Annotated in this window: 50 protein-coding genes, 1 pseudogene and 2 riboswitches (1 of these 53 running past the window's edge); of the genes and pseudogenes, 34 read left to right on the plus strand and 17 right to left on the minus strand. The window is 29.0% G+C overall.

Going from position 1 to position 57,671, the window contains the following annotated elements; genetic code table 11:
• The first annotated feature begins 284 nt into the window (after positions 1-284).
• Both BUB83_RS22040 and BUB83_RS22045 read left to right on the plus strand, forming a co-directional pair.
• Complete coding sequence (locus BUB83_RS22040; protein WP_159434108.1) at positions 285-461, plus strand: hypothetical protein; 177 nt, start codon at positions 285-287, stop codon at positions 459-461.
• 675 nt (positions 462-1,136) lie between these two features.
• Positions 1,137-1,280 (plus strand): hypothetical protein, encoded by a 144-nt coding sequence (locus tag BUB83_RS22045; protein WP_159434109.1) that lies wholly within the window; start codon positions 1,137-1,139, stop codon positions 1,278-1,280.
• Between the two features lie 59 nt (positions 1,281-1,339).
• Here BUB83_RS22045 and BUB83_RS15825 read toward each other — a convergent pair.
• From BUB83_RS15825 to BUB83_RS15835, 3 genes and pseudogenes are all read right to left on the minus strand, one after another.
• Positions 1,340-1,939: pseudogene (locus BUB83_RS15825) on the minus strand (ABC transporter ATP-binding protein); the annotation flags it as partial.
• Positions 1,940-2,032: 93 nt separating this feature from the next.
• On the minus strand, positions 2,033-3,046 hold the full coding sequence (locus tag BUB83_RS15830; protein WP_073339571.1) for an ABC transporter substrate-binding protein: 1,014 nt from the start codon (positions 3,044-3,046) through the stop codon (positions 2,033-2,035).
• Positions 3,047-3,192: 146 nt separating this feature from the next.
• Positions 3,193-4,071 (minus strand): PocR ligand-binding domain-containing protein, encoded by an 879-nt coding sequence (locus BUB83_RS15835; RefSeq protein WP_073339572.1) that lies wholly within the window; start codon positions 4,069-4,071, stop codon positions 3,193-3,195.
• Positions 4,072-4,200: 129 nt separating this feature from the next.
• Between BUB83_RS15835 and BUB83_RS15840 the strand changes: the two genes are divergently transcribed.
• Positions 4,201-5,223 carry a uroporphyrinogen decarboxylase family protein gene (locus BUB83_RS15840; protein WP_073339574.1) on the plus strand — a complete coding sequence of 341 codons (1,023 nt, stop codon included), beginning with the start codon at positions 4,201-4,203 and terminating at the stop codon, positions 5,221-5,223.
• 51 nt (positions 5,224-5,274) lie between these two features.
• Here BUB83_RS15840 and BUB83_RS15845 read toward each other — a convergent pair whose 3' ends face one another.
• Both BUB83_RS15845 and BUB83_RS15850 read right to left on the minus strand, forming a co-directional pair.
• Positions 5,275-6,873 carry a response regulator transcription factor gene (locus BUB83_RS15845; protein ID WP_073339575.1) on the minus strand — a complete coding sequence of 533 codons (1,599 nt, stop codon included), beginning with the start codon at positions 6,871-6,873 and terminating at the stop codon, positions 5,275-5,277.
• A 20-nt stretch (positions 6,874-6,893) separates the two neighbouring features.
• Positions 6,894-8,642: a sensor histidine kinase gene (locus BUB83_RS15850; RefSeq protein WP_073339577.1), complete on the minus strand. Its 1,749-nt coding sequence runs from the start codon at positions 8,640-8,642 to the stop codon at positions 6,894-6,896.
• A 232-nt stretch (positions 8,643-8,874) separates the two neighbouring features.
• Here BUB83_RS15850 and BUB83_RS15855 point away from each other — a divergent pair, with 232 nt between their 5' ends.
• The 3 genes from BUB83_RS15855 to BUB83_RS15865 all read left to right on the plus strand — a co-directional run bounded on the left by BUB83_RS15855 (position 8,875) and on the right by BUB83_RS15865 (position 12,586).
• Complete coding sequence (locus BUB83_RS15855) at positions 8,875-10,377, plus strand: sugar ABC transporter ATP-binding protein (RefSeq protein WP_073339578.1); 1,503 nt, start codon at positions 8,875-8,877, stop codon at positions 10,375-10,377.
• Between the two features lie 75 nt (positions 10,378-10,452).
• Positions 10,453-11,454 carry an ABC transporter permease gene (locus BUB83_RS15860; protein WP_084133619.1) on the plus strand — a complete coding sequence of 334 codons (1,002 nt, stop codon included), beginning with the start codon at positions 10,453-10,455 and terminating at the stop codon, positions 11,452-11,454.
• A gap of 64 nt (positions 11,455-11,518) precedes the next feature.
• Positions 11,519-12,586, plus strand: coding sequence for an arabinose ABC transporter substrate-binding protein (locus tag BUB83_RS15865; protein ID WP_073339580.1), 1,068 nt, complete (start codon positions 11,519-11,521; stop codon positions 12,584-12,586).
• Positions 12,587-12,733: 147 nt separating this feature from the next.
• Here the strand turns inward: BUB83_RS15865 and BUB83_RS15870 are convergent, their stop codons facing one another.
• On the minus strand, positions 12,734-13,978 hold the full coding sequence (locus BUB83_RS15870; protein ID WP_073339581.1) for a PucR family transcriptional regulator: 1,245 nt from the start codon (positions 13,976-13,978) through the stop codon (positions 12,734-12,736).
• A 328-nt stretch (positions 13,979-14,306) separates the two neighbouring features.
• Between BUB83_RS15870 and BUB83_RS15875 the strand changes: the two genes are divergently transcribed.
• Both BUB83_RS15875 and BUB83_RS15880 read left to right on the plus strand, forming a co-directional pair.
• Positions 14,307-15,452: an iron-containing alcohol dehydrogenase gene (locus tag BUB83_RS15875; protein ID WP_073339583.1), complete on the plus strand. Its 1,146-nt coding sequence runs from the start codon at positions 14,307-14,309 to the stop codon at positions 15,450-15,452.
• A 167-nt stretch (positions 15,453-15,619) separates the two neighbouring features.
• Positions 15,620-16,948: an aminotransferase class III-fold pyridoxal phosphate-dependent enzyme gene (locus tag BUB83_RS15880; RefSeq protein ID WP_073339584.1), complete on the plus strand. Its 1,329-nt coding sequence runs from the start codon at positions 15,620-15,622 to the stop codon at positions 16,946-16,948.
• Positions 16,949-17,205: 257 nt separating this feature from the next.
• Here the strand turns inward: BUB83_RS15880 and BUB83_RS15885 are convergent, their stop codons facing one another.
• The 4 genes from BUB83_RS15885 to BUB83_RS15900 form a co-directional block, all read right to left on the minus strand.
• Complete coding sequence (locus BUB83_RS15885; RefSeq protein WP_073339586.1) at positions 17,206-18,117, minus strand: transposase; 912 nt, start codon at positions 18,115-18,117, stop codon at positions 17,206-17,208.
• A 439-nt stretch (positions 18,118-18,556) separates the two neighbouring features.
• Complete coding sequence (locus BUB83_RS15890; protein ID WP_073339587.1) at positions 18,557-19,891, minus strand: HAMP domain-containing sensor histidine kinase; 1,335 nt, start codon at positions 19,889-19,891, stop codon at positions 18,557-18,559.
• Between the two features lie 27 nt (positions 19,892-19,918).
• Positions 19,919-20,581 carry a response regulator transcription factor gene (locus tag BUB83_RS15895; protein WP_073339589.1) on the minus strand — a complete coding sequence of 221 codons (663 nt, stop codon included), beginning with the start codon at positions 20,579-20,581 and terminating at the stop codon, positions 19,919-19,921.
• A 17-nt stretch (positions 20,582-20,598) separates the two neighbouring features.
• Complete coding sequence (locus BUB83_RS15900; protein ID WP_073339590.1) at positions 20,599-21,819, minus strand: 4Fe-4S binding protein; 1,221 nt, start codon at positions 21,817-21,819, stop codon at positions 20,599-20,601.
• A gap of 422 nt (positions 21,820-22,241) precedes the next feature.
• On the opposite strand from BUB83_RS15900, the gene BUB83_RS15905 reads away from it, so the two are divergent.
• The 3 genes from BUB83_RS15905 (at position 22,242) to BUB83_RS15915 (ending at position 25,756) form a co-directional block, all read left to right on the plus strand.
• A complete protein-coding gene (locus BUB83_RS15905; protein WP_073339592.1) occupies positions 22,242-23,507 on the plus strand; it encodes an ammonium transporter in 1,266 nt (421 codons plus the stop codon).
• Positions 23,508-23,817: 310 nt separating this feature from the next.
• On the plus strand, positions 23,818-24,825 hold the full coding sequence (locus BUB83_RS15910) for a calcium/sodium antiporter (protein ID WP_073339593.1): 1,008 nt from the start codon (positions 23,818-23,820) through the stop codon (positions 24,823-24,825).
• A 49-nt stretch (positions 24,826-24,874) separates the two neighbouring features.
• Entirely contained in the window at positions 24,875-25,756 is an 882-nt protein-coding gene (locus BUB83_RS15915) for a LysR family transcriptional regulator (protein WP_073339595.1), read from the plus strand.
• A gap of 55 nt (positions 25,757-25,811) precedes the next feature.
• Here the strand turns inward: BUB83_RS15915 and BUB83_RS15920 are convergent, their stop codons facing one another.
• On the minus strand, positions 25,812-26,987 hold the full coding sequence (locus BUB83_RS15920; protein WP_073339597.1) for an NAD(P)-dependent malic enzyme: 1,176 nt from the start codon (positions 26,985-26,987) through the stop codon (positions 25,812-25,814).
• A gap of 369 nt (positions 26,988-27,356) precedes the next feature.
• Between BUB83_RS15920 and BUB83_RS15925 the strand changes: the two genes are divergently transcribed.
• The 10 genes from BUB83_RS15925 to BUB83_RS15970 all read left to right on the plus strand — a co-directional run bounded on the left by BUB83_RS15925 (position 27,357) and on the right by BUB83_RS15970 (position 37,719).
• Entirely contained in the window at positions 27,357-29,132 is a 1,776-nt protein-coding gene (locus BUB83_RS15925; protein WP_143160570.1) for a methyl-accepting chemotaxis protein, read from the plus strand.
• A gap of 18 nt (positions 29,133-29,150) precedes the next feature.
• Positions 29,151-29,381: a hypothetical protein gene (locus BUB83_RS15930; RefSeq protein ID WP_073339598.1), complete on the plus strand. Its 231-nt coding sequence runs from the start codon at positions 29,151-29,153 to the stop codon at positions 29,379-29,381.
• Positions 29,362-29,673: a YbjQ family protein gene (locus BUB83_RS15935; protein WP_073339600.1), complete on the plus strand. Its 312-nt coding sequence runs from the start codon at positions 29,362-29,364 to the stop codon at positions 29,671-29,673. Before BUB83_RS15930 ends, BUB83_RS15935 begins: the two co-directional genes overlap by 20 nt.
• Before the next feature lie 443 nt (positions 29,674-30,116).
• Positions 30,117-30,359, plus strand: a complete 243-nt coding sequence (locus BUB83_RS15940; protein ID WP_073339601.1) for a DUF1292 domain-containing protein — start codon at positions 30,117-30,119, stop codon at positions 30,357-30,359.
• A gap of 174 nt (positions 30,360-30,533) precedes the next feature.
• Positions 30,534-31,865, plus strand: coding sequence for an APC family permease (locus BUB83_RS15945; protein WP_073339603.1), 1,332 nt, complete (start codon positions 30,534-30,536; stop codon positions 31,863-31,865).
• 73 nt (positions 31,866-31,938) lie between these two features.
• Positions 31,939-33,396 (plus strand): sensor domain-containing diguanylate cyclase, encoded by a 1,458-nt coding sequence (locus BUB83_RS15950; RefSeq protein ID WP_073339604.1) that lies wholly within the window; start codon positions 31,939-31,941, stop codon positions 33,394-33,396.
• Between the two features lie 198 nt (positions 33,397-33,594).
• Positions 33,595-33,942, plus strand: coding sequence for an ArsR/SmtB family transcription factor (locus tag BUB83_RS15955; RefSeq protein WP_073339606.1), 348 nt, complete (start codon positions 33,595-33,597; stop codon positions 33,940-33,942).
• Positions 33,943-34,209: 267 nt separating this feature from the next.
• On the plus strand, positions 34,210-35,295 hold the full coding sequence (locus BUB83_RS15960) for a Fe(3+) ABC transporter substrate-binding protein (RefSeq protein WP_073339607.1): 1,086 nt from the start codon (positions 34,210-34,212) through the stop codon (positions 35,293-35,295).
• Entirely contained in the window at positions 35,286-37,049 is a 1,764-nt protein-coding gene (locus tag BUB83_RS15965) for an ABC transporter permease (RefSeq protein WP_341465355.1), read from the plus strand. The genes BUB83_RS15960 and BUB83_RS15965 overlap by 10 nt, the downstream gene beginning before the upstream one ends.
• Complete coding sequence (locus BUB83_RS15970; RefSeq protein ID WP_073339609.1) at positions 37,039-37,719, plus strand: ABC transporter ATP-binding protein; 681 nt, start codon at positions 37,039-37,041, stop codon at positions 37,717-37,719. Before BUB83_RS15965 ends, BUB83_RS15970 begins: the two co-directional genes overlap by 11 nt.
• Before the next feature lie 97 nt (positions 37,720-37,816).
• Here BUB83_RS15970 and BUB83_RS15975 read toward each other — a convergent pair whose 3' ends face one another.
• Complete coding sequence (locus BUB83_RS15975) at positions 37,817-38,317, minus strand: hypothetical protein (protein ID WP_073339610.1); 501 nt, start codon at positions 38,315-38,317, stop codon at positions 37,817-37,819.
• A gap of 48 nt (positions 38,318-38,365) precedes the next feature.
• Entirely contained in the window at positions 38,366-40,171 is a 1,806-nt protein-coding gene (locus BUB83_RS15980) for an urease accessory protein UreH domain-containing protein (RefSeq protein WP_073339612.1), read from the minus strand.
• A gap of 157 nt (positions 40,172-40,328) precedes the next feature.
• Here BUB83_RS15980 and BUB83_RS15985 point away from each other — a divergent pair, with 157 nt between their 5' ends.
• From BUB83_RS15985 to BUB83_RS16010, 6 genes are all read left to right on the plus strand, one after another.
• Positions 40,329-41,033, plus strand: coding sequence for a response regulator transcription factor (locus BUB83_RS15985; protein WP_200801489.1), 705 nt, complete (start codon positions 40,329-40,331; stop codon positions 41,031-41,033).
• Positions 41,014-42,420: a sensor histidine kinase gene (locus tag BUB83_RS15990; protein WP_207649344.1), complete on the plus strand. Its 1,407-nt coding sequence runs from the start codon at positions 41,014-41,016 to the stop codon at positions 42,418-42,420. The genes BUB83_RS15985 and BUB83_RS15990 overlap by 20 nt, the downstream gene beginning before the upstream one ends.
• 72 nt (positions 42,421-42,492) lie before the next feature.
• Positions 42,493-42,984 carry an FMN-binding protein gene (locus BUB83_RS15995; protein WP_073339614.1) on the plus strand — a complete coding sequence of 164 codons (492 nt, stop codon included), beginning with the start codon at positions 42,493-42,495 and terminating at the stop codon, positions 42,982-42,984.
• Positions 42,985-43,104: 120 nt separating this feature from the next.
• Positions 43,105-43,479, plus strand: a complete 375-nt coding sequence (locus tag BUB83_RS16000) for an ArsR/SmtB family transcription factor (RefSeq protein WP_073339615.1) — start codon at positions 43,105-43,107, stop codon at positions 43,477-43,479.
• A 14-nt stretch (positions 43,480-43,493) separates the two neighbouring features.
• The gene (gene arsB / locus BUB83_RS16005; RefSeq protein ID WP_073339617.1) at positions 43,494-44,543 is read left to right on the plus strand and encodes an ACR3 family arsenite efflux transporter; all 1,050 of its coding nucleotides are present in this window, start codon (positions 43,494-43,496) and stop codon (positions 44,541-44,543) included.
• Positions 44,544-44,566: 23 nt separating this feature from the next.
• Entirely contained in the window at positions 44,567-44,974 is a 408-nt protein-coding gene (locus BUB83_RS16010) for an arsenate reductase ArsC (RefSeq protein ID WP_073339618.1), read from the plus strand.
• Positions 44,975-45,005: 31 nt separating this feature from the next.
• Here BUB83_RS16010 and BUB83_RS16015 read toward each other — a convergent pair whose 3' ends face one another.
• Together BUB83_RS16015 and BUB83_RS16020 are read right to left on the minus strand one after the other, a co-directional pair.
• Positions 45,006-45,824, minus strand: coding sequence for a LysM peptidoglycan-binding domain-containing protein (locus BUB83_RS16015; RefSeq protein WP_073339620.1), 819 nt, complete (start codon positions 45,822-45,824; stop codon positions 45,006-45,008).
• Positions 45,825-45,951: riboswitch (cyclic di-AMP (ydaO/yuaA leader) on the minus strand. It abuts the gene before it with no gap.
• 126 nt (positions 45,952-46,077) lie between these two features.
• A complete protein-coding gene (locus tag BUB83_RS16020) occupies positions 46,078-46,827 on the minus strand; it encodes an alpha/beta hydrolase (protein ID WP_073339621.1) in 750 nt (249 codons plus the stop codon).
• Between the two features lie 472 nt (positions 46,828-47,299).
• Between BUB83_RS16020 and BUB83_RS16025 the strand changes: the two genes are divergently transcribed.
• The 6 genes from BUB83_RS16025 to glgB all read left to right on the plus strand — a co-directional run bounded on the left by BUB83_RS16025 (position 47,300) and on the right by glgB (position 55,875).
• The gene (locus BUB83_RS16025) at positions 47,300-49,906 is read left to right on the plus strand and encodes a cation-translocating P-type ATPase (protein ID WP_073339623.1); all 2,607 of its coding nucleotides are present in this window, start codon (positions 47,300-47,302) and stop codon (positions 49,904-49,906) included.
• 168 nt (positions 49,907-50,074) lie between these two features.
• Positions 50,075-50,434, plus strand: coding sequence for a carboxymuconolactone decarboxylase family protein (locus BUB83_RS16030; RefSeq protein WP_073339625.1), 360 nt, complete (start codon positions 50,075-50,077; stop codon positions 50,432-50,434).
• A 190-nt stretch (positions 50,435-50,624) separates the two neighbouring features.
• Entirely contained in the window at positions 50,625-51,278 is a 654-nt protein-coding gene (locus BUB83_RS16035; RefSeq protein ID WP_073339626.1) for a nitrite/sulfite reductase domain-containing protein, read from the plus strand.
• A gap of 154 nt (positions 51,279-51,432) precedes the next feature.
• Positions 51,433-51,828, plus strand: coding sequence for a DUF1292 domain-containing protein (locus BUB83_RS21360; RefSeq protein WP_084133625.1), 396 nt, complete (start codon positions 51,433-51,435; stop codon positions 51,826-51,828).
• Between the two features lie 166 nt (positions 51,829-51,994).
• Positions 51,995-52,098: riboswitch (purine riboswitch) on the plus strand.
• 141 nt (positions 52,099-52,239) lie between these two features.
• A complete protein-coding gene (locus tag BUB83_RS16045) occupies positions 52,240-53,643 on the plus strand; it encodes an NAD(P)/FAD-dependent oxidoreductase (protein WP_073339628.1) in 1,404 nt (467 codons plus the stop codon).
• 189 nt (positions 53,644-53,832) lie between these two features.
• Positions 53,833-55,875: a 1,4-alpha-glucan branching protein GlgB gene (gene glgB / locus BUB83_RS16050; RefSeq protein ID WP_073339629.1), complete on the plus strand. Its 2,043-nt coding sequence runs from the start codon at positions 53,833-53,835 to the stop codon at positions 55,873-55,875.
• A gap of 41 nt (positions 55,876-55,916) precedes the next feature.
• On the opposite strand, the gene BUB83_RS16055 is transcribed toward glgB, so the two are convergent.
• Together BUB83_RS16055 and BUB83_RS16060 are read right to left on the minus strand one after the other, a co-directional pair.
• Complete coding sequence (locus BUB83_RS16055; RefSeq protein WP_073339631.1) at positions 55,917-56,111, minus strand: DUF4250 domain-containing protein; 195 nt, start codon at positions 56,109-56,111, stop codon at positions 55,917-55,919.
• Positions 56,112-56,191: 80 nt separating this feature from the next.
• Positions 56,192-57,184, minus strand: coding sequence for an aromatic acid exporter family protein (locus BUB83_RS16060; protein ID WP_084133626.1), 993 nt, complete (start codon positions 57,182-57,184; stop codon positions 56,192-56,194).
• Between the two features lie 217 nt (positions 57,185-57,401).
• Here BUB83_RS16060 and BUB83_RS16065 point away from each other — a divergent pair, with 217 nt between their 5' ends.
• Positions 57,402-57,671, plus strand: the start of a protein-coding gene (locus BUB83_RS16065) for a DUF5667 domain-containing protein (protein ID WP_073339632.1). It continues 738 nt past the right edge of the window; 270 of the gene's 1,008 nt are visible here — the first part of the coding sequence; its start codon is at positions 57,402-57,404; the stop codon falls past the right edge of the window.

The raw sequence follows: 57,671 nt of genomic DNA on the forward strand, positions 1-57,671 counted from the left end.
ACTAGCAGAAAAATATAAACATCACAATATATTTGACTAGATACTTCCACTGAAAATACTCAAGTTAGGTTGATGAAAAACTACAAAACGCAATCACGAAATCAACTACAGTGACCCTAGGTTTTTCAGCATCTTGTATAAGAAATATAATAGAAAGTAATTATAAGTTCACTTCCTATTACATATAATTGGAAAAGCCATAAATGACTAGAATAGGAATTAAACAAAATAATGTTTGTTTCATTTACGAAAACAATTAATAGTAGAATAGGAGGTATTAAATAATGAAAAAAATAGCATCAGTATCATCTTTGGTATTGCTTGTTGGAATATTGGGGTATTATTCTCTAAGGCGAACCCCATATGATTTTATATTTATTATAATTATAGTTATTGGATTAGTTTTATCTTATTTAAATAACAAGAAAAATAGATACATGGATAAAAATAACAGCAAATAAATAAAGAATATATCATGTAGATAAACAACCCAATAGATGAATGTTTTTGGGTAAATACACAAAAGATAAAATGTGATATTAGTATTTTAAAAAATTAAAGATAATATATAACTTCTAATTATACATAAACTATATCAATTTTAAACTGTATAAATATACTGTGATTTGTGCATAATTAAAAATCTAAAATAGTCATTAATAATGGGTGGGAAAAGTAATTTTTCCACCCATTTGCCACCCATAAGAGAAATTTAGTTTGATATAGTAAAGTATAAAAAAATATGTTTTGATATTTTGTATCCAATAACTCCTTGATATTAAAAGGATTGTAGAATATGCTAGGATAAACCTAGATACAATAAAATTTTTGGTTAAAACAATGATTGCAAAGTGAACATTTAATGATACAACCAAAGAATATAGGTAAGCGATGGAACAAACACCGTCATGCAAGATAAACTCCCTTTTGATATACTTTAATAAAGTAATCGATGGGGAGGGTTTATTTCTGACTCTTGGGTAAATATACCAGTAAAATAGAAGGTACATCATTATTGTCTATTATAAAATTTAATATATAACTTCTAGTTAAACATATACCTATTAGGCTAATTATATTAATCAGCTCAATTCTGACACAATTATGTCAGCAACATATATTGTGGAGAATAATAAATGAAGAGTATTTTTAGCAATAATTTCAATGATTATATTGTTTTATTATTTAAACTGGCTACCATAAGGGGAGCATATCATCTTATTAAGTATGAAAAAGGATATGCTAAGTTTGTAACTCAATTACCTAAACAAATAAAATAAGGAGCTACTAGAGCTCCTTTGAGAACTTACCAATATATACTAATTAGTAACCGTATATTTGAAATAGCTTCAGAAATATCATGGGTTACCATTAATGCAGTTTTATTTTCCCTTTTAATTATTTTATATATTTCATCGCTAGCCTTTAATCTACTTTGATAATCTAAAGCGGAAAAAGGTTCATCTAATATTAAAACTTGTGGATTAAGAGCTAGAGTTCTAATTAATGCTACCCTTTGTCTCATACCACCTGACAACTGAGAAGGGACATGATTTCTAAACTCCCAAAGATTATAATTTTTTAATAGTTTCTCAACATTATTTTTATTTATATCAGTAATTTTATTTTTAATTTTAAGTCCTAGAAGTACATTGTTCCAAACACTTAACCATTCAAAAAGATGATCCTTTTGAAACATATACCCCATTGCTACAGATGTTTCTTTATCATTATTATAATTTATAGAGACATTTCCACTAGAAGGTGAAATCAAACCTGCAATTATATTCAATAAAGTAGATTTACCACATCCTGAAGGACCTACAATACTTATAAAATCTCCTTTATTCACAGAAAATGTAATATCTTTTAAAGCCTCTGTTTCATCTGTTATTGTATGATAATTCATATATATATGAGAAATTTCAAGTTCTCTCAAATTAATTCCCCCTTCTCAAAAATAAAACACTTATTCCTTAAATAACATAATATGTAAATAGTGTAGGGGCAGCATGGAAACCACCCCCAATCATTATTTCTTAATTGCTTTTTCAGCAAAACTTGTATTAACAATATCTTTATAAGCAGGTCTAGTTGGGATAAGAGTTTTATCGTAGCTTTGAATTATATCCATTAATTTTGTTAAATCACTTTCACTTAAAGTTGGATCAACAGAAAAAGCACCTATTGCTCTATAATTTTCAACAACTTTTGTAAGAACGGCTAAATCACTTCCAGGGAAGAAGGATTGAATTGATTTTGCCACTTCTTCATCACTATGAGTATCTGCCCAAACTTGACCAGTATAAATTGCATTAGTAAATTTTTGCACTGTTTCAGGATTTTCATCCATATAAGATTTAGTTGTAAAATAACAAGTATAAGCTATTCCACCAGCTTGTTTTCCTACTGAATCTACAACATAACCAGTTTTTTGAGATTCTAACATGCTTGCAGTTGGTTCAAATAAAGCGACATAATCACCAGTTCCAGCAGTAAAAGCCCCGGCAGTAGCGGTAAAAGCTAAATTAGTAATTAAATCAACATCAGTTTTAGGGTCTAATCCATGATTTTTAAGAACGTATTCTAAAGTCATTTCAGGAACACCACCAGGTCTTCCTCCAATTATAGTTTTACCTTTTAAGCTCTCCCATTTGAAATTCTCTTCATTACTTCTTCCCACTAAGAAAGAACCATCAGTTTTTGTAAGTTGAGCAAATAGAACAGGATAGTCTTCTCTTCCTTGATTATAGATGTAAATAACCTGTTCAGGACCACAGAACCCAATATCAGAAGTACCACTTAAAACTTCTTGCATGGTTTTATCTGCACCTTGGCCAGTAGCTAAATCAATAGATAACCCTTCATCTTCAAAAAAACCTTGATTAATAGCAGCGTACATAGGAGCATAGAAAACAGAACGAACAACCTCGTTAAGTTTTATAGTCTGTAAGTTAGATGTGGATTTTGTACCACAAGAATTAAGTAAAAATAGTGAGAATAAAATGCTAATACATAAAGATAGAAATTTGATTTTTTTCCTCATTAAGTAAACCTCCGTAGATTATCTTACAATACAATATATGTTTTGTATGTGGTTTTGTTAATAGGATTATCTGTATTTCTTTTCTTTAGATTATTTGTTGAATAAGTGAGTTGAGGATAATTTTATGAACTAACTGGAAATTATCCTTAAGAATCAAAATTGTTAAGCGACATATTAAATGTTTTTCGATACTTACTAGGTGTAATCTTATATTTAGTTTTAAAAATTCTGGAAAAATAATTGTAATCATCAAAGCCTACACTGCAGGAAATGTCTGCAATAGAGATAGAACTTTCTTTAAGAAGTTCTTTTGCTTTTTCCAGTCTTATATTATTTATATATTGGCTAAGTGATAGGTTATAATCTGTTTTTAAATAATTATAGATAGTTGTTTTACTTATTTTTAAATCATGGCATATTTTTTCTGTGGTTATAGTTTCTTTGTAGTTGTTAAGAACATAATTGTTGATTCGCTGAATAATAGGGGAACGTTCAATATCAATAATGTGCTGTAGCCATATAGAACTAGCGCAGGCTTTCATTATTCTGCTAACAGATTCTATTTGGTCTATGGACATTTGTTTTAGATTATTGTATAAAGGTTTTAAATCCTCAAAGTGATTTGATTCTTCAGAGTATTCTGTTAATGAGGATAGTTTTCTACATAGTTGTTGCCATTGATCCTTTTTGGGGTTTTCATCAAGAACTTGTCCAATCATGATATAACCAAGAATTTCTTCATTATCATGTATTGGAGTTACGGCTTCGTATAAGCCTAGATGGCATTTATAGATATAGATATCTTTATTAGCTTTGGATTGTCTAAAGGCTTTATGGTCACAATATTTGCAAGCATCAGCAACCTTAGGATAGCAGCGTATTTTACTACAAAAATCACTGATAGTTTTAGGGCTAGAAAACAGCTCGTTAAAATGGGTGTCAAATACAGCTATACGAACATTTATAAGACTTTGGTAGTCATTTAATAATTTCTGAACCTCTTCGTCTTTAAATAATACTTTCAATTTATCACCTTCAAATAAAGAATAAATTATACAATATGAACATAAATGCTAATGTTAATTATAGTTACTATATCACAAAACAACATTTTGGTATAGTATATTTAAAATTAAGTTATTTAGGAGGATATGATGACAAGAAGAGAGAGAGTTATAAAAGCACTTAATCATGAGCAAACGGACATTATACCATTTAATGCAGACTTTACTATGCAATCTGATGATATTATGGTGAAATTCACTAATGACATTAAATTCAAAGACAAACTAGATTTACATCTTAATTATGTACAGTATTGGGGATGGCCTACAGAGTTAGAAGACAAACCTGAAAACTTTAAAGATACTTTTGGTGTTGTATGGGATAGATCTGGTGCAGATAAAGATATAGGTATGCCACTTGAAAAGATTATTGATGATTTTGAAAATATTGAATATGTTTTTCCGGAAATTGATGAAGTTAGGTTAAGAGCAGAGTATGAAGAATTACTGAAAAATCGTGAAGATAAATTTACCTTTGCTGGTATAGGATTTTCTATGTTTGAGCGTGCATGGAGTTTAGCAGGTATGCCGGAAGTATTGATGGCTATGGTTTTATATCCAGAAGGTTTGCATAAATTGTTAGATATGATTTGTGATTATAACTTAAAGGTTATGGATATTGCTCTTGAGTATGATATAGATGGTTTTTATTTTGGGGATGATTGGGGTCAACAAAAAGGATTGATTATGGGACCAGATTTTTGGCGTGAATTTATTAAACCAAGAATGAAAAGAATGTATGCTAAAGCTAAAGAAAAAGGATTATATGTACTTCAACACTCTTGTGGTGATGTTGAGTCTATTTTTGAAGACTTAATTGAAATTGGTCTTGATTGTTATCAAACATTCCAACCAGAAATTTATGATATAGAAAAAGTAAAAGAAAAATTTGGAGATAGATTAGCTTTCTGGGGAGGTATATCTACTCAACAATTATTACCTAAAGCAAGCCCAGAAGAGATTAAGAAAGAAACTATTCGTATTATGAAGATAATGGGTAAAAATGGTGGTTATATAGCTGCACCAACTCATGCGCTTGAGTTTGATGTTCCACCAGAGAATATCCAAGCTATGTTTGAGGTATTTATGAACCAAGAGAAATATTTGAAATAATCAGAAGAATATATTTAAAAGAAGCTATCTCAACATTTGAGATAGCTTCTTTTAATTTTTTCTAAAATCACCAGGGGAAGAACCCACTACTTTCTTAAATATCAAAAAGAATCGTTGAGTGCTGCTAAAACCAGTAAGTTCCGCTATTTCATACATTTTCTTATTGGAATTTTGTATCAGTGATTTTGCTTCTTCCGTTCTAACTTTATTTATATAATCGGTAATACTAGTTCCAGTCTCTTTTTTAAAAATCCTTGAAAGATAAGAACTATTAAGATTATCCATTTCTGATAAATCATTTAAGCTTATATTTTGGCTATAATGTTTATGGATATAATTAATAGATTTTTGAACATGATAGGAGTAGTTATTATCCACTTTTGAGCATAACAAATCACTTATTATTTCAATATTTCTATTAAACCAGGTACACATGCCATCTACGGTTTTCATGTCCATGATGGTTTCCCATGGGGAATGGCTACCTGAAAGTTCTATAAAAGATAAATTGTTTTTAGAACAAAATTCAATTAGCATACTAAGTAGTGTCCAGTTTGTATGCTTTAGATAATTGTATTGCATGAAACCTTTTAGATTTTGAAGAAAAATGTCATCTATTTCTTTGAAGATAGGTTTGAAATTATAATTATTTAAATAGTCATTAATACGATTTAATTTTACATTTAGTATTTTTATATATTGATCCTTATCAATGCTTGAAACATTACTAAATAAGTAAGTTTTATCATAGCCGCTAATAATTTTACGATTAACACATTGCTTACTTTCATTATAAGCAGTATTAAGATTGATAAGTTTAGAAAAGGGGCTGCTAACGCCTATGGTGGTTTGCGTATTAAATTTGCTGTTTATATTGTTACGAATAGAAGCACATATTTCTAAGGCTTCTCCTTGAGAATCCATTTGGCTATGACTTTTAGTAACGCCATACACAACTATAAAACAATTACCTTCGTCGTGGCATATTTCGCCTAGTGCATAATCATTTAAAGATAAGCGGATTAAGTACTGTAAAGATTCAATGGCATCATTATTAAAAAATTGGCTTTGAGGTTTTGATAAATCTTGATCTAAAATTTCAATATCTATAAATAGTAATTTAAATTGATTTCCATAAAGGTGTAATTCATACTGGCTAATATATTCCTGTTGTTTAGAATCATTCATTACATACTTTATAAGGTGTCTTGTAACCACTGATTTTTTCTTTTGAGAAATTGTTTCGGATTGTGAAGATAATTTTTTTTTATTAGTTTCTTGTTTTTTAAACATGTGAGTTATTATTGTGCGGAGTTCCTCTGTTTCAATTGAGTCTTTTATTAAATAATCATTTACACCTAGTTTGATTGCTTTTCTAGCATAAGAAAAACTTTCATGACAACTTAGAATAATAATAGGTTGGCTTTCATTTATTTCTTTTATTGATTGAATTAAAGAAAGTCCATCCATAACAGGCATTTCTATATCTGTAATAACTAAATCAGGTTTATAAGAATTATAAAATTCAAGAGCTTCTTTACCGTTTTTAGCCATACCTGTAATTTGAAAACCTATAGATTTCCAGTCTATTTTCATTTTTAATAATTCTCTTGCAGGTAATTCATCGTCCACAATTAAAACTTTATACATAAAATGGCCACCTCTTTCGTTTAGTCTTCATAAGGAATTTTTAGTGTTATGGTTGTACCTTTATCTATGGTTGATTTAATGCTAAAACCTATTTCTTCCCCATAATAAAGTTTTAGCCTATCATAAACATTTTGAACTCCAATATGTTTGGTCACAGGACCTTTTTTATTGATTTTGATAATGGTATCTAATATATCTTTTTCTATACCAATACCATCATCACTTATAATAATGATTAAATCGCTATTTATTTTATTAACGGTTATGATAATATTACCAATAGTATCTTTAGGTAATATTCCATGTATAATAGAATTTTCAACCAAGGGTTGGATAATAAGTTTTGGCATTTTACCAATTGAAGCATTTGGGTCAACGAAATATTCTATATTAAAGGCATTCTCAAATCTTACTTTTTGAATTCGAGAATAATCTTTTATGTTATCTATTTCTTGCATAACAGTTACGAAACTAACATTAATAGCCATACTCATTCTCAATAACTTATTGAAAGATTCAATAATAGAGGAAAGCTCCTGGTTGTTACTTCTTAATGCTAGATAATTCATGGAATTAAGTGTGTTATGAATAAAATGTGGATTGATTTGTGCTTCAAGAAGTCCAATTTGAGTTTTGATTAAATCGATTTCAATCATTTTACTTTCTTCGTGATTAATAATCATATCGTTAGTAAGTTTTATGAAACTTGTTAACATAGAATTATAACCTAGAATTAAGTGTTTAATCTCATCTTCATTTTTAGTTTCCAGTGGCATAGGCCAGTGGCCTTTTTCAAATTCTCCCATTGAGCGAATCATATCACGAATAGGATTTGTAATATTTTGAGATATAAACCAGCTAATAAACATCATTATGATAAGTGCAATAAACAAAGTTAGGTAAATATATTGATTTAATTTACTTGTTTTAATGGTAATAAGGCTACGATCAAACAAAGAGATTATATGCCACCGATTGTAGCCAGTCAAGCATTCATCTAAGACAGAGTATTTTTTGTCATGAACTTTAATAATTTTATTTTTACTAGTATTTGATGGTAAATCTTCAAAGGGGATTTCTCCAATTTGAAATACAAGTTCATTATTTTCATCAACAATGTATGTAGTCGCAAAAGTTTCTGTGGCAAGGGGAGTAATATTATCAAAAAGAATATTTTTCTTAAAATTAATAGCCAAGTATCCAATTTGTTTTAAGGATTTGTAATTATAGTATTGAGCATATAATGTTATATTTGCTTTCTGATAGGGTTCAGGGTTGCTAATTTCTAAAGGAAATGTATTTGGTTTAGTTAATCTGAAGTACTGTTTTGAATTCATCATTATTTGAAAGTCATTATTATTTTCTGTTAGGTTTTTGAAAGCAGGGAAGGATCTTATGGGATTATATATTTCTCCATTTAATCCTAGTGCGATAATAGATTTTCTATCAGAACTTGTACTAGGGTGAGTGTCAATTAAAGTTGAGAGTTCCAAAATATTAGCGTCATTAGTTTCTTCCAAAACTTTTTGAAAAGCAGCATTTATACTTTTATCATTAAGCATTGAACTATGAATTATTTTGATATCGTTAATGTTTTCATTTAGTTTTCCGGTAATAAGGTTTAGTTTTTGAATAACAACATTATCTATTTCATCAGATAGTTCGTCAGAATAAAGTCTAATATTAAGTATTGAAATTACAAGTGCAAGCATAATTAGTAGTGCAGTAAAATATAGTGTAATTCTTAAACTAATTTTTTTTATTTTCAAAGAAAATCCTCCTTAATATTAGAGTTTATATTGGTTAGTTTTAATTATTTGTTGAGAAGTGTGTAGTTATGTTTATATTATAACAAAAGCATATTAAAATCTGTATACAATTAGAGTGGTTTTATAAATTACGGTAAATATTGATGATTAAAAGTCAAAATGGATGATTTTATTAAATAAAGACACATGTGATAATGAATATAACGTAATAGATATGGAAAGAGGGGGCAAAATGACTAGTAAGCTTCAGTTTAAAGAAATAACAAAAGTATTTCCTGGTGTTAAGGCACTTGACAAAGTTAGTTTTGAAGCCTATGGCGGTAAAGTAACTGCATTAGTTGGTGAAAATGGGGCAGGAAAATCAACATTACTTAAAGTTCTAAATGGTGATTATTTACCAGATGGTGGTGATTATATTGTTGATGGCGAGTCAAAACATTTTAAGTCACCAAAAGAAGCTATTGAATTTGGAATCGGTATTATATATCAAGAAAGACAAGTTGTTCCTTATTTAACCGTTGCAGAAAACATTTACATGGACGAGATACCAATTAATAAATTTGGTTTTATTGATTACAGTAAATTAAATTCTATGACAGATGATATTATCGCTGAATTTAATTTGCCAATAAAGTCTTCAGATAAAATTAAAGATTTATCAGTGGCTTACCAACAAATGGTTGAAATTATGAAGGTTTATAGAAGAAATCCTAAAATTATAGCCTTTGATGAACCTACTGCCAGTTTGTCAGAATGTGAAATAGTATCCTTATTTAATATTATTGAAAAACTTAAGGAAAAAGGCAGTATAGTGCTTTATGTATCTCATCGTATGAAAGAAATATTCCAAATAACTGATCAAGTTATTATTTTAAAAGATGGTTGTTATGTAGATACAGTTAATACAAAAGACATAACTGAAAAAGAAATAGTAGCTAAGATGGTAGGTAGATCCCTAGGAGATGTTTTTGGACATCTTGATAGAAATGAAGATACAGGAGATGTAATTCTAGAAGCAAAAAATATTACTAATCAATATATAAAGGATATATCTTTTAAACTAAGAGCAGGTGAGGTTTTAGGATTTGCAGGACTTGTAGGGGCTGGTCGAACCGAAACCATGAGAGCAATATATGGGGCCGATAAAATTGAAAAGGGTGAATTAATATTGCATGGCAAGACTGTGACTATTAAGAATCCGGAGCAAGCTATAAGCAATGGTATTGCATTATGTCCTGAAGATAGAAAAGATGAGGGCATTATTGGAGAAAGATCAATAAAAGAGAATATAAGTATTTCTATATTAAAAAGATTACAGAAAATGTTTTTTATTGATAATAAAGCAGATGTTGAATTGGCAGAAGATAGTGTAGTTAAATTAAATGTTAGAACACCAAATATTTATAAAAAGATTCTTGAATTATCAGGAGGTAATCAACAAAAGGTATTGTTAGCAAGAGCTTTAGCTACCAATCCAAAAGTTCTAATATTAGATGAACCTACAAAAGGAATTGATGTAGGAGCGAAAGCAGAAATATATAAGATAATATTAGATCTTGCTAAAAAGGGTATTGGTGTAATCGTTATTTCATCAGAATTGCCAGAAGTAATGGGTATATCAGATCGAATTATAGTAATGTGTGAGGGTAAAATTACTGGAGAAGTAACTAGAAATAAAGCTACAGAAGAAGGCATATTGACATTAGCTATGACTGGTATGAGTTGCGAAGCTTAGAATTTTGATATTGCTAGATAATTTTATATTAATATTAGCTACGGGTGTTATGAGCTAGAAAGGTGGAGGAAAGATATGGAGGCAAAAAGTAAAGGTTTAAAAAATAATGAAATGCTAAAAAGTATTTTAAAATCAGATAAATTAGGTCTTATGATTGCATTGATTATTATCGTGTGTGTATTTAATTTTTTAACTGGAGGAAAGTTTTTTACAGGAAGTAATATAATAAATGTTTTAATTGCATCAGCTATTGTGGGGTTAGTAACCATAGGTGAAAGTTTCTTACTGATTTCTGGACAAGTAGATTTATCACCTGGTTCAGTAGCAGCATTTTCAGGAGTGCTAGTTGCTTTATTCTTATCTATAGGTATGAATGTTTGGATTGCAATTATTTTGGTTATAATATGCGGAATGTTAGTAGGGGTATTTAATTCAATGCTTGTTACCAAGTTTAAATTTGAACCTTTTATTGGAACATTGGCAACTATGTCTATATTTAGAGGTTTTGCATTCATCTTATGTGGAGGAAAAGCTATATTTATCACAAATCCAACCCTTTTAAAAATTGGAGTTGGTAGGATTCTTGGAATTCCTATTCCAGTAGTTATTTTCTTCATTTTGTTTATAGTATTTGCTCTTGTAAGTAGCAAAACAAGATTTGGACGTTCTGTTTATATGATTGGTGGTAACGCTAATGCTGCAAGACTAGCAGGAATAAATGCTTTTAATGTTAGGACAAAGTTATATATGTTGACTTCAGCATTTGCAGCTATTGGAGGTATTATACTTGCAGCTAGAATGAGTACAGGTCAACCAAGTGCTAGTGTTGGTCTTGAGTTTGATGCAGTAACAGCTGCAGTACTTGGTGGTATTGCCATGGGTGGTGGTATAGGTAGTCTTAGTGGGGCACTTATTGGACTTTTTATTATGCAAGGTTTTAATAATGGACTAATGATGTTAAATGTTCAATCTTTCTGGCAAACAGTGGCTAAAGGTATTTTATTGATTGCTGCATTATCTTTTGATTACTATAGAAATCGGCAAAGAGAGCAAGCAGAAAAACAGTCAATAGCATAAATAATTCAATTGTTAATTGATCTCACTATGAGGTACAATAATAAAATCAAGGGGGAATTTTAAAATGAAAAAAATCATGTCATTATTACTTGCTACAGCATTGGTATCATCATTATTTGTAGGTTGTTCAAAAGAATCGGAGACTACTAACGTAGCTGCAAATTCATCAACTAAAGAAATTACAGCAGAAACAACAGATGCACCAGTAATTGCTTATATTTGTAAGGATTTATCCCAAGAATGGTTTGTTGGAACATCTACTGCAATGCAACAAACTGGAAAAAGCTTAGGAGCCAAAGATGTAATTCTTTTTGATACTGCTATGTCGCCTGACAAGTATATGACAGCTCTTGACTCAGCTATTTCTCAAGGTGTTGACGTATTAATTGTTTGCCCACCAGACCAACAATTAAGTGATATAACAGTTCAAAGATGTAAAGAAGCTGGTATCAAAGTTATGGCAGATGATGATGGTCTTATTGATAAAGATGGAAAACATATCGCACCAGCGCTTGAACTTGATGCTTATGTAGTTGGAGCAAGTCAAGGAGAATGGTTAGCAAAATATTATGCAGATAATAAACTTGCAGAGCAATCTGATACAACAGCTTATATGGTTATGACAATGAATGAAGTATCCTCTTGTGTACCAAGAAGTGAAGGAGCTAAGGATACATTTTTGAAAAATGTTAGTACTTTCCCTGAAGACAAAGTAATCGAAGCTAACTATGATGGTACATCAGATAAAGGATTTAACGTTGTAGCTGCAACAATTACAGCTAATCCTGGTATTAAAAACTGGATTATTACAGCTCCAAATGATGAGGGTGCACAAGGTGCAACAAGAGCACTTGAACAAGCTGGTATTGATAAAGATGCTTGTGTTGTAGGACTTGGTGGATACCTTGCTATTGATGAATTTGCTAAAGATTATTCAGCATTTAAAGCAGCAGCTTACATTGACCCTTTAATGGATGGTAAAATAGCAGCAACTGCAGCAATGAAATGGGCAACAGATGATGTAGTTCCTTATGATGAATACAAAAAAGATGGTGAAGAGTTTGGAATATATCCATTTGGTGCAGTAATGGCAGATAAATCAAACTATAAAACTGTAATGCCAGCTAAATAGGATAAAAGCTAATATACGAATAAATAAATAAATAAATAAATAAATAAATAAATAAATAAATCTAGTTTTATTAAAAAGGAATTTACTTTAAAGTAAGTTCCTTTTTAATTTAATGGTAAAACCATATAGAAATAACATTGTAAGTATTTAAACTTGTAGATTAATAAATCTTTTTATTTTAATACATAATAATATATTAAAGCATGTATTAGCATCTTTTAAATCAATATCTAAAATTTCTTCGATTTTTGTGATTCGATATTTTAAAGTATTTCTATGAATGAAAAGAATGTCCGCAGTTTTACTAACGTTTTGATTTTCTAATAATAGAATTTCTAAGGTTTTAACAAGTTCAGAAGAATTATTTGCATCATAGTTTACTAATGGTGCTAGGTATTCTTCATATAAAGAGGTCAATTCCTTTTTATTTTCAACTTGGAAAAATAAACGATATATCCCTAGGCTTTTATATGTTTTAATTGAATCTCTTCTATTGCACATATTTAAAATCTTTAAGGCTTTGTCAGCTTGTTCCACACTTTCTTTAAGTTTTTTTAGTTCATTGCATACCCCGCCTATACCTATACTCACAGTCATACCAGGTAAAGAGTTACTTATTTTATCTTTTATTTCTTCTAAAATAAAAGTTACTTCTCTTTCTTTGTCGTTTTTAGCTTTTGTATCAATAATTAGATCTTTATGATCAAGTGGAATTATGCAGGTAAAGGAGTCACTTTGATTCATGGTAAGAGCTGATTTTTTATGCATGTCCATTGTATTTGATATGATTTGTTTAAGGATTCGCTTGCATTCTAAAATTTCTGATTCGTTAGTAAGTTTATTTCTCTTTATATATTTTGAAAAATCATCAATATCAATGATTGCGGTTATATATGCTTTTTTAGTATTATATCCATGAAAAATAGCTCTATTTAACATTTCTTCATTATATTCTTCATATATAATATCTTTCATAAGACTATTGAGAGATTCATTTTGCATTTGCTTAGTGAATATGGCTTTAGAAATAATTTGAGTTAAATTTATTAGCTTAACTTCGAAAGGAATCTCAAAAATGGGGAATTTCAATTCATTGGCTAAATCAATTAATTCATTGGGAATACTTTTTATATAGGGTCCAATATTAATAACTAATCCAGAAAGATTTTTATTATTTATTTCTACTAATAAATCTACAAGTTGTTTATTACCATTTTTTAAACCAACTCCGGTTATAAATATTAATTCCCCACCATTAACCCACTCGCTAACTTCAGGTACATCTACAATATGCACCCATCTAACACTTCTATCTAAACCATTTTCTCCCGCTACTAATTTTAAATTTTCCATACCGGGCAGCTTTGAAATATCTCTACAATTAATATACATTAGGGCACCACCTTTCTTAAATATTAACAATATAATATATATATAGGTAATATATTATCATATTTTAAATAAACTTCATAATTGTTTTTCGGATTGTCAAGCAATATAAAAATAAAATATCAAAAAATTGAACAAAAATTGGAAGTGAATTTTGTACTGTATAGACAATAGTCAATATGATAAGAAAATGATAAATTAAATATAGAAGGATTAATAAAAGTAATAGGCGTCATAGATACATAAAATTTTTTACTTATGCTACATTAAACAAAATTATAAGAGGTTTAAATTCTAAAAATATAAATTTATAAATATAGGAGGTGAGTATATGAACTTATTTGTAAGTCCTTCAAAAATATTATATGGAGAAGGTAGCTTAAATAAAGCTGGAGAAGAAGCGGCTTTATTCGGTGAAAAAGTAATGATTGTTACAGGTAAAAGTTCTTGTAAGAAATTCGGTATATTAGATAAGCTTATAAAAATTCTAGAAGATGCTCAATTAAAAGTGGTGATATTTGATAAAGTTGAATCAGACCCAAGTGTATTTACAGTAGAAGAAGGGTTAGCAATTGCTAAAGAATCAAAGTGTGATTCAATAATTGCTATTGGGGGAGGAAGTCCTATAGATGCGGCAAAAGCCATTGCAATAATGCTTACTAATGAAGGTGATTTAGCGAGTTTTCAAAAACAAAAACCTAGTGTGAAATGTAAACCACTAATAGCTATTCCTACTACCGCTGGCACAGGAAGTGAAGTTTCAAAATATCTTGTTATCACTGATACTGTTAATAAAATCAAAATGCTTATAGGTGGAGAAAATTGTGTTCCGGAGGTAGCAATTTTAGACCCTATAGTTACATTAACCATGCCAGCAAATGTGACAGGAACTACTGGGATGGATGCTTTAACTCATGCAATAGAAGCTTTTATTTCCCAAAAAGCACAACCTTTAACAAATATGTATGCTTTAAAAGCTATAACTTTATTATCTCAAAATTTAGTTAAAGCTATGAAAAATGGCGATAATTTAGAAACACGAAGTAATATGTTATTAGGTCAAATGTATGCAGGATTAGCTTTCAGCAATGCATCCGTTGCTTTGGTACATTCTATGTCTAGACCACTAGGAGCGTATTTTGGAATCCCACATGGTATGGCCAATGCAATCCTTTTACCAAAAGTTATGGAATTCAATAGAGCGGCTTGCCCAGAAAAATTTGCTGAAGTAGCGAAAGCTATGGGAGAAAATATTGATAATTTAACAATAAGAGAATCTAGCATGAAAGCAATACAAGCCATCATTAATTTATATGACGATACTTTTTTACCTAAAAAATTAAGTGCTATAGGGGTTACTAAAGATAAAATACCAACAATGGCAAAAGACGCATTTAACAGTGTAAGCACGAGCTTTAATCCATGCAAACCAAAGCTAGAAGATGTTATTTCTTTGTATGAAAGTATTTACGATTAGGGACTTTACGTTACGATTAGGGACGGTTCTTACGATTAGGGACGGTTCATGATAATTAATCATTTGGAAATGGGGGACGGTTCATTAAAATTTGGAAAATTGGTAAATTAAAAGTAAAAAAATTAAGAGTGGTTGTTAATAGATATAATATAATTGGGGGCTATAAAATGAGTGATAAAATAAAAGAAAATAGCAAGAAGTATAATTTGCATTCATGGAGTGCACAAGGAAAATTGAATCCTACTGTAGTTACAGATGCAAAAGGAATTTACTTTTGGGATGATAAAGGAAATAAATACTTTGATATGTCTTCCCAATTAGTAAATATGAATATTGGGCACGGTAATAAAAAAGTCATAGAAGCTATTAAATTTCAAGCAGATAAATTGACATATATAGCACCTGGATATGCTATTGATGTAAAATCTGAATTAGCAGAAAAAATTATTGAAATTGCACCAGATAACATGGGAAAAGTGTTTTTTACGTTAGGTGGAACAGATGCAAATGAAAATGCTATTAAAATTGCTAAAATGTATACTGGTAGAAATAAAGTATTCTCACGATATAGATCCTACCATGGTTCAACTTATGGATCAGCAAATTTAACGGGTGAACCAAGAAGATACGTAAGTGAACCTGGAATACCGGGTTTTATAAAATTCTTTGATCCATATATTTATAGAGAATCTATTGCCTTCAATAGTGAGGAAGAGGCAACAGTATTTTATCTGGCTAAATTGAGAGAACAAATAGTTTATGAAAATTCTACCACTGTTGCTGCAATTTTTTTAGAAACAGTAACAGGAAGTAATGGGGTAATAATACCACCAAAAGGTTATCTCAAAGGGATTAGAGATATATGCGATGAGTTTGGCATAATGATGGTATGCGATGAAGTAATGTGTGGATACGGTAGAACAGGGACATGGTTTGCTTGCGATAATTGGGATGTAAAACCAGACATGATAACTTTTGCAAAAGGTATAACATGTGGATATGTACCATTAGGCGGAGTTTTAGTAAGTAAGGACATAGCCGGATTCTTTAACGACAATCCATTAATGTGCGGATTAACTTACAGTGGTCATCCAATAGGATGTGCAGCAGGTTTGGCTACATTAGAAGTATATAAAGAAGAAAAACTAATAGAAAATTCAAAGTCAATGGGAAAAGTTCTAGGAGAAGAATTAGAAATATTAAAAACAAAACATAAGTCAGTAGGTGACGTAAGATATATTGGTTTATTCTCTTCTATAGAATTAATAAAAAATACTGTAACACGTGAAGCTCTAGTACCATACGGAAAAGACCCAGAAGGGATTATGGGTAAAATCTTAGGTATGTTAAAAGAAAAAGGATTTTCAACATATACTCATGAAAATATAATAATAGTAGCACCACCATTAATTATAAAAGAAGAAGAAATCAAAGAAGCAATGGCAATCATGGATGAAGTATTGGATTATGTTGATAGTTTGGTAGTAGAAGATTGAGGGACGGTTCAGAATAATAGCAAAATTACGAATTAGTAAAAAATCAGTTTGATTAAGACTGATTTTTTGCTTTTTTAAAGAAAAAAAGTAAGTACTGTTTTTGGTGTAAATAGTATAGTTAATTAATGGAAATGTGAAATAATATTTTATAAGCTTGTCCTAATAGGGAACAGATTAAGATAGTTAGCAAATTAGCTTTTTTAAAATTAGAATTATAATATAAAGTCAAAAAATAAAATTTAAAGTTTTATTTAAAATTATGAATAAAAGGTAATAAAATCATGAAAAATATTAGTATATTTAGTTTTTGTATCTATTAAATAAAATCCCTTCTTACATAATCTTGAAATATTTGATGAGGTAGTATTTCCTATAAGCTCTCCAATATTCTTATAAGTATAATTACAGAAATACCTGGTTAACATCACAAAAAGAGCAGTATATTCCCTATTTTTTCTATCATATTTCAGATGAATGTTAAAAGTTTTTTTGTAATAACTTGTTATGAATTTTATTATATCAGCAGGTGTGAAACTTGCATTTATCAATGTTGTACCACTTCTATAGTGACTTTTTTTATGATCTAGTTCTTTTATCATTTCAATATCAGTAAACTTGTCGTCTTGGTTCATCATTTTTAGATATAGTTTCCTAGCCTCAATAATATTAGTGTCAAAAAGTTCAAGAACGTATAAAGGGTTAACTAAATTATTGATATCATTTGTTAAGCCTAAATAAAGTGGTAAACTAGAGTATTTATACTTTTCGGTTTTATGGGTATATTTTTTTATATCCTTAGGATTTCGGTGAATATATAGTGAAAGATTCTTCATGTATTTATCAGTCAAAATAGGCTTATTCTTAAATCTATCATGAAACACATGACCAATTCTTTTATATTTTTTATTATAATAAATAGCATAGGATAGATTAACCGATTTCATAAATAAGCTTAAATTAGAATTGTTAGAATCAGTTATCAAATGAGCATGAGTTGACATAATACAATAAGCGTATATTATAATAGGATGAATTTTTTTATATTTTGCAAGTAGTTCTAAGTATTTTTCTTTATCCATGTTATCTTTAAAAAGTGGACATTCTTTTATACCCTTTACAATAACATGATCTTTACCTGTTGGACTTATTTTTCTTTCTGTTCGTGACATATAAAACATCCTTTCAACAATAATTTTTAATATCTGCTTTTAAATAATTACCATAAAAGTGAAAAATATTCAATACAGAACTAAAAAAGGTTGAAAATATATAATATTTTATAAAAAAGACATAAAAAAATACGTACAAAAATACGGAACCGTCCCCATATTTCCCTGCTAAGATAGGATATACTGATATGGATGCACTTCAGCAAACAGCAGATCTTGCTTATAAGTATGGATTATTATCTGAAGCTTATGTGATTTCAGAAGATAATGTAACTTCAAAGTATTGGGAAGAAGCAACTAAATAATAAATAAAATAAGAATTAGCATAGAGTATTATTCTGTGCTAATTCTTATTGATGTATAAATTCTATATTTTAGTAAAGGGAAAAAGCATATATCCCTTTGTTATTCTAGAGCAATTAATTATATAATTAATTGCTTACAAGTAAAAGTTGATTTTAAATTCAACACCATTTTCTACATTATAAGCTACTATAGATCCTTTATGAGATTCTATAACTTGTTTTACTATAGCGAGGCCAAGTCCAAATTTACCAGACCTGTCTTTTTTGTATGGTTGAAAAATAAACATAGGATCTTCTAATTCAAAGAATGAACCATCATTTGAAATGATTATTTCTGATTTATCAGTAACATTCATTTTAATAGAAATAGAATTCTTAGCATATCTTAATTGATTTTCAAGGATATTTTCAAAAGCAATAAGAAGAGCTTCTGGGTCACCTTTGATTTCTAGTTCTTTTAACGTTAGGTTCCAATTCAATTCTGGTCTAACCACCATAAATTTTGATATAAGACTTTTCAATAATCTATCTAATCTAATAAATTCGCGGTTTTCGCTATACTCAAGAGAATGGCTAAGAGTATTCAATTTTAAAAGTTGAGTGATTCGTCTTTCTAAACGTTCAGCTTCATTTTTTATTACTTCAGCAGCTGATATTTCTGAATCAACGCCTACACCATCTAACAAGGATTGAGCATAACCTTTAATTATCATAACAGGGGTTTTTAAATCATGGGAGGTAGATTGCAAAAACTGCCGATCTCTTTCTTCTGAAATTTTCAATGAATCTCTCATTTTTTCTAGTGCGTTTGCTAAAAGTCCAATTTCATCAGGATCAGTTTTAGGCACTTGTGCATTCCAATTACGTTTAGCTATTTCTTCGGCAAAGAGTTCTAGTTTTTCAATAGGTTCTGCAATTTTCTTTGCAGTAATTCTAGAAGTGAAGAAACTGATGATGAGAAAAAATAGTATAATTATAAATATTTCAATTTGGAATTTGGTTTCTCTTTGACTTGAGGTTAAAAATACTAGAGCACTGCTAGTATCTGCACTCCAATCTATATAGTAATAATAGGATAGACTATTTTCTTTAACTATACCCTTATTTGAAAGAATTCCATTCTTTATTATTTGAGAAACGATTTTATCAATGAGTTCATTATCACAATTTTTGTTCATAAATAAGGATTTGGAGAATTTATTTAAGATAATAGAATAATCTCCACCGTTTTTTTCCATTCTAAAAATAGCAGCATTAAGAGTATCATTCATTTCATCTTTTTTTAATGAATTACTATCTAAATTAATTATAACTTCAGCGGAATCTTCTAATTGACTTAATATAAAATTGTCCTTAATATTTTTTATTATTGTTATATTAGCAAGAAGAACCATAATAAATAATATCATTATGGTTCTGGTCATTGTACTCCATATTTTCCAACTTATAGATTTGAATTCTTTTTTCACAATATCACTCCATATAGTAAGCTATTATCACTTTATTTTCAGGATATATCCATATCCATAAACAGCCTCTAAAGGCAATTCAGGAACTTTTTTTCTTAGGCGCCTAAGGGTATCATCTACAACACGCTCAGATCCGAAGTAATCAGTTCCCCAAACTGTATCGATAATTTCAGTTCTACCAACAGCTTTGCCTTTATTAGATATTAAAAATTCTAATATATCATATTCTTTTACTGTTAGGACCGTTTCTTCATCGTTGCTAAGGATAATCCTTTTTTGTCGATTAAAAATACAAGAGCCTAGTAGGATTTTATTTTCACTTAAGGAGGTCTTGTTTTTTTTCAAAAGACGATTAACTCTTAAAACTAATTCACGTGGAAGAAAAGGTTTAGGTAAATAATCATCACTACCCATTTCTAGGCCAAGTACCCTATCTAATTCTGCACTTCGAGCAGACATGAATATAACTGGACATTCTGGGTTATTACTTTTGATTTCTTTAATTAAAGCATAGCCATCTATACCAGGAAGCATAATATCAAGAACCCATAGATCGGGTTCTTCTATAATAGCTTTTTTCGCAAGTAATCCGTCATAGAAAGGAGTAACATCATATTCGGCATTTACAAGGTAAGATACTAATAAATTACTAAGAGATTTTTCATCTTCTACTAAAAATATTTTTTTCATACAAAACACCACTTTTTCTATTTTGCTTTTTCTAATGCATCAATTACAGCATCTCTAATTCCTATAGAAGAATAAGTTGCACCACTAACTAAATCAACATCGGTACTTTGTGATTCAATAATGCTATCAGGTATGGTATTGTTAGCTCTATTAAACCATTTTGCATCATCCACATGATCTATTACTTCTATAGATATAATTTGTTGATTCTTAATAATTACTTCTACAGTCATATTACCTCTAAACCCTTTACCAGTACCTGTGTAAGTACCATCATCTATTCCTTCTGCATCCCCTAATTCATCTAAAGTCTCAGCAATTTCACTTTCTATTACTGGTGCTTCTTCTGAGGCAGAAGAATTATTATCATTTGAGGTAGAGTCAGAATTAGAGCTATCCGTTGTTTCAGAAGTTACACTATCTGTAATTTCAATAGAACTATTAGAGTCTATATCAGAATTAGTTTTTTCTAATATACTAGTTCCATTAAAAATATTATACATTAAGACAACTATAATTAAAACCAAAGCTGCTATAAGTATTGAAAAATATTTTTTTGATTCATTTTTTGTTAGCTTCATTTTCCCAAAAGTAAGAGTGTTTTCAACAGGACAAGCAGTAATACATTGAAAACAATTAATACATTGAGCAGATCTTAAGTTATTGCATTTAGAAACTTCAATATTCATTGGACAAGCTTTATCACATTTTTTACAGCTTATACATTTAGATTGGTTTCGCTTGATAGTAATAGGTCTAAGAAGACTCATTAAACCATATTTAGCACCCTCAGTACATAAATAATTACAAAAAGGTCTCTCAAAGAATAATGATATTAATGCAAAGAAAAAGATAACAACAATTGAACTAAGAATAACCATATTTCCTAATAATAGATTTTGAAAATTTGCTCTAGGATCAAATGACATTATAGTAAAAATCAAGTCTGTTCCAATAAGCGTAATAAGTATAAACATTATATATCTAGTGAATTTTAAAAATTTTTGAATGGATTTTGGCATTTTTCTTTTTTTGATTCCTAAAAGCAAGCCGGTTTTACTGAATATATCCTGAATAAATCCAAAAGGACAAATCCATCCACAGTAGAATACCCCAGATAAAAAAGTTAATCCTAAAACAACTAAAAGTGTTACTCTAAAGTTAATAAAAAATGAGATTGATGTTAAAATTAAACATAAGGATTGTACTATAAAACGATATTTTTGTATTTTTTTCATGAAATCATTCCTTTCAAATGCAAAATATAATAGAATTATGAGTTTATATCAAAATTCTTATAAGAAACTATTTATTGATACTATTATAAGTTTATAGTTGAAATCAATCTACCATAAAGTCATGGGAAATTTGTGGGATAGTTGTGTGAAAAATATAAGTTAGAATTAATAAATTATATGGACACAAGTAAACAATAATAATAGTCAAATACCACATTATCAAAAAATAAATGTATATTTTATTAAATTAATAATTGACAAAGACATAAAAACACAATATAATAGAAAACAAGAAAAGGAATTATTAAATTATTAATAAAAACCGAATTAAATTATTGAATTGATATCAATGTGAAGATAAAACAAATAAACAGATAAGTTTTATCCATTATCAATTTAAAAATCAAAAGGGGGACGTACAAATGGAATTAACAAATTTAAGTATGGCAATTGATAACATGTGGGTGTTAGTGGCAACAGCGTTGGTATTCTTCATGCAAGCAGGTTTTGCAATGGTAGAGACAGGATTTACAAGAGCAAAAAATGCTTCAAATATTATTATGAAGAATTTAATGGATTTTGCAGTTGGGTCTTTAATTTATTGGATAATAGGTTTCGTAATTATGTTTGGGGTTGATAAAGCAGGAATAATAGGAACAGGAAGTTTATTTTCAACAGGAAGTTTTGAACACTTAGGATTAGGAATTCCAGTTTCAACTTTTTTAATATTCCAAACTGTATTCTGTGCTACGGCTGCTACCATAGTTTCAGGTGCAATGGCTGAGAGAACTAAATTTAAGTCATATTTAATATACAGTTTCTTCATTAGTGCAATTATATATCCTGTAGTTGGCCATTGGATTTGGGGTGGCGGTTGGTTAGCATCAATGGGATTTCATGACTTTGCCGGGTCTACAGTTGTTCACTCAGTTGGAGGTTGGGCAGCAGTAGTTGGAGCTAGCATTATTGGACCAAGAGTAGGTAAGTACGGAAAAAATGGAGAAGTTAATACAATTTCTGCACATAATATTACATTAGGAGCTTTAGGAGTATTTATACTTTGGTTTGGATGGTTTGGATTTAACCCTGGTTCCACTTTATCAGGAATGGCTTTTGAATCAACAGGTCATATATTTATAACAACAAACTTAGCTGCTTCAATGGGTGCTGTTGTTGCAATGGCAATCACTTGGATAAAAAATGGAAAACCAGATGTAGGATTTACATTAAATGGGGCTTTGGCGGGCTTAGTAGGAATAACAGCAGGTTGTGATATAGTAAGTCCTGCAGGAGCTGTTGCTATAGGTTTAATTGCTGGATTTGTAGTAGTATTTGGGGCAGAATTCATTGAGAGAAAATTAAAAATTGATGATCCAGTTGGGGCTGTAGCGGTTCACGGTTTATGTGGTGCTGTAGGAACATTAATGGTAGGTGTATTTGCTACTGAAGGTGGATTACTTTATGGTGGTGGAGCTGGATTATTAGGGGTACAAGCAACAGGCGTTTTGGCAGTAGCAGCTTGGACTATTGGAACAGCTTTCGTATTATTTAAAGTTATAGATTTAACAGTAGGTTTGAGAGTATCTGAAAGAGAAGAAGTAGTGGGACTTGATATAGAAGAACATGGAACATCAGCTTATCCTTGTTTTTATACAAAAGCAAAAGGAAATACTTCACCGCAAGAATAATGAAATAATTAACAGCAGACTTTAAAGTTTGCTGTTTTTTTTTATTTTTCAATGTATTGTTGGAGTGCATAATATAGGAATCCTACTGTGAAACTTAATTTATATTTATACAAAATCTTCATCTTTTAAGGAGGGTTGGACACCTATAAATTAATAGTTGAAGTGGTATGTGTATATATTAAAAATTATTAAACTTAATAATAGATTTATTTATCTAAATAGGATACAATAATTAGTAAATGCTTATTAATTAATATAAAAATATATTTATATTAATTAAAAATATATAAATTAGGGAAGAAGGAATAACATGGACAAAATTTTATATTCTACTTTAAATGAACTATCTTTATTACCTATAATGCTTATATTTGTTATAAGCTTAGTTACTCTTAGCAAAGGTGCAGATATTCTAGTTGATGAAGCTGTAAGTCTTTCACTTCAATGGGGTATACCAAAAATGATTATTGGAGCGACAATTGTTAGTTTGGGGACGACCTTGCCAGAAGCAACTGTTTCAGTATTCGCAGCTTTAAATGGCAATCCAGACTTAGCATTAGGAAATGCAATTGGCTCAATTATTACAGATACAGGATTGATATTAGGAGTAGCAGCATTAATAGGGACTTTGCCTATTGATAGAAAAACTATTAATCACCAAGGAAGATTACAACTAGGTTCAGTTATTTTATTAGCTTTTTTAAGTTTACCTTTTTTATCAAAAGGATCTGATGGGGTAATTACTCAATGGATGGGTATTCTATTTATTGCTTTATTAATAACTTATATTTTTACTACAATAAAATGGGCAAAAGAAGCAAATGATGGAATAGCAATGGAATTAGAAGTGGGTAATAGTTCTGTCTTCTTTCAAATAATTAAATTAGTATTAGGGATTATTTTAGTTATTCTTTCTTCAAAAGTCTTAATTCCTAGTGTTGAAATAGCAGCAATACGTGTGGGTATACCACAAAGTATTATTGCAGCCACTTTAGTCGCTTTTGGAACAAGCCTACCTGAACTGGTAACGGCTATAGCATCTGTTAGAAAAGGACATGGAGAATTAGCTATTGGAAATATTATTGGTGCAGATATTTTAAACGTTTTGTTTGTTGTGGGCAGTGCAGCAGCAGTTACTAAAAAAGGGCTTCTTGTACCAATTCATTTTTATCAATTGCAAATACCTACAATGTTAATTGTAGTAATAGCTTTTCGTATTTTTGCTAAGAATAAAAACAAATCTATAACAAAAATAGAAGGATTATTTCTTTTAGGAATTTATTGTACATATCTAGTTCTTAATTATGTTTTAATATAATTATTGTTGAAAGCATAATTAAGAAAATTATAGAAAGGGATGAGTTACTATGGAGTTAAGACAATTAGAATATTTTCAGATGGTTTGTAAATTAAAAAATATTACACGAGCAGCTGAAAAGTTACATGTTTCTCAACCTTCTATAACTAACTCAATAAAAAATTTGGAAAATGAGTTAGGTGTTAATCTTCTTGATAGAAGTAATAAACAAATATGTATTACCAATGAGGGTGAAATTTTTCTAAAGAGAATAGAAGATATTTTAAGACTAGTAGATAACACTACTTCAGAAATGAAGGATTATGGAAAGAAAAAAAAGGGCTTGTTAAGAATCGGGGTTCCACCTATGATTGGGACTTTTTTATTTCCTAGAATTTTTTTTGAATTTAGAGATATATATTCAGAAATACAACTCCAAATTATCGAAAAAGGTTCAATTGAAACGAGAAATATGATTGAAAATAATGAACTTGATTTAGCAATTATTATAATTCCTGAAAAATATGAAGATTTGGATGTATTACCAATACTAAAAAGTGAAATTTTAATTTGCTTTAGTAATGATCATTTTTTAAATAGGAAAACTGAACTTAATATTGAAGATATAAAAAATGAACCTATAATAATGCTAAAAGAGGGTTTTTATCATAGACAAAAAATCTTAGATTATTTTCACCAATATAAAATTGAACCAAATATAATTTTATCTTCAAATCAATTAGAAACCATTAAAAGTATAGTTTCTAATGGTTCTGGAATTTCTTTTTTAATGAAAGAAATAATTGAAAATGACGAAAGGATAGCCAGTAGGGAATTAAATAAAGTTTTGAATATCAATATAGGACTTGTATGGAAAAAAGATAGATATATGTCTAATGCATCTAAAACCTTTATAGAGTTTATTTTAAAATCTTATAACGATAATATATAGAAATCTGTTACTTATATAGAAACAAAGGAATCCTAACTCATAGGATTCCCTTTGTTTAAATTCTAGATATTTTTGTTTTTATGGCTATCTGAGCTACTTCTTTTGCTACAGCTGGAGATACTCTTTTATCAAAAGCACCTGGAATAATGTAATCTTCATTTAATTCTTCATCTGATATTATTTCTGAAATAGCTTTTGCAGCAGCTAGTTTCATTTCTTCAGTGATATCAGTTGCTTTTGAATCTAAAGCACCCCTAAAAATACCAGGGAATACTAATACATTATTAATTTGGTTTGCAAAATCAGAACGACCTGTAGCTATTACTCTTGCACCGCCTTTTTTTGCTTCTTCAGGCATTATTTCAGGAGTTGGATTTGCCATGGCAAATATTATTGAATCCTTATTCATAGTTGAAACCATTTCAGAATTTAAAACATTTGGGCCAGAAACACCTATAAAAATATCTTTTCCTTTAATAATATGATTCAATAAACCTGATTCCATAAGTTTGTTGGTTTTTGTAGCTATTTCAGCTTGAACAGGATTCATCCATTCTGCTCCTTCAACTAATGATCCTTGCTTATCACAAAGGACAATGTTTTTTGCACCATACAAAAGTAATAATTTACAAATTGATATTCCAGCTGAACCAGCACCATTAATAACTATTTTTACATCTTCAATATTTTTTTTAACTAATTTTACTGAATTTATAATTCCAGCTAAAACTACAATGGCCGTACCATGCTGGTCATCATGAAATACAGGAATATTCAGTTCCTCTTTTAGGCGTCTTTCTATTTCAAAACATCTAGGAGCGGATATATCTTCTAAATTTATTCCACCAAAAGTTGGGGCTAAGTATTTTACTGTTTTTACTATTTCATCTACATCTTTTGTATCAAGACATATTGGAAATGCATCCACATCTGCAAATTCTTTGAATAAAATAGCTTTTCCTTCCATAACCGGCATAGCTGCTTCAGGACCGATATCACCAAGACCAAGTACGGCAGTTCCATCAGATACAACTGCAACTAAATTTCCTTTTGATGTATATTTATATACATTTTCTTTGTTTTCATGAATTTTTCTGCAGGGCTCAGCAACACCAGGCGTATAGGCGGTACTTAAGTCATCTTTATTTTGTATTTTTAATTTAGAAACTACAGATATTTTTCCTTTTTTTTCTTCATGCATTTGTAATGCCAAGGCATTGTAATCTAGCATAATAATTCCTCCTTAAATTCATTTTTAAGATTATATATTATATAGTAGCAGATTAAATTTTATTTTAATAATATAATTTGCTTATGATTCAATAGTTTTAAACTATTCAAGAATAATTAAAGCTAAGAAATGCTGCAATAGCATATGTGAAGTATGTAGTCAATGTGGTATAAAAATTTATTAGTATAAACAGGTGATTATTGACATATAAGCCAGGTTGATATAATATATAGATATATGTATAATAAGCTAATTTAATGTAAAATTAAAAAGAATTCAAAAGACCATTATAATTAATTGAAAAGTACATTCTTTTGCGTATTAAAAATGGGCTTAAATAAATAAAATCAAATTAGGAGTGAATACGAAATGAAAATGTTTACTTATTTTAAAGGGAAATTTAAAAAGAAAGAACGCAAATCTAGTAATACTTTTAAAAAAGTTAAATTAAGAAGTAAATTCAAGTTTCTAAAAAAATTGAACTTATTAGCGGCTTTTAAGAATATTAAATTAGCAAAACAATTAATAAGTGCTTTTGTATTAATAGGATTGGTAAGTTCATTTGTAGGTTTAGTTGCTTTGAAAAATATGAATAGCACTAATAAAAATTCATTAGAAATATATGAAAAAAGACTTTTACCAATTACATATGTATCAGAAGTTCAAAAGAATATATTACTTATAAGAGCTAAGCATTTATATATGTTGTCTGAAAAAGATACAACTAAAATAGAACAAACAATGGATGAAATAGAAGAATTAACGTTGGGATACCAGGAAATGATTAAAAAATATAAAGAAAGAGATTTAACAAAAGATGAGAATGTTGAGTTAATAAAACTGGATTCGAGTTTAACTAATTATAATCGTTTTGCTATGATTTATGAAATTACTTTAAAGAAAGGTGATTATGAGGGTGCTTTAGTTTTTGTAAGTGATTTTAATAGTGCATGGGACGTGGTTAGTGAAAATATAGATAATTTAATAGAATTAAATAAACAACAAGCTGTGGTTTTGTTAGAAGATAGTCAAACTAATTTTAGTGATTCATATGTCAGCATGATAGTTATTATTTTTATGGCTTTAATAGTAGCAATTGTTTTTGGTATGGTTATTTCAAGGTCAATTAGTAAACCAATAAATAAGTTGTTACATGCATCAGAGCGGATTGCAGAAGGAAATTTGGATATAGAAATTGATATTGAAAATAAAAATGAAATTGGTATTTTAGGAGAAGCTTTTAATACCATGACTAATAATATAAATGAAGCTTTATTTAATATTAATGAAGCAGCAGAACAAGTAGCAAGTGGTTCGAATCAGGTTGCAAATTCTAGTATGTCATTATCACAGGGTGCAACAGAGCAAGCAAGTTCTGTAGAACAATTATCAGCAACTATAGAAGAAATTTCAAAGCAAACAAAGCAAAATGCAAAAAATGCTAATTTAGCAAAAGATATTACGGAGAAAGCTAGAAATAATGCTCAAGATGGCAAAAATCAAATGGAGGATATGTTAAAAGCTATGGCTGAGATTAACGAATCTTCTATGAATATTTCAAAAATAATTAAAGTTATAGAAGAAATTGCTTTCCAAACAAATATACTAGCTCTTAATGCAGCTATTGAAGCTGCCAGAGCAGGACAATATGGCAGGGGTTTTGCAGTAGTAGCAGAAGAAGTTAGAAATCTTGCACTTCGTTCATCAAATGCTGCAAAAGAAACAACGGAAATGATAGAAGGCTCTGTTAAAAAAGTTGAAGGAGGTACAAAAATTGCAAACAGAACTTCAGACGCTCTTAATAAAATAGTTGAAGATGTTTCTCAAGCTGCTAGTTTAGTAGGTAATATCGCTTTGGCTTCAGTTGAACAAGCAATAGGAGCTGAGCAAGTAAACAGAGGAATTACTCAAATAGCCAATGTAGTTCAAACTACTTCAGCTACATCAGAAGAAACAGCTTCAGCTAGTGAAGAACTTTCCGGACAGGCGTCTATGCTTAAAGAACAAGTAGGAAAATTCAAATTAAAGAATAATGGACAGGCACTTCTGCTGAATTATGTTGAAAGTGAAGAACAAGAAATAGATGAATACAGTGAAGAAATTAAAAAGATCAGAAAAGTTGAAAGAATAGAATTAGAAAATTAGTTTTAAAGGAGCGATTTTATGAAAAAAGGAATGGGTACTGCTATAATAATTACTATTTTTATGGGAATTATTATATTTGGATATGGATATGCATTAGTTTTTGGATTATTATCATCGGAAACTCCTTTGATTTTTATTATCATTGCTATTTTGATTTTTGTTACAATAATGTGGGCATTAATTATTAATTTAATAGAAAGAATAAAAGAAATAAGGGAGGAAGATAAGGATGATCTTAGTAAATACTGATTATGTAAGCGGAAAAGAAGTGGAAACATTATCAATAGTTAAAGGTTCAACAGTACACTCTAAAAATGTAGGTAAAGACCTTTTAAGTGGATTAAAAACTTTAGTAGGTGGCGAAATTGTGGCTTATTCAGAAATGATGAATGAAGCAAGAGCTATAGCTACTAAAAGAATGGTAAAAGAAGCAGAACAATTGGGTGCAGAGGCTGTTATAAATATTAGATATGCTACAAGTGCTATAATGCAAGGCTCTGCTGAAGTGATAGTGTATGGAACTGCGGTTAAATTTAAGTAATAAAATATTTTTAAAATAAAAATATAAAGATTGTTTAAAGTCAAGTAGTGAATAATAAAAAGTAAAGTGAGAATTTCTCGACTTTACTTTTTATTATTATATTTTTAATTATTTGTTTGATGTTTTTGATTAGTTTATTTTGAATCAAACTTTTTTTATTCCTTTTTTAGATATAAAATAATATTTTTAACCTATTTTTCTTTTTTAGGTTCATTTAAATTATTATTGTTACCTTTATCTTTTTGTTTTTTTCCAAAAGCAGATTTTTGTTTGTTAGATAACTTTTCTTTGAAACCCAATTAGCTCACCCCTTTCTATTTTCTATTCTAGATATATTATTCCAGATTAATTTACATTTATTCATTTAATTTTAGAGGAAAAGATAAATAAATATGAGATTTTTTGTGCATAATAAAGACATTATATTATAAAGGAGAATGGTTATGGAACAAGCAAATACTATGTCGGTAGTTAATGATCAAGGTCAATCTATAAATATTGAAATAATTGATGCAATAAAGATAGGAAAATCTAAGTATGTTATAGTATCCGGTGAAAATTCTGATGAAGCTCATGCTTATAAAGAAGTAACAACTCATGGTAAAACCGAATATGAATCAATTGGAAGTGGAACAGAATTCAAAAAAGTTTTGGAAGCATATAATTCTAAGCATACTGATATATAAAAAACTTGCGACGTATTGTCGCAGGTTTTTTGTATTATAGAGAATAAAACTTAATTTAAAAAAATATTGTGTATCAGTAGATATTTCTATGATATAATAAAAGCTAAATATTATAAAAAATCAATTATTCTGAACTTGTTTTATAATTAAATATAATTAAAAAGGGGAGTAGAAATGAAAACACTTGAAAAAAAATATGGTCTATGGACGGCAATTGCGATGGTAGTAGGAGTTGTAATTGGATCAGGGGTATTTTTTAAAGCAGACGACGTTTTAGCTTTAACGAAAGGAAATTTAATTCTTGCACTTTTAGCATGGATAATTGGTGCTATTTCAATGATATTTGGTTCTTTGGTATTTGCAGAATTTGCACAAAGAATTGAAAAGGCAAATGGAATTGTTGATTATTCTGAAGAAGCTTATGGTGAAAAATTTGGATATATGGTTGGATGGTTTAAAGGGATAGTTTACTATACACCACTTTCAGCAATAGTTGCATGGGTTGCAGCTTTGTACACATTAGTGCTATTTGGAAGTCAAAACCCAGATAACTCTCCTATGACTTGGATACTTGCAATAATTTATTTGGTAGCAGGATATGCACTAAATTATTATTCACCAATTTTATCTGGCAAATTTCAGGTTACAACTACTGTGGTTAAACTTATACCATTAGCATTAGTTGCAATTGTAGGTAGTATATCAGGATTATCAAATGGAATTATGGTAGAAAATTTTTCTAATGCTGCAAAATCTATAGGTAGCGGAACTGGAACATTAGCTTCGGCAGTTGTTGCCACTGCTTTTGCTTATGAAGGATGGATTGCTGCAACAACAATTAATAATGAAATAAAGGATGCTAAGAAAAACTTACCTAAGGCTTTAGTAATAGGAGCAATTGTAGTATTTACTGTATATATTACTTATTTCTTGGGCATTTCAGGAAGCTTAGCTACTGGTACTATAGTTGCAGAAGGAAACAATGCAATAAGCATGGCAGCAAATAGTTTGTTTGGAAGTACCGCGGGAGTAATATTAACAGCTTTTGTTGTAGTTTCTTGTTTAGGAACATTAAATGGACTAGTTATATCAAGTATTCGTACTTTGTTTTCACTAGCTATTAGAAATCATGGTCCAGCTCCTAAGCTTTTAGGAAAAGTTAATACAAAATCAGATATGCCACCTTATACAACAATATATGCATTTTTAGTAACAATTGTATATGGAGTCATTTGGTATGGAAGTTTGAATAATTGGTTCGGACAATATATTGGCTTAGATGAAATTCCAATAGTTTTAATATATGGTTTGTACATTTTTCTTTATGTATGGTATATGAAAAAATTCACAGATTTAAATAAATGGAGAAGATTTGGTATACCAAGTTTTGCTATTATTGGTTCATTGATAATAGTTTATGGTGGTGTAAGTAATCCAAGCATAGGAATTTATCTTATAATTTCAATTGCGCTTATCTTGCTTGGTTTGGTTTTCTACAGAAAATAATTTAGATATACAAAAATAAGCTCAGTTAATCTGAGCTTATTTTATAATTGCATTTGTTTTTTGAGGTGATAATATGAAAATTAGATCTAAGTTTAATATAATAACATTAGTTTTTAGCGTGTTAGTGATTATAACTAGTTCAATAGTTATAAAACAAATTAACATGAATGGGTACATGGAAGCAGAAATGAATGTATTTAATTACAAACTAGATAGAGTTAAGCAAAATTTAATAAATATAGAGGAAGAACTGGAATATATAAACAATGATTGGGCAAAATGGAATGATACATATAATTTTATATTGGGACAGTATCCAGAATATATTGATTCAAATATAACTATCCAAACTTTTTATGATTTAGAATTAAATTATTTGCTCATTGAAAATGATAAAGGTGAAATTTTATATGGAGCTGAACATTCTAAAGAAGATGATGAAATTTCATTAATTCCAGATAAAATAGTAGAAGAATTCAATAAATATAAAGATACTTATGGTATTATGCTTTTTGAAGATAAGTATATTGTGTATTCCTCAAAGTCAATCACAGATAATAAAGGATTAGCCAAACCTATTGGACAAATTGTAATGGCTTTTGAGATAGACCAAGATTTAATAGAAGATTTATCTGAAAAATCTTCGTTGGATTTTACCTTTGAAACAATAGAAGAACCACAATATCAAGAAATTATAAAAAAGATAGACAAAAATATAAGCCAAGGAATAGTATATATACCTTTTGTTAATAGCGAGAGTTATATAAAAATAACAGTGGAACTTTTTAATGATATAAGTAATCTTGGTACAAAAAACTCTAACTTTACAATAATTGTCATTACGCTTGTTCTTTTCTTTTTTGGAATTATGATTTATATTTCACTAAATAAAGTAATAATTTCAAAGTTAGATAGATTGACTAAACAAGTTAGAAAAATTACTAATAATGAAAATATAAATAATAGAATTAATATAAATGGAAATGATGAATTCACAGAATTATCAACGGATATAAACCTTATGCTTGATGAAATTAAAATAGTAAATAGTAAATTAAATCAACAAGCTCAATTTGATGAGATGACAGGAGTGTTAAATAGAAGAGCAGGCTTAGATAGGCTTACAAAAGCAATAGATAAAAAGCATACTCTAGGAGTGAATTTAATTATTTGTTTTATTGATATCGATGGACTAAAAAAAGTCAATGACAATTTTGGACACGCTTATGGAGATATGCTAATTAAATTTGTAGTGGAAGCTATTAACAAAATAAGAATATCTTCAGAAAATATTGTTAGATTAGGTGGAGATGAATTTTTAATTATTTTTCAAGATAGTACTATTGAAAAATCTAAAATACAACTTGCTCAAATTATTAATGAGGTTGACAATATTAATAATACCATGGAAATGCCTTTTAAAATTTCTTTTAGTTATGGGATTGAAGAGTATAAAAGCATTTGGAAAATAGATGAGTTTGTAGAATCAGCTGATAAGAAGATGTACGAAGATAAAAGGAATAAAAAATAATTGATAGTCATATGTAAATATATAAACAATAAAAGTTCTATAGGTATCCCATTGTGAAACTTAATAGTTGAACTGGGATACCTATATCTATCATTGGATAAAAGTATTGACTTATAAAAATTTGAAGGTTAACATATACTCATATGAGTATATTAATTTATACATACTTAAGATAATAGAGTAAGGAGAAATTGTAAAATGGATAATTTAACAAATTTATTTAAAGTTTTATCAGATGAAACTAGACTTAGAATATTGGTACTCTTGTATAATAGAGAATTATGTGTGTGCCAAATACAAGGCATATTAGAGGAGTCACAACCAAAAATTTCTAAACATTTGGGAAAACTTAGGGATTTAGGTTTTGTTAAGGATGAGAGAAAAGAACAATTTATTTATTATTCTTTAATAGAAAATAAAATGTTATATGAAATACTTAAAAGTATTATTGAGAATTATCATGAGAATATTTTAATTAAGGATATTGAAAGACTAGGTAAAGCAGATGAAATTAAAGAAATTAAAATTAACGGAATTAAAAAATAGATAGAAGTTTAATATCAGCAAATGATGTAAAAGTAGAATAAATTAAGAAATTTTTATAGTAAAAAAGGGATAACTTTATAATAGTAAAACACCTAGTTACATGGCCAGGTGTTTTTTTTGTGTTAATAAATTATAAAAAATATTGTTGATAGAAAAAAAATAAATTAAAAAACTATTGACATGATAATGATTTTCAATTACAATAAGCGAGTAGATTGAGAATGGTTATCAATTAAAAAATACATAAATGTTCAGGAGGAACAAAGGATGAAAAAAATTATTAAAAAAGTTATAGCAAGTGCATTAGTAGGTTCATCAATTTTAGTTTTGGCAGCGTGTGGTAGTAATGCAGTAAATAATGGTGCAGAAGTACAACAAACAGAAGCAGTTAAAACTGAAGAACAAGTTGTAAATTTATATACAGACAGACATTATGATACGGATCAAGAATTATTTGATCAGTTTGAAACAGAAACAGGAATTAAGGTTAATGTAGTAACAGGTAAATCAGATGAGTTGATTGAAAGACTTACAAGAGAAGGTGAGGATACAGAAGCTGATTTGTTAATCACAGCAGATGTTGGGAGATTATATAACGCTAAAGAGACAGGTTTATTGCAATCAGCTACAAGTGAAACATTAGAAGCAAATGTACCAGAAAATTTTAGAGATGCAGATAATCAATGGTATGGATTAACAGTTAGAGGTAGAGTTATAGTTTATTCTAAAGATAGAGTAGATCCCTCTGAATTATCTACTTATGATGATTTAACAACTGAAAAATGGAATGGCAAAGTATTAGTAAGATCTTCAGAAAATATATATAATTTATCTTTACTAGCTTCATTTATTGCTATAAATGGAGAAGAAGCAGCTAAAGAATGGGCAGCAGGAATTGTGAACAATATGGCTAGAGAACCAGAAGGAAATGATAGAGACCAAGCTACAGCAGTAGTTGCTGGAGAAGGGGATGTAGCTATCATGAACACATATTATTTAGGAAAAATGCTTACATCTACTGAGCCAGAAGAAGTAAAAGTAGCTGAAAATGTTGGAGTATTCTTCCCAGACCAAGAGGATGCAGGAACTCATATAAATATCAGTGGAGTAGGAGTTACTAAATACTCTAAAAATAAGCAAAATGCTATTAAATTAATGGAATTCTTATCAGGAAAAGAAGCACAAAAAGTTTTTGCAGAAGGAAACTTTGAATATCCAGTAAACCCAGAAGTAGAACCATCAGAGTTATTAAAATCATGGGGAGATTTTAAAGCACAAGACATAGACTTATCTTTATTAGGTGAATATAATGCAACAGCTGCAAAAATATTTAATGAAGTGGGTTGGAAATAAGAAATGATAATACAAATGGCAGCCGTAATGGTTGCTATTTGTTTAATGATACATATTCAGGATTATTTTATAAGGTATTAAAAAAAGAAGGATGTGAAACAATGGGAAAAATTAGAGGGTTAAAAAAACCTATAAATATATGGGGAATCTTAAGTTTTATATTTATATTGTTAATTGTAATTCCTAATGTAAATATTTTTATAAAGCTTTTTCAAGCTCCCAATGAAAACTGGACTCATATAAAGGAATATCTTTTAAAAGATTTTGTGATAAATTCTACTGTATTAATTTTTTTTACAGGGCTGTTCACAATAATTTTAGGTACAAGTTTAGCTTGGATGATTTCTGTTTATCAATTTCCTTTTAGGAATTTTTTGAAATGGGCATTGGTATTACCATTGGCTATACCAGCTTATATTGGGGCTTATACTTATCATGGTATTTTAAAATATACAGGAGTTTTTCAAAGTTTTCTAAGAAATAGTTTTAATATAAGTGTTAATCAAAAATATTTTAATATTATGTCCATGGAAGGAGCAATATTTGTATTTACAATATTCTTGTTTCCTTATGTTTATTTGATTACAAAATCCTTTTTAGAAAAACAATCCTCAGCATTAATTGAAAATGCAATAGTTTTAGGAAGAAGTTATACAGAAATATTTTTTATGATAGTTCTTCCAATTTCAAGAGTTTCTATTGTAGGCGGGGTTAGTTTAGTTATATTAGAAGTATTAAATGATTATGGTGTGGTTAAGTATTTTGGAGTACAAACATTTAGTACGGCTATTTTTAAAACTTGGTTTAGTATGGGGGATTTGGAATCTTCAATTAGATTATCAGCTATATTAATGATGATGGTGGTGAGTATTCTTGTTTTCGAACATTTCTTAAGAGGAAGAAGAAAATACAGCTTTACCACTACAAAAATTCGACCATTAAAATTGATAGAGCTAAAAGGAATTAAGAAAGTATTGGCTTCTATCTATGGAGTTACTATTTTTTCTTTTGGTTTTCTTATACCTTTAATACAATTGTTATACTGGGCTTCAATAACGTATAAAACTATATTGAGTTATAAATTTATTATTCTTTTGGGAAACTCTTTGTTAGTTGCAGCATACTCCTCAGTTATTATAATTATAGTTGCTTTGATAATTTCAAATTATTGTAGAATAAATAATAGTTTTATATCTAAAATTTATTCTAGGATTACGATGATTGGGTATTCAATCCCTGGAGCTGTTATATCAATAGGAGTAATAGTATTTTTTGTTAGTTTAGATAATAAATTATTTTGGTTATACAAGATTATAAATCCTAATACGGGGAAACTAGTTTTGAGTACAAGTATAATAATGCTTATTTTTGCTTATATAGTGAGGTTTTTAGCAATAGGATACAATCCTATTGAAGCAGGGTATGAAAAAGTGGGGTTAAAGTTTTTTGAAGCTTCTAGAATGTTAGGAATGGGAATAACTGAAACTTTTTTAAAAGTTGATTTTAAAATGATAAAATCAGCTGTTATAAGTGCATTTTTACTTGTTTTTGTAGATGTATTAAAGGAATTGCCGTTGACTCTTATACTTAGACCTTTTAATTTTAATACATTGGCAACAAAATCCTTTGAATATGCCAATGATGAAATGGTACAAGAAGCAGCTATTTCATCTTTGATTATTATTATAATTAGTACTATATTAATATACTTCTTTTATAAATTAGGAGATAGGGAGGAAAAAAATGTCGGTTAAGATTAATAATCTAAAATTTAGATATAAAAGCTCAAAAGAAGACACCATTAACAATTTTAATATTGAAATAAATTCAGGTGAAATAGTTTCAATTTTGGGGCAAAGTGGAAGCGGTAAAAGCACTGTGTTAAGATTGATTTCAGGTTTAGAAGAACCAAGTCAGGGTGAGATTGTTATAGATAGTAAAGTTATGGTTAGTGATAAAGAATTTGTTTTTCCAGAAAAAAGAGGGGTTGGTATGGTTTTTCAAGATTATGCTTTATTTCCTCATATGACTATAGCACAGAATGTGAAGTTTGGACTTAAAAAGTTAAATAAAATGGAAAAAAACAAGAGGATGGAAGAGGTTTTAGAACTAGTTAATTTATCTGAGTATAAAGAAAGATATTCTTATGAATTAAGTGGAGGGCAACAACAAAGAGTGGCACTGGCAAGAGCTTTAGCACCAAAACCTTCTTTACTTTTGTTGGATGAACCTTTTAGTAATTTAGATGCAGACCTTCAAAGTAAAATAAGAAATGAGTTAAAGCATATTTTAAAGAAAGCAAATACAACTTCTATATTTGTTACTCATGATAAAGAAGATTCCATAGCTATAGCAGATAAAGTAATTATTCTTGAAAAGGGTAAAGTGATATCTGTTGGGACTCCTTATGAAGTTCTTAGATAATAAGGTTGAAAAATAGGACTAAAGAGCAATAGGGATCCCTATAAAATGCTACTTTAGTCCTATTCTTTATTTGAACTTCTTTTTTTTCAATGTAATATTAGTGCATTGAATCCATTGAATTAAAGATATCGCCACCTTGTCCAGTTATGGAAGAACCCATAATACCAAGTATTAAGTGTAATACAATTGCTATCATAAATACTCCAACTATTAAAACTATTTTTTCTTTTTTTAGTAATTTATAATTATTTTTATAGGTGTAGCTTAATAAAGATAATACAATTCCTAAAGGAATTAAATATGATGCGTAAACAGGACTTTCTTTAAAATGAGAAATTCCTCCACTTATCATTCCGATTCCTATAGCCAGGGTTAGGGATAATAGTAATAAAGAGAAAATTTCTTTGGAAGATAATTTATGTTTATTTATCACAACTTCGTTAAAGAATGAACCTGCAATAAATAAAGTCAATCCAAGAGTAAGTATAATAGAATATCTAATGTGATTAAAGGGCATTAAAACTATACCGCTAGATACAAGTCCTATGCCAAGAAAGTAAATTACGTAAACCATATAATTGAATATTAATTTTTTCATGTTTAATTTCTCCTTAAGTGAATAAATTATATATTTTTATTTTTTTAACTAGGGTAAATAAATATTTCTTATAGCTTCTAAATCTGAAGTTTCTAACGAATCTACTACTTCAATAATTGAAATTAAGCTATCATCAATTAGAATACCATATCCCTTAGATTCATTAAAAGTCATATCTATGGATATTAAAGAATCTGTTATGTCAGAAGTGTAAAGTCGGGTTTGAGTTTCTAAATCATAAATAGAAATGTTATCTGCAAATGCAATAAATTTTTGTAAATCAATTGTGAGGAATAAATTTAAATCCTTTTGAACAACAGTTATTAAAGGGTAAAATTCATATTGAATTCCTTGTATTATAGCTGTTTGTTTGTCATCAGTTATTTCTGTTTTTTTAATCAATTTTTCCGTTGAAACTGAATTTAAATCAGAACCGTATATGCTTTCGGTGGAAGAAGCATTAGATGTAGTTTCTTCTCCACAACACCCTTCGGTGAAGGGAACAGTTGTATCTACATTATTTTGGTCTATGGAATTCAAATCATCTGTGACTTTTATAATTCCATTAAGCATACCCATCCAACAACTAAAAGAAATATCTTTACCGTCAGGAGTAAATTCAAAAATAGTTTCTCCAGAGATTAATTTCTTTTGTAGGTTATAAGTGGGAATTACAACTTCATTATTACAAGAAGTAAGTTCATCACCTAGTATAGTTAATTTCACAGGAATATTTTTTTCAACATAAACTACATTTGGAAAATAACCACTAGCAAGGGCGGTAATAGTAACTTCTTGATAGCCATTTTTTAGTTCAGCTTTAACAAAATTAGCATCCTTGTTTTCATTTAAAACCACAGTTGAATTGGTATTAAGCATAAAGGAACTTAAATTTACTCCATTTAAAGAAAGTCCTCTATTAGTCATAATTAATCCCAAAATTAGTACCAATACACCACTAAGTTTAAGAATTTTCTTTGTGTAATTTTTACTTAAAAATCCAGTTAAAGCCCCAAAGAATAGCATTAATGGTAGTGTTCCTAAAGAGAAAAAGAACATTGAAGTAGCTCCGCCAAGAAAACTTCCTGTACCTAAAGCGTATAATTGCATAGTTTGTAGTGGACCGCAAGGCATAAAGCCATTCAGTATTCCTACTATAAAAGGTGAACTGGATTTCAATTTATTTTTACAAGAGATAAATTGAAACTTTAAACTTAATTTCTTGAACAAATAAAACCCAGCCATATTGAAGCCCATAATTATCATGAATACTCCAGCAAATATGGTAATAAAAGCTTTAGTGTAAATAGAGAGGGAAAAAAGAGAACCTAAAGCCCCTATAATTCCACCTAAAAATGTGTAAGATATTACTCTTCCTAAGTTATAAAAAATAGCAGGTTTGAAATTTGTGGATTTGGGACTATCTTTTATGGTCACAGTTTGAGAAAGCATGATACCACCACACATGCCTAAGCAGTGAAGAGAAGTGAATAAACCCACAGTAAATAAAATCAAATAACCAACTTTTCCATTTAACATTGAATCCATATTAAAATATCCAGAGTATTTACCCAGAAAAATAATAATTAAACCAGCACTTAAAATTCCTAGAAGATTTTTAATCTCAATAGAAGAATTTTTATTTTTTATAGAATATCCAGCTGAAATAATGGAATCTTCAATTTGTACCATGGTTAAAACATTCTTATCATATTCAACAAAAACCAATTCTTCTTCATAGCTAGCTACTACATTTATAATTCCTGGTAGTTTTCTTAAAACTTTTTCGATAATTTTTTCGCAAGATTTACAATACATATCTTTAATTAATATTTTTTCTTTTTTAATATCCATATGATCTTCCCTTCGTAAAGTTTATAAAAATACTTTAGCATAAAGATGTAGAGATTTTATGGAGATTATTTATAAATTGTAATTCTCCATATAAAATACATGTTTTAATAGTATAATAATATTTATAATCAGGAGAAGTATAAAAGTAGGAGGAAAAATTTTGGACAATAAGTATATTTTAATCGTAGAAGATGAAATAAATATAGTAGAAATAATCAAAGTATATCTAGAGAAAGAAGGATACTCTATTTATCATATACCAGATGGAAGGGAAATTTTAAATAAAGTAGAACAGTTAAAACCTAATTTGATTTTGCTTGACTTAATGCTCCCCCAAATAAGTGGAGAAGAGATATGCAAAACTATAAGAAGTAAATATAATACTCCAATTATAATGATTACAGCTAAAACAGAGGAAGAAAGCATAATTAATGGACTTAATATTGGCGCTGATGATTATATAATAAAACCTTTTAGTCCTAGACAATTGGTGGCAAGGGTAAATGCTATTTTTAGAAGAGTGGGGGAAGACAAAGAAAATAAATCAAATGTATTAAGTTTTAATAATGGGGAATTAGAAATTGATACTTTAAGATACGAAGTGAAGAAAAATAAGGAAGTCATTAATTTGACATCAACAGAATACAAAATCTTTACTCTTTTAGCTACAAATCCGAATAAAGCTTTTACAAGAGAGGAAATTGTTTGTTTAAGTTTTAATGAATGTTATGAAGGTTTTGATAGATCCATTGATTCCCATATAAAAAACATAAGAAAAAAAATTGAAAATGATCAAAAGAATCCTTGCTACATAAAGACTGTACATGGAATTGGATATAAATTTGGAGGGGAGAAAAATTAAATTAAATCTAAAGAAAGAGCTTATTATATCATATTTAATAGTTGTTTTAATTTGTATAAGTATTACGGGGATTTTGCTTGATAGATTTATAAAATCAGAATTTGAAAAATATATTATAACTGTTCAAAAAAAAGCAAGCGAAGAAATAGTAAATAGAATAAAGAATCAGCTTAATGAAGAAAATCAATGGAACTATACTGAATTACAAAATATAGGGATAGAGGCTTTAGAAAATGGATTTATAGTTAGTCTTAAAGATGATAAACAAAACACACTTTGGGATGCAAATGTTCATAATAGTATTGAATGCCAGCATATGATAAGCACTATTTCAGAAAATATGGAGGATTTCTGTAGTAGCTCTGAGGCAGGATATGTTGAGGATGAATATATTATAAAAAATCAAGGTAACTCAATAGGAAAAATCATTATTGGATATTATGGGCCTTTTTATTATAATGATAATGATATTATGTTTTTAAATACATTAAATAAAGTATTATTTATGGTAGGAATTATTTCAGCTTTACTGGCGTCGATTGTAGGAATATTTATGGCAATAAAATTAAGTAGACCTATAGCTAAGGTGATAGAAAGCACAAAAGATATTGCTAAAGGAAAATATTCTACAAGAATTCACCATAAAACATCTACAAAAGAAGTGAACAATTTAATTGATTCTGTAAATAATATGGCTAATTCACTAGAAGAAAATCAGTATTTACAAAAAAGATTGACAGAGGATATTTCTCATGAACTTAGAACTCCTTTAACTACATTACAGGGTAATTTAGAAGCAATGATAGATGGTCTTCTGCAACCAACTAATGAAAGATTAGAAATTTGTTATGAAGAAATACTAAGACTTACTAGAATGACTAAAGATCTAGAAAAATTATCTTATTATGAGAAAGAAAATTTGGTTTTAAATAAAAGTAAATTTGATCTTTATGATGATTTAAAATCTTTGGTGAAAAATTTTGAAAATCAGTTCACTACTAAAAAAATAATTGTTGAATTATTGGGAGAATCATTAGAAATTTATGCCGATAAGGATAAATTACTTCAAGCTATAATAAATATAATAGCTAATTCTATCAAATATACAAAGGATAATGGTAAAATCATCATATACTTATCACAGTATAAAGAAAAAGTTGTTATTTCAGTAAAAGACACAGGTATAGGAATTAAAAAGCAGCATATAGATAAAATTTTTAATAGATTATACAGAGTAGATGAATCAAGAAACAAAGAAACAGGAGGGCGTGGGCTAGGATTAACAATTACAAAGGCTATAGTAGAAGCACATAATGGGAAAATCATAATTGAAAGCGAAGAGAATAAAGGTACAGAAATAAGTATAGAAATCCCACAAAATATATAAATATTTAAAGTGCAAGGAATAAATCTAAAAAAATTAATTTTGAAAATGAAATTATACAAAGGAGAAGATAAAGTGAGTAAAATTGATAAAATAGTGGTAATTAAGGTGTTGATGCTAATAATGTTGTTAGTGAGTGCTGGTATAACATTAAAAAATATAACAACAAAAGGAAAAATTGAAGATAGCAGTATTAAAGAGAAAAACAATGTAGAGGAAATAGTTAATGTAAATATAAGTATTCAAGAAACAGAACAAGAAGTAAAAGAAGAAGAGCAAATAATTATAATTGAAAAAAAAATATATAATGATGGCGTATATTCTGGAGAATATAAGGCAATAGCAGTAAATTGTATAGTTGAAAACGGGGAAATAGCCAGTATTGAAATAACAAAAAACAAACAAACCCCAGGTTACTACGAAGAGGTTATAAGAAAAATACCAAAAGAAATAATCGAAAAACAGTCAATAGAGGTTGATGGGGTAACAGGTTGTACTTCTTCAAGTAATAATTTAAAAGAAGCTATTAATAAAGCTCTAGAAAAAGCAAAAATAGCTAACAAATAAAAGTTACTGTCATAGTGCAATTTTTTTTATTTGCTAGAAAGGTTTAGTATTGTAAAAATGAATTTGATATGATACTATATGAGTATATTCGAATTCAATCATATGCATAGGCGGTGTAAAATGATAGAGATATTTAAAGTTTTAGGAGATGAAAATAGATTAAGAATACTTAATGTGTTATCAAATGCAGAGTTGTGTGTTTGCGAGTTGGAAGTTTTATTAGAATTATCTCAATCAAATGTATCTAGACATTTAAGTAAATTAAAGAGTGTTAATTTAATTAGCTCCTCCAAAGATGCTCAATGGATACATTATAAATTGAACGAAGGTTTATCAGAAGAATATGGTTTATTGATACAATTTATAAAAGAAGGTTTTCACCGTGAAGAAATATTCAAAAAGGATTTGTGTAGAGTTAAAAAATACTTTGATTACAATCTAAATTGTCAGATAATAGCTGATGATAAAGAATTTGTTTTAAATAAAATCAAGTAAGAGGTGATAAAAAAATGGAAGAAAATATTAATGTGAAAGAAGAAATGGGCATTTTTGGGAGATATCTAACTCTTTGGGTGGCTTTGTGTATTGTAGCTGGTGTTATGATAGGAACGTTGATACCAGCTATACCAGAAACATTAAGTAGATTTGAATATGCAAAAGTATCAATACCTGTTGCTATATTGATTTGGTTAATGATATACCCAATGATGTTAAAAATTGATTTCACAAGTATTGTAGAAGCAACAAAAAAACCTAAAGGATTAACAATAACTTGTGTTGTAAATTGGTTGATTAAACCATTTACTATGTATTTAATAGCAGCATTTTTTTTCAAAGTAGTATTTAAATCTTGGATTGGAACAGATTTGGCTACAGAATATTTATCAGGTGCAGTTTTATTAGGAGCAGCTCCATGTACAGCCATGGTTTTTGTTTGGAGTCATTTGACAAAAGGAGATCCAGCTTATACTTTAGTGCAAGTGGCTGTTAATGATTTAATTTTATTGTTAGCATTTACTCCAATAGTAGCATTTTTACTAGGCGTTAGTGATGTGGTTGTGCCTTATGATACATTAATATTATCAGTGGTATTATTTGTTGTTATACCATTAGGGGCAGGGTATTTATCTAGAGGATATATTATTAAGAAAAAAGGGCTTGATTATTTTGAAAATGTATTTTTAAAGAAATTTGATAATATCACTATAATTGGGTTATTATTAACTTTAGTTATTATATTCTCCTTCCAAGGACAAACAATTATAAATAATCCAGTGCATATAGTGTTGATAGCAATTCCTTTAATAATACAAACTTTTTTGATTTTCTTCATAGCATATTTTTGGTCAAAAACTTGGAAATTAAAACATAACATAGCAGCACCAGCAGCTATGATTGGAGCGAGTAATTTCTTTGAGCTTGCTGTAGCTGTGGCAATCTCATTATTTGGACTTCAATCAGGAGCAGCACTTGCAACCGTTGTGGGAGTTTTAGTGGAAGTTCCTGTTATGCTTGCTTTGGTTAAGATAGCGAATAATACTAGAAAATGGTTTAACTAAAATAAAAAAAGGTGGTTTTTATTATGAAATATAAAGTAGCTTTTGTATGTGTCCATAATTCTTGTAGAAGTCAAATGGCAGAAGGTTGGGCAAAAAAATTAGGTAGTGAAATATTTGAAGTTTATTCAGCGGGTACAGAAAATTATCCACAGGTTAAACCTTTAGCGGTGGAAGTAATGGAGGAAGCAGGGGTAGACATGAGTGAACATAAACCTAAGTTGCTTTCAGATATCCCACCAAAATTAGATTTATTAATAACTATGGGGTGTAATGTGGTATGTCCATTCGTACCTACTAAACACATGGAAGACTGGGGACTTGAAGATCCATCAGGTGGACCAATAGAAGGATTCAGAGTAACTAGGGATTTAATAAAAACAAAAGTAGAAGAATTGATAAAAAGAGTTGAAAATAAAGAAATAGAGTTATAAAAATAACCACACTTTTGTGTGGTTATTTTTATTAATAAGCAAAGGTCAAGTTAGCAATAGTAGTGGCTACTGGTTTTGATAATAGCCATTGATTAGTTACTGTATAGTCATAGAAAAATAAAGCTCCATTAGTTGGGTCTGTACCATTTAATACTTCATAAGCAGCTTTTACTGAGTCTGCTGTAGCAGGTTTGTTGATATAACCATTGAGCACAGGTGTAAATTGATAATAACCATTAACTGTTTGATAAATGACTGAACTTATTGAATTAGGAAATAAGTTACTTTTAACTCTATTTAGTACTACAGCACCAACAGCTAATTTACCGTTATAGGGTTCACCCTCAGCTTCAGCAGTTATCAACCTAGCAAGTAAATCTACATCACTTTGTGTATAGTTAATTGAACTAGAATAGGAGTTAGATGAAGTAGTAGTAGCAGTTGTTGTTGTTGTTGTTGTTGTTGTTGTTGTTGTTGTTGTTGTTCCAGGAATATTTAAAACTTGTCCAGGATAAATACTATTTGTCCACAGATTATTACATTTTCTTAAATTATCTAGTGTAACACCATATTTTTTTGAAATAAGATATAGTGAGTCTCCATTTCCAACGGTGTAAGTTTTGCTAGAAACATACAAGGTTTGTCCAGGGTATATTGTGCTATTATTAAGTTTGTTGTCATTCAAAATATTACTAGTAGAAGTACCAAATAATTTACTTATTTTATAAAGAGAATCTCCAGCTTGAACGGTATAAGTAGCTGCGAAAGCTTCTGTTATAGGAAAAAGTAAAGTTCCAGTAGTTAATACTCCAGCTAATATAAGTGTTTTTAAATGATTAAATTTTTTCATTTGTATCCTCCTTATGTCTTCCGGGTTAGTTGACGGGTTAGAGTAGAGGACCCCTGCTTAATAAAAGCTTCACCCCAAAATATAACCCCCGGTACCCCCTTTGAGGAGGATTCGACTTCATGGATATTGTAATATAAAAAATATGATTAATCAATGGAAGTTGTATGTAACAAATGAAAATTAGGTACACAACGGAATTTTATAGGTGAAAAAATTTAAAAATTCTAAAATATATGAACAAGATACAAAGACATTAGTTTGAGTGACTTGCATTGCTTAATAAATTAACTGTAGCATTGGGATATATGTATAGCCTATCTAACATATCTTGATAACCTACAGATGTATCTTGATAACCTAAAAATATTAGGGACTTATGTTGATGAATAGATTTATTGGACTCAATATAAGTACTAGAGTATTGTTTTTCAGCAAGTTCTTTTAAAAATTCCTTATCTGCCAAAGCAATGGCACGAGAAAAATCAGCTTCACTTCGGTGGTAAGTTCGTTCATTAATAACAACCATTTTCGTCAATAGCTTTTTTTGTGTTTTCTCATCAAGAGAATTGAAAAAATTTTCATCAATATCTTGGTGAGTTACTGATGTTTTAATTCTTTTTTCAGGTTGAGATATAATTACAGGACAAATTAAAACTTCTCCAATAATTTGATGCAAAAAGCGTTTTGCAATACCCTGAGCTATATAACCACCATAAGAATATCCTATTACAATAAAAGGGTGATCATTAATGAGTACGGTAATTAATTCACATAATAAATCTAGCATAGTATCGGAATTGTTTTCAAGTTCATGTCTTGGTGATTGCCCCATGCCTGGCATATCAATATAAATTCTTTTAAAACCTTGTAGTTGAACACTTGGACTTTCAACAGCTCGAATCATTGAAATACTATCTAAATACAAGCCATGTAGAATAATTAAGGGCAACCCATTTCCAAGTATGTTATAATGAATGGTTTGACCTTTTATCTCAATTACCATAGGACACCTCCACAAAAGTATATAATAAATATAGTAGCATATTTCCTTATATATTTCATTATTATAAAAGAAAAGCATATAAAAAATTATTTGATATTTATTCATCAAACCAAGGTATTTTAAAAATGTGTGGTAATAGATAACAGGAAAAAATATTGACATAATCATACTTCCATGATAGTATCATTTTAATAAGAAGTAAATTAAATTTGTATTATTTAGAGGGAGTAACAGCTTGTATTATACAAGATTCAAAGTCGTCAATACGGAGAAATCCCGGCTTTGAAAACTTTTTAAGTTATGTGAGACTCTATAGCTAGAATAGGACTAGCTATAGAGTCTCTTTTTTTGCAAATAAAAAAAGGATCGAGGGAAGAATATGTCTCAAAGTTGTATTAAAATCTGAGTTTAACTAAAAATAACTAAAAGGATTAATAAAAAAATATATGATAAATAAAAGGGGAGAATTAGCATGAGTGAATTTTATAAAAAGTCTTCGCAAGAAATTTTTAAAATGCTTAATGTTACTGAAAAAGGGTTAAGAAGTAGTGAGGTTGAAGAAAGAAGACGAGAGTTTGGATTTAATGAATTAAGCGAGGAAAAAAGAAAGAATACTTTTATTATTTTTCTTGAGCAGTTTAAAGATTTGCTTATAATAATTTTGTTGATTGCGGCTACTATTTCTGGTTTCTTAGGAGAATTAGAAAGTGCTATAGTTATACTTGTTGTTGTTACTATTAATGCTATTTTAGGAACAGTACAACATGTTAAAGCAGAACAATCTTTGCAAAGTCTTAAAAAACTTTCATCACCTAATGCTAAAGTTTTGAGAGAAGGTAAAAAAGTAGAGATTCCTTCTAATGAATTAATTGTAGGAGATATCCTTTATCTTGAAACAGGTGATTATGTAAGCGCTGATGGAAGAATACTAGATACTTTTAGTTTGCAGGTTAATGAAAGTTCTTTAACTGGTGAATCTGATAGTGTTGTTAAGATTAATGATTCTATTGATAAAGATAATGTAGCTATTGGGGATAGAAAAAACATGGTTTTCTCAGGGAGTTTTGTTACTTATGGAAGAGGAACAGTCTTAGTAACAGATATAGGTATGAAAACTGAGATTGGTAAGATTGCTTCTTTACTTAAAAGTGCAAAAGAAAAGAAAACTCCACTACAAGAAAGTTTAGATAATTTCGGTAAAAAATTATCTGTAATTATTCTTATTATTGCAGCTTTAATATTTGCACTGAACGTATTTAGAGGCAGTGATATTGTAGATTCTTTCATGTTTGCAGTTTCTTTAGCTGTAGCGGCTATTCCAGAAGCTTTGAGTTCTATCGTTACAATTGTTTTATCTTTTGCTACTCAAAAGATGGCTAAGGAAAATGCTATAGTTAGAAAGTTACATGCAGTAGAAAGTCTTGGAAGTATTTCTGTTATATGTTCTGATAAAACAGGAACGCTTACTCAAAATAAAATGACTGTTCAAAAGGTTTTTGTAGATGATAAAGTATTGGATAGTGATAAATTAGATAAGGAATTAGAACTTCAAAAGAGATTGGTATTAATGTCACTACTTTGTAATGATGCAGTAACAATTGAAAGAGATGAAATTGGTGACCCAACTGAAATTGCATTAGTCAATCTAGGAGATATTTATGATTTAGATGAATTAATTGTAAGAGAGAAATATAAAAGAATTGGAGAAGTTCCTTTTGACTCCAATAGAAAACTAATGAGTACTTTAAATAAAGTTGAAAATAAAAATTATATGATAACTAAAGGCGCAGTGGATGTACTTTTAAACAGAACTTCAAAAATTGCGAAATCTACTGGTGTTGAAGAGTTATCTAATCAACATAAACAAGACATCGAGAATATTAATAGGGATTTTTCAAAACAAGGGTTAAGAGTATTAGCTTTTGCTTATAAAGAAGTAGCAGAGGGGGAAAATATAACCTTAGAAGATGAGCAAGATTTAATATTTATAGGACTTATAGCAATGATGGACCCACCAAGAGAAGAGTCTGCTGAAGCGGTGAAAAACTGTATAAGCGCTGGAATAAGACCGATTATGATAACAGGAGATCATAAAATCACAGCTACCGCAATTGCAAAAAAAATAGGTATTCTTCAAGATGAATCTATGGCTATGGAAGGTTTCGAATTAGATAATATTAGTGATGAAGATTTAAAAAAACGAGTTGAAAAAGTTTCTGTTTATGCTAGAGTTTCACCAGAACATAAAATTAGAATAGTGAAAGCATGGCAAGAAAAAGGGAATATTGTAGCCATGACAGGAGATGGGGTTAATGATGCACCAGCTTTAAAGCAAGCGGATATAGGAGTTGCCATGGGAATTACAGGTACTGAAGTTGCTAAAGATGCAGCAGCTATGGTGCTAGCAGATGATAATTTTTCTACTATAATAAAAGCAATTTCTAATGGTAGAAGTGTTTATCATAATATCAAAAATTCTATTAAGTTTTTGTTGTCAGGTAATACGGCAGGGCTGCTTGCAGTATTATATGCTTCTTTACTAGCATTACCATTACCGTTTGCATCAGTACATTTATTATTTATTAATCTACTTACAGATAGTCTTCCAGCTATTGCAATAGGTGTAGAACCACATAATGAAAATATTATGAAGGATAAGCCTAGAAATGTGAAAACACCTATTCTTAATAAATCATTTACTTTAGAAATATTAATAGAAGGATTATTAATAGCCATAGGAACAATGACTGCATATCATATTGGATTATCAAGTGGAGATGAGTTAGTAGCAAGAACTATGGCATTTGCAACATTATGTTTATCAAGATTATTACATGGTTTTAATTCTAGAGGTAAAGAATCAGTTTTTGCTATCGGAATATTTACAAATAAATATTTATGGCTAGCAGTATTTATAGGGTGGGCATTACTTAGTATGGTATTAACCATTAAACCATTAATGTCATTATTTGAAGTGGCTTCTTTAAATGGAATTCAATTTAGCATTATTTATGGAATATCCTTTATGCCTTTAATTTTAATACAATTGTATAAAATTTTATTTGTAAAGAAAAACTAAGTATATAATTAAAAACTCTCAACATATATTTGTTGGGAGTTTTTAATTATGAAAGTTAATAAAAATTTTGCTAATAAACTTTAATGGCGTAACATATGCTACTGATAATAATTATTAAATAACATATAATACAAATATAGAAAATGAATTAATGAGGAGGAAACAAAAATGTTAAATAATAAAGATAAAGATATATTCAAAGAAGAAATAGGATTTGTACCTCCAGGGGTTTTGATAGCAGATAATTTCGGAGAAGAATTTCAAAAAAACATTGCGGAATATCATCATCAAATATGGGCAGAAGGAGTTATTCCACTAAAATATAGATATATGATAGCATTAGCAACAGCTATTTTTGATAATAATGAAAAAAGAGCTAGGCTAGAAATGACAAAAGCAATAAAAGAAGGTGCTACACGAGAAGAACTTTTAGAGGTAATAAAACAACAAATATGGATGAAGGGTGCACCAACTATTGTTCAAGTAGCACCATTAATCGAAATGCTTAATAAAAAGTTGGGAAAATAAATTTTATAAATAAACAGACCCACTAGTTAAAGTTTTTCTAGTGGGTTAAAAGGCATATAAAATACATAAAGCTAAGTTACTATTTATATTTGATTTATTTACGAAATAATGTGTAGTATAATTAAATAAAGGGTTGATGAAATTTATGAGAAAATATGCAATTATTTAAAAGATAAAGGAGAATAAAAAAATGGGTGCACATTACGGAAATTTGCAAAAGGTTAAAGATGGCAAAAGAAAATTTGGCATAACACCTCATATACCTGGTGGATTTATAACACCAGAAAATCTTGAGAAAATTGCAGGAGTAGCAAAGAAATATAAAGGTATACTTAAAATAACATCTGGACAAAGAATATTAATCACTAATTTAGAAGAAAGTGATTTACCTTTGATATGGGAAGAGTTAGGTATGCAACCAGCGGTTAAATCTCAAAACTCTGTTAAAAATGTTGAGATGTGTCCATCAGCATATTGTAAAAGAGCAAAGCAAAATACTATAGCTGTAGGTATGAAATTATCTAAAAAATATCAATGGATGGAAATGCCTTGTAGAACAAAAATAGGAGTTGCAGGATGTAGAAATGCTTGTTCATCTATTCATAGTAAAGATATTGGTATTATAGGTGATAAAAGTGGACTTATGGTTACAGTAGGTGGTTCAGCTGGATTTAATCCAAGACTAGCAGATACTATTGCTTCAGATCTAACAGATGAAGAAGCTTTAAATTTAGTTGATAAAATCTTTGAATATTATAAAGAAAATGCAGAAATGGGCGAAAAACTTGGTTTTTTTATTGAAAGAATAGGAGTAGAAGTGTTTAAGAACGCAGTTTTAGGTTAATAATAGTATTATTGTGGCTAAAAATTCGTAAAATCATATATTGCTATTGCAATTTAAAATTTTATGAATTAAAATATATGAACAGTCTTTAAAGACTGATTCCATAAAATACTAAATAAAAAAAATATATTTGAATATAACGGAGGGTTATGAAATGGATAAACATGAGTGTAATTGCAATGGAAATGAAGATAAAAAAGAAGATGGATGCGGATGTGGACATGAACATGGAGATAACCATGAGTGTGGATGTGGAAACGGGCATGGGGATAACCATGAATGTGGATGCGGTCATGATCATGAACATGAAGAAATGCCTTTAATAACATTAGCATTAGATGATAATACTGAGCTAGAGTGTAATGTGGCAGGCGTTTTTGCATATAAAGATAAAGACTATATCGCATTAGTTCCAGTAGATGAAGATGAAGCTATATTCTATACTTATGAAGAACTAGGGGAAGAAATGGTATTGAATAATATAGAAGATGACGAAGAATATGAAAAAATAGCAGATTATTTTTTTCAAATAACTGGTGAAGAAGAATAATATAAAAATAAGAGTGAAAGTTAAACAGTGATATATTTTATTAGAATATATTGCTGTTTTTTCTTTTTATTGATTTAAGTAGAGAAAAATAAATTTTTCATAAATTCAAGTTGCATTTTATATAAAAATGGTATATAATTTCATTGGATTACGAACTATAAAATAAAAAAACAATTAAATGTTTGCTTATATAAAACCAGCAATATGGGCTGGATGTTTCTACCGAACTACCGTAAATAGTTGTAGGCTATAAGTGTTATGAGCTTAAAGTCTACAATTTTTCATGTTCTATCATAAAAATACCCCCTAAGAACAATATGGAATTTTATAGACCACTATAAAAAGGTTTTATGATTTAAAAAATAATGTTCGTGATTTAAAGGGGAATTTATTCATAGGGAGAGAATTGATATGAAATACGATGTTGTTATAGTTGGAGCAGGGCCCTCAGGTATATTTACAGCACTAGAACTGGTTAGACAAAATGCCGATAAAAAAGTTTTGATAATTGAAAAAGGAAGAAGAATAGATAAAAGACATTGTCCAAAAGATAAAACAAAAGCTTGTGTTAATTGTAAACCATATTGTCATATTACTACTGGATTTTCTGGTGCAGGAGCTTTTTCTGATGGTAAGTTATCTCTTAGTTATGAAGTTGGAGGAGATCTTCCTAAGCTTATAAAAGCAGAGGTTGCTCAGGACTTAATAAATTATACAGATAAAATTTATCTTGAATTTGGAGCTGATACAAAAATTGAGGGCATAGGCAATACAGAAGAAATTAAAGAAATAAGAAGAAAAGCAATTGAAGCTAGCTTGAAATTATTAGACTGCCCAATAAGACACTTAGGAACAGAGAAGGCACATGAAATTTATTTGAAAATACAAAATCATTTGATAGAAGCTGGAGTTGAAATAAAGTTTGATACTATGGCTAAAGATTTAATTATAGAGGATGGAAAAGCATCAGGGGTAGATATAATAGATTTAAAGAATCAATCAGAAGAAAAAGTGTTTGGACACACAATCGTAGTGTCTACTGGTAGAAAAGGTGCTGACTGGTTGAAAGAAATGTGTATCAAACATGATATAAGCCATGTAGCGGGAACAGTTGATATAGGGGTTAGGGTTGAGGTAAGAAATGAAGTTATGGAAAAAGTTAATGATGTTCTTTACGAGTCTAAATTAATAGGATATCCAGAACCTTTTGGAGATAAGGTAAGAACTTTTTGCCAAAATCCAGGTGGATTTGTTAGTCAAGAAAATTACGACAATGACTTAGCAATTGTAAACGGACATTCATATAAGAATAAAAAATCTAATAACACAAATCTTGCTATACTTAGTTCCCACAATTTTTCAGAACCTTTTAATGAGCCTATTGAGTATGGAAAGAAAGTTTCGGAACTAGTTAATATGTTAGGAAGTAAACATATCTTAGTTCAAAGATATGGAGATATATTAAAGGGCAAAAGAACTTGGCAGCATGAACTGGAGCAATCAAATGTTGTTCCAACTTTGCCAGATGCAATAGCAGGAGATTTAACATCGGCAATACCATATAGGCCTATGATTAATATTTTGAATTTTATAAAGGCTTTAGATGTAGTTGTTCCAGGTTTTGCAAGTACTGAGACTTTATTATACGGACCTGAAGTAAAATTTTATAGTAATAAAATAAATTTAGATAGTAATTTTGAAACAAATATAAAAGGACTTCATTGTCTAGGAGATTCAAGCGGATGGACTAGAGGGCTTATGATGGCATCAGTAATGGGTGTTTCAATGGCTAAATCTATAATTAAAAATAGTTAGAATAGAAATGTAGTGGAGTAAAATCTGCTACATTTATTTTTTGTTATATAGAAATTGAACTTATGCCACATATAGTGTAAAATAAAGTAAGGATTAGTAAAGATTATTACTTTATTTTACACTTCTTGTAATTCTACAAAATTATTTTATCAGAGAAATAATTAAAATATAATAGGAAGCAGGTGTTGTATGCAAAATCAAAATCCATCATCATTTGAAATACATTGTTTTCATGAAGGAACCAACTATAATAGCCATAAGTTCTTAGGGGCTCATATTATAAAAGTAAATGAACAAGAAGGTACTAGTTTTTCGGTTTGGGCTCCCAATGCAGAAAAAATATGTGTGGTGGGCAGTTTTAATAATTGGGATGGTGGAGATTTTAGTATGATTAAAATAAAAGATTCAGGAATATGGAATCTTTTTATCCCAGGAGTAAAAGAAGGGGAATGCTATATGTATGAAGTATTCTCAAAGAATGAAAAAAAATCTATATTAAAGGCCGATCCTTATGCTTTTAGTTCTCAATTAAGGCCTAAAAATGGTTCTGTCATAGTAGATAACAAAGGCTATGAATGGAATGATGATAAATGGATTGAATATAGAGAAAACACTAATGTTCAAAATGGACCTATTAATGTTTATGAAGTTCACTTAGGTTCATGGAAAACCCATGAAGAAGACATTGATAATGAAAGTGTAACTAAAATAGAAGATGAAGAATTATCAAATATAGAAGAGACAAATCATTATTATACATATAGAGAAATGGCTGAAACTTTACCACAATATGTAGCGAAGATGGGATATACTCATGTGGAACTATTACCAATAATGGAACATCCACTTGATGATTCTTGGGGATACCAAACGACTGGATATTTTTCAGTTACACCAAGGTATGGTTCTCCAAAAGATTTTAAGTATTTTGTGGATAAATGTCATCAGGTTGGTATAGGGGTTATTTTAGATTGGGCACCAAGTCATTTTTGCAAAGATTCTCATGGCTTATATAAATTCGATGGAACTTTTTTATTTGAGAATGATGACCCATTAATTAGAGAGAATTATGATTGGGGAACAGCAAATTTTGATTTTGATAAACCAGAAGTACATAGTTTTTTGATTTCTAATGCAATTTATTGGTTTGAAAATTTTCATATTGATGGTCTTAGAGTTGATGCTGTAGCTAACATGCTTTATCTTGATTATGGCAAAAAATCTGATATGAATATAAGAAATAAGTATGGTGGGAATGAAAATATAGAAGCAGTAAATTTTCTTAAAAAATTAAATGAGGCTATTTTTAAATACGTAAAAAATCCTTTGGTTATCGCTGAAGATTCTAGTACTTGGCCAGGATTAACTTCACCTACTTATGTAGGAGGAATAGGCTTTAATTATAAATGGAATATGGGTTGGATGAATGATATGTTGAATTATATGCAAACAGACCCTATTTATAAAAAATGGAATCATGAGAAAATTACTTTTTCGCTTTTATATGCTTTTTCCGAAAATTTTATGTTGCCCTTGTCACATGATGAGGTTGTTCATGGCAAAAAATCTCTTTTAGATAAAATGCCAGGAGATTATTGGCAAAAATTTGCTAATTTAAGATTGTTCTATGGTTATATGATGGCTCATCCAGGTAAAAAAGTTCTTTTTATGGGTGGAGAATTTGGTCAATTTATTGAATGGAATTTTAAACATCAGTTAGATTGGTTACTTCTTTTATATGAACCACATAAAATGTTACAAGATTATGTTAAAAGTTTAAATATGCTTTATAAAAAAGAAAAAGCTTTTTGGGAAAAGGACCATACTTATGATGGATTTGAATGGATAGATCATTCTAATTATGAAAAAAGTATAATTTCTTTTATGCGAAAGGGTAAAAAAAGGAATGAATATTTAATCTTTGTGTGTAATTTTACGCCTATGGTATATTATGATTATAAAGTAGGGGTTCCAGAATATACAGAGTATGAAGAGATTTTTAATAGTGATGCATCTTGCTATAATGGATCAGGTCAATTAAACAACGAAATATTAAAAGCAAGTAAAAAGAATTGGAATAATCAAAAATATAGTATATCAATGAAAATCCCTCCTTTAGCTATATCTATTTTAAAAGCTAAAAGAAACACTTTAATTGAAAAATATTTACCCGGTGAGCGTATGCCGTTAAAATTGAGAAGTGAATATAAAGGAATAATAAAGAATGAATAAATAAAAAACACATGAATAATGTGTTTTTTATTTATTCTTGGCTAAAATGCTTTAAATTGGTTTGAAGAAGATTCATATAAATATTCTATTTCTTTAAGTTTTAATTCTAGTTTTTCTTTGGGGATGTTTAAGTCATAACACAGATTATCAAGAGAACTATAAGAATCTCTTAATTTCATATTTAACATACTTAAAAGTATATATGCATCCATATTTAAAAATTCATTACCTTCCATAAGAAACCTCTTTTCTATGATTTAATATTATTTTTTAATTTGCTTATATGATATTTTTTAATCTTTAAGCTATCATAGGCTTAATAGGTAATTGTACAATATTGTATATCTCCATAAAGTTCAATAAAACTTTTCTTTATATTAATAAATTCCTCTATATCATTGAGATATTCATATAAAGAAGATCTACCCTCAAATTCTTCTCTTGAAGTAGGTAGTGGAGAATCTTTTAAAACTTCTTTTAATAAAGACAATTCTAATAATAAATCTTCTCCATTATTGCATTCATGAAATTCATCAGCTAACTTATAAGTGAATTTGCTTAACAACTCAGATTCATAGGACGATATAAACTCTGGTTGCAAGCGTTTTTGCATATATACCAATGTATAATATTGATTTTTGCGCATTTCAAAATACTCTACAAAATAATTGTTTTCTTTGAAATAATAGCTATTTAGGTGCTGATATGATTTTTGCTTACCTAATTTTAATATTTCTTTTATATCATCTAAAGATATGGGATTGCTATTAATTTCGCATATATTTTTCAAGTTAGCTCCCATTTCACGCAATAATGAGCGTAGTTCATTTTCAAGTTTTAGTTGTAAAGCTCTTATGTCTTCTTCAATATTAGGCATGTGAAGATTAAAGATCAAAGCTATTAAAATTCCTATAAGCATTAAAAGAATTTCATTAATTAAAGCTGTTGGGGTTATTTTACTTAAAGTAAATAAATGAGTGACGAGAACTGTGTTAACAACTAGTCCAACAGTTGCATTTAAGTAAAAAACTATACTAACATAAAGCAATAAAAAAATACCAAAACTAATTAATGAAAAGTTCAATAAAGTAAATAAAATTGAAGATAAAGATAAAGCGATTAAAGCTGTATAAATTCTTTTAAAAGCAATGGTAGGGGAATGACGCTTGGTATCTAACATGCTTAGTATTGCAATAGTTCCAGCAGATAAATCGTATTGTAAATTCAATAATCTAGCAATTACTATAGATAAAACTACACCTAAAGTTATTTTGATTGCTCGATAAAAATTAAGTTTTATAAAGCTCACCTCTTTTAATATTTAAGTAGTTTTTATGTTATAGATTATAATACCATAAGAAATCATTTTCAGTAAAGAAATAATAAATATTCTATATATAAAACATATAAAGGTGAAAAATAAAATGGTAAATTTAATGATATTAAAAAAACAATCAAAATACTTCAAAAAATCCTTGAAAAGTGTTATAATAAATATAGAAATCCAAGTTTAAGGAGGAATACAAATGAAAAAAACTATTAGTATAATTTTGGGGATTTTTTTAGCTTGTAGTTTGAGTTTATCAGCATTTGCTGAGGGGGAAGCTACTTTAATAAATTCAGCAGGAATAACTCCAGATAGCTTTTTATATCCAGTAGATGAATTTATTGAGGATATAGCATTAATGCTTGCAAATGAAGATGAAGAAAAAGTGCAATTATTAACAGAAATTGCGGAGGAAAGACTTGGTGAAAGTGAAGTAATGGCAGGCGAAGGAAAAGAAGATTTTGCTGAA

Origin of the sequence: Clostridium grantii DSM 8605 (assembly GCF_900129965.1) — a bacterium.
GTDB lineage: Bacteria > Bacillota > Clostridia > Clostridiales > Clostridiaceae > Clostridium_AF > Clostridium_AF grantii.

Excerpts from the sequence above, each read along its gene's own strand:
- BUB83_RS22040 (WP_159434108.1), top strand. The coding sequence starts at position 285 with ATGAAAAAAATAGCATCAGTATCATCTTTGGTATTGCTTGTTGGAATA.
- BUB83_RS22045 (WP_159434109.1), top strand. The coding sequence starts at position 1,137 with ATGAAGAGTATTTTTAGCAATAATTTCAATGATTATATTGTTTTATTA.
- BUB83_RS15830 (WP_073339571.1), bottom strand. The coding sequence starts at position 3,046 with ATGAGGAAAAAAATCAAATTTCTATCTTTATGTATTAGCATTTTATTC.
- BUB83_RS15840 (WP_073339574.1), top strand. The coding sequence starts at position 4,201 with ATGACAAGAAGAGAGAGAGTTATAAAAGCACTTAATCATGAGCAAACG.
- BUB83_RS15845 (WP_073339575.1), bottom strand. The coding sequence starts at position 6,873 with ATGTATAAAGTTTTAATTGTGGACGATGAATTACCTGCAAGAGAATTA.
- BUB83_RS15855 (WP_073339578.1), top strand. The coding sequence starts at position 8,875 with ATGACTAGTAAGCTTCAGTTTAAAGAAATAACAAAAGTATTTCCTGGT.
- BUB83_RS15860 (WP_084133619.1), top strand. The coding sequence starts at position 10,453 with ATGGAGGCAAAAAGTAAAGGTTTAAAAAATAATGAAATGCTAAAAAGT.
- BUB83_RS15865 (WP_073339580.1), top strand. The coding sequence starts at position 11,519 with ATGAAAAAAATCATGTCATTATTACTTGCTACAGCATTGGTATCATCA.
- BUB83_RS15870 (WP_073339581.1), bottom strand. The coding sequence starts at position 13,978 with ATGTATATTAATTGTAGAGATATTTCAAAGCTGCCCGGTATGGAAAAT.
- BUB83_RS15875 (WP_073339583.1), top strand. The coding sequence starts at position 14,307 with ATGAACTTATTTGTAAGTCCTTCAAAAATATTATATGGAGAAGGTAGC.
- BUB83_RS15880 (WP_073339584.1), top strand. The coding sequence starts at position 15,620 with ATGAGTGATAAAATAAAAGAAAATAGCAAGAAGTATAATTTGCATTCA.
- BUB83_RS15885 (WP_073339586.1), bottom strand. The coding sequence starts at position 18,117 with ATGTCACGAACAGAAAGAAAAATAAGTCCAACAGGTAAAGATCATGTT.
- BUB83_RS15895 (WP_073339589.1), bottom strand. The coding sequence starts at position 20,581 with ATGAAAAAAATATTTTTAGTAGAAGATGAAAAATCTCTTAGTAATTTA.
- BUB83_RS15900 (WP_073339590.1), bottom strand. The coding sequence starts at position 21,819 with ATGAAAAAAATACAAAAATATCGTTTTATAGTACAATCCTTATGTTTA.
- BUB83_RS15905 (WP_073339592.1), top strand. The coding sequence starts at position 22,242 with ATGGAATTAACAAATTTAAGTATGGCAATTGATAACATGTGGGTGTTA.
- BUB83_RS15910 (WP_073339593.1), top strand. The coding sequence starts at position 23,818 with ATGGACAAAATTTTATATTCTACTTTAAATGAACTATCTTTATTACCT.
- BUB83_RS15915 (WP_073339595.1), top strand. The coding sequence starts at position 24,875 with ATGGAGTTAAGACAATTAGAATATTTTCAGATGGTTTGTAAATTAAAA.
- BUB83_RS15920 (WP_073339597.1), bottom strand. The coding sequence starts at position 26,987 with ATGCTAGATTACAATGCCTTGGCATTACAAATGCATGAAGAAAAAAAA.
- BUB83_RS15925 (WP_143160570.1), top strand. The coding sequence starts at position 27,357 with ATGAAAATGTTTACTTATTTTAAAGGGAAATTTAAAAAGAAAGAACGC.
- BUB83_RS15930 (WP_073339598.1), top strand. The coding sequence starts at position 29,151 with ATGAAAAAAGGAATGGGTACTGCTATAATAATTACTATTTTTATGGGA.
- BUB83_RS15935 (WP_073339600.1), top strand. The coding sequence starts at position 29,362 with ATGATCTTAGTAAATACTGATTATGTAAGCGGAAAAGAAGTGGAAACA.
- BUB83_RS15940 (WP_073339601.1), top strand. The coding sequence starts at position 30,117 with ATGGAACAAGCAAATACTATGTCGGTAGTTAATGATCAAGGTCAATCT.
- BUB83_RS15945 (WP_073339603.1), top strand. The coding sequence starts at position 30,534 with ATGAAAACACTTGAAAAAAAATATGGTCTATGGACGGCAATTGCGATG.
- BUB83_RS15950 (WP_073339604.1), top strand. The coding sequence starts at position 31,939 with ATGAAAATTAGATCTAAGTTTAATATAATAACATTAGTTTTTAGCGTG.
- BUB83_RS15955 (WP_073339606.1), top strand. The coding sequence starts at position 33,595 with ATGGATAATTTAACAAATTTATTTAAAGTTTTATCAGATGAAACTAGA.
- BUB83_RS15960 (WP_073339607.1), top strand. The coding sequence starts at position 34,210 with ATGAAAAAAATTATTAAAAAAGTTATAGCAAGTGCATTAGTAGGTTCA.
- BUB83_RS15970 (WP_073339609.1), top strand. The coding sequence starts at position 37,039 with ATGTCGGTTAAGATTAATAATCTAAAATTTAGATATAAAAGCTCAAAA.
- BUB83_RS15975 (WP_073339610.1), bottom strand. The coding sequence starts at position 38,317 with ATGAAAAAATTAATATTCAATTATATGGTTTACGTAATTTACTTTCTT.
- BUB83_RS15980 (WP_073339612.1), bottom strand. The coding sequence starts at position 40,171 with ATGGATATTAAAAAAGAAAAAATATTAATTAAAGATATGTATTGTAAA.
- BUB83_RS16000 (WP_073339615.1), top strand. The coding sequence starts at position 43,105 with ATGATAGAGATATTTAAAGTTTTAGGAGATGAAAATAGATTAAGAATA.
- arsB (WP_073339617.1), top strand. The coding sequence starts at position 43,494 with ATGGAAGAAAATATTAATGTGAAAGAAGAAATGGGCATTTTTGGGAGA.
- BUB83_RS16010 (WP_073339618.1), top strand. The coding sequence starts at position 44,567 with ATGAAATATAAAGTAGCTTTTGTATGTGTCCATAATTCTTGTAGAAGT.
- BUB83_RS16015 (WP_073339620.1), bottom strand. The coding sequence starts at position 45,824 with ATGAAAAAATTTAATCATTTAAAAACACTTATATTAGCTGGAGTATTA.
- BUB83_RS16020 (WP_073339621.1), bottom strand. The coding sequence starts at position 46,827 with ATGGTAATTGAGATAAAAGGTCAAACCATTCATTATAACATACTTGGA.
- BUB83_RS16025 (WP_073339623.1), top strand. The coding sequence starts at position 47,300 with ATGAGTGAATTTTATAAAAAGTCTTCGCAAGAAATTTTTAAAATGCTT.
- BUB83_RS16030 (WP_073339625.1), top strand. The coding sequence starts at position 50,075 with ATGTTAAATAATAAAGATAAAGATATATTCAAAGAAGAAATAGGATTT.
- BUB83_RS16035 (WP_073339626.1), top strand. The coding sequence starts at position 50,625 with ATGGGTGCACATTACGGAAATTTGCAAAAGGTTAAAGATGGCAAAAGA.
- BUB83_RS21360 (WP_084133625.1), top strand. The coding sequence starts at position 51,433 with ATGGATAAACATGAGTGTAATTGCAATGGAAATGAAGATAAAAAAGAA.
- BUB83_RS16045 (WP_073339628.1), top strand. The coding sequence starts at position 52,240 with ATGAAATACGATGTTGTTATAGTTGGAGCAGGGCCCTCAGGTATATTT.
- glgB (WP_073339629.1), top strand. The coding sequence starts at position 53,833 with ATGCAAAATCAAAATCCATCATCATTTGAAATACATTGTTTTCATGAA.
- BUB83_RS16055 (WP_073339631.1), bottom strand. The coding sequence starts at position 56,111 with ATGGAAGGTAATGAATTTTTAAATATGGATGCATATATACTTTTAAGT.